The sequence below is a fragment of the Novosphingobium album (ex Hu et al. 2023) genome, assembly GCF_022832385.1.
GTDB lineage: Bacteria > Pseudomonadota > Alphaproteobacteria > Sphingomonadales > Sphingomonadaceae > Novosphingobium > Novosphingobium album.
Genome location: NZ_JALHLE010000020.1, coordinates 1 through 55,705 on the forward strand (window position 1 = coordinate 1; position 55,705 = coordinate 55,705).

Below are 55,705 nucleotides of genomic sequence, written 5' to 3' on the forward strand. Positions count from 1 at the left end.
GAACGACTTCTCCAACCTCGGCGACACCTCAACCCTTGCAGATCCCTCCGTCGTCGATAACCTCATCCAGAACAGGCCCTAGGTCGCAGGCAGGCCGCGTAAAAACACCCTGTGTCGCTTCTCAAGGCAACGTGGCGAGGCCGCTCTCGTGCTTGCCCTTTTCCGGAATGAAGACTGAGCGGCAAACGGTGCGGTTCAGTTCGGGTCGGTCTTCGCGTCGCTGACCTTGATGTCCGCAGACAGGTTCTGCTTGGCCTTTCGGCTGGGCAGTTTGGTGAAGCCGCGCACGTCGCTGATCTGGTCGAGGTCGCGCTCGATCATTACCGGGCTGGTCGCATAGGCCGTGACGAGTTCCGCCACCGAACGCAGGGCATGGAGGTGAATGCGCTCGTAGCCGTGGCTCGCATCGATGCCGAAGGTGATCAGTGCCGTGCGAACGTCCGCCCCGGCCTCGACGGCACTGGCGGAATCCGAACGGTAATACCGGAACACGTCCTTCTGGTAGCGGATGTCCTCGTCGCGGCAGATGTGGGCCAGCTTCTTGGTGAGGTGGTAGTCAAACGGGCCGGTCTGGTCGGCCATGGCGATGGTGACGCCGAACTCGTCCGAATTCTGCCCGGGAGCAGTGGTGCCATTGTCAATCGCGACCATCGAGGCGACCTGCGGCTGCAGGATCGAACTGGCGCCCACGCCCACTTCCTCGGCGATGGTGAAGAGGAAGTGGACGTCGACAGGCGTCTCGGCTTCCTCGGTCTGCAGCGCCCGGATTGCAGCCAGCATGATGGCGACGCCGGCCTTGTCGTCGAGATGGCGCGAGACGATGTAGCCGTTGTCGAGAATTTCGGTCTGGGGATCGATGGAGATGATGTCGCCTATGTCAATGCCGAGCTTGGCAAGCCCGACCTTGCCGCGGGCATAGGCATCGACGCGGACTTCGACGTTGTCCCAGCTCACCGGCTGGCTGTCGATCTCCTTGTTGAAGGTGTGGCCCGAAGCCTTGAGCGGCAGAATCGAGCCACGATAAGTGCCTTTCTCGGTGAAGATGGTGCAACGCGCGCCTTCGGCAAAGCGTGATGACCAGTGGCCGATGGGCACGATTTCGAGCCGCCCGTTGTCCTTCAGGTTCTTGACCTGTGCGCCCAGCGTATCGAGGTGGCTGACGATGGCGCGGGCGCCACGCGGATCGGCGCCGCGCCGGACCGCCCGGATCGCGCCTCGGCGGGTCAGTTCGGCGTCGATGCCCATATCGGCGAGTTCGGCCGTCACCAGCCGCACGACATTGTCGGTGTAGCCGCTGGGACTCGGCGTCTTCAGCAGCTTGGAAAGGATGGTGACGAGGTAGTCGGTGTCGATGGCAAGGCGGCTCAAGTCTTATGCTCGCTGGATCTGCGGCCGCTGCGCTGGACACGCGCTTCGGCGGGGAGGGAAAGGGGGAAAAGAAGGTCAACGAAACGCTGGGCGGTCGGCTGCGGCTCATGGTTGGCCAGCCCCGGGCGCTCGTTCGCTTCGATGAAGACATAGTCGGCGAAGCTGGGTGAACGCACCATGAAATCCACCCCGACCACCGGAATGTCGATGGCCTTGGCCACGTTGATCGCGGCCTGGACAAGTTCCGGATGCACCGCATCCGTCACGTCGTGGATGGTGCCGCCTGTGTGCAGGTTCGCGGTCTTGCGCACGAGCAGTTCCACACCTTCGGGCAGGATCGCATCCATGTCGTAGCCGGCCGCGCGCACGATCCGCTTCGTTTCAGCGTCGATCGGGATGCGCGACTCCCCACCGGTGGCGGCCATGCGCCGCCGGCTCTGGGCATCGATCAGCTCGGCGATAGTGCTCGATCCGTCGCCTGTGACGGCAGCCGGCTTTCGGATGGCAGCGGCGACGAGACGGAAGTTGATGACCACCAGTCGCAGGTCCTGACCCTCGAAGTACTGTTCGAGCAGCACCGCGCTCGACATGCGCTGCGCGGTGGCGATCGCGGTTTCGATCTCTTCGACAGTGCGCAGGTCGACCGAGATTCCCGTGCCCTGTTCCCCGCGCACGGGCTTGACCACCACCGAACCGTTGCGCGCGAGGAAGTCCTCGATCTGTTCGCGCGTGCCGTCCCACCCCACCTGATCGGGCACCTTGACCCCGGCTTCGGCAACCACGCGGCGCGAGATCTCCTTGTTGTCGCAGATCGACATGGCGACCGCGCTGGTGAACTCGGACAGGCTTTCGCGACACACCACCATGCGCCCGCCCAGCGACAGGCGGAACAGGCCACCCTCTGCGTCTATGATCTCGACATGGATGCCGCGCCGCCGGGCCTCGTCGACGATGATGCGGGCATAGGGATTGAGTTCGGCGCCTTGCTCCGGGCCGGTGAACAGCTTTTCGTTGAAGGTGTTCTTACGCTTGACCGTAAAGCTTTGGATGCGGCGGAAGCCGAGCTTCTCGTAAAGCGAAATGGCCGCCTCGTTGTCGTGCATGACGGTGAGGTCCATGTATTCGCGCCCAAGGCTCCAGAAATGCTCGGCAAGTGTTCGCGTCAGTGCTTTGCCGATGCCGGCCTGCCGGGCCTGAGGATCGGCGGCGAGGCACCACAAGGAACTGCCCCCGTCGTCGGGGCCGGTGTAGAAGGTGTGATCCACCCCCATGACGGCGCCGAGGATGTCGCCCGTCTGCGGGTCTTCCGCCACAAGCCAGTGCAGCCCGCGGGCTTCGAGATTGTCGTCGAAGAACTCGGGACGGATCACCACCATGTTGCGCGCGGCGAAGATCCGGTTGACCGCCTCCACGTCGCTCCCCGGCCGGATGGTGCGGATCGTGATGCCCGAAGGCAGCGGTTGTTCCTCATAGTCCTCGCGCATGAGGCGGTAGGTGTGCGAGGGATCGAGGAAAAGCTCCTGCGGCGCCGTAGCCAGCAGAACGTGTGGATTGGTGACGTAAATGGCGATGTCGCGGCAATTGGCCTGTTCCTCGCGCAGAGCTTCCGCGAAGTCCGATACCTCGGCAAAGCTGTTGCCGAAGATGATGCGGCCCCAGCCGCACTCGGCCACGGCGTTTTCGGTGGCCGCCCGGTGCGGCAGCACGGCCTGGTCGTGCATCACGAGCCGATCCCCTGCGTTTGCAGCCACATCTCGATCAGCCCGGCCTGCCAGAGTTCCGAGCCCTGCAGTGGCGTGATGTGGCTGGCGGGATCCGCGTAGAGCGTGTCGAGCCATTCCTGGCGGAACAACCCGCGCTCGCGGGCGGCCTGGCTGGAGAGCGCGTCGCGGACCAGATCGAGGTAGGGTCCGGAGATGTACTTGAGCTGCGGGACCGGGAAGTAGCCCTTCTTGCGGTCGATCACCTCGTGCGGGACGACCAGCCGGGCGGCGTCCTTGAGCACGCCCTTGCCGCCGTCATGCAGTTTGAACTCGGGCGGGATCGTCGCGGCGAGTTCGGCCAGTTCGTGGTCGAGGAACGGCACGCGTGCTTCCAGCCCCCAGGCCATCGTCATGTTGTCGACCCGCTTCACCGGATCGTCGACCAGCATGACCTGACTATCGAGCCGGAGTGCGGCATCCACCGGGGTCTCTGCGCCTGCGGCCAGGAGATGTGCAGCCACGAGATCGCGGCTGGCATCGCTATCGGCCAGCCATTCGGGTGCGAGCTGGCGGCCGAGCGTCGCATGGTTGCGGTCGAAGAAAGCGGCGGCATAGGCATCGACTACCGAGTTCGCGCCCGCCACCTTGGGATACCAGTGGTAGCCTGCGAAGATCTCGTCCGCGCCCTGGCCGGACTGAACCACCTTGATGTGCCTGGAGACTTCGCGGCTCAGCAGATAGAAGCCGATGTTGTCGTAACTGACCATCGGTTCCGACATCGCCGCGATCGTGCCCGGCAGGTTCTCCATGAGTTCCGACGAAGGCACGAAGATCTTGTGATGATCGGTGGCGAAGCGTTGCGCGATCAGATCGGAATAGACGAATTCGTCGCCTTTCTCGCCATTGGCTTCCTCGAAGCCGATCGAGAAGGTCATGAGGCCGGTCTGGCCCTGTTCGGCGAGAAGCCCGACGATTACGCTCGAATCGACGCCGCCCGACAGCAGTACGCCGACAGGAACGTCGGCCACCATGCGGCGTTTGACCGCGAGTTTGAGGGCATCGAGCACCCGGTCGCGCCAATCCTCGCGCGAGAGGCCCGCATCTTCGGGGCGACGCTCGTGCGGGGGATTCCAGTAGCACTTGTCCGCGAATCTGCCGTCCGTCTGATAGATGCGCACCGTTGCGGGAGGCAGTTTCCTGACTCCGTTGACCAGGGTCCGCGGCGGCGGTACGACCGCGTGGAAGGTCATGTAGTTATGCAGCGCAGCCCGGTCGATCGACGTATCGAGATCGCCAGCCGCGACAATTGCGGGAAGCGTCGAGGCGAAGCGCAGCCGCTTGCCGACTTGCGAATAATAGAGCGGCTTGATGCCGAAACGGTCGCGGGCCATCGTGACGACACCGCTGTCACGATCGACGATGACGAAGGCGAACATGCCGTGCAGGCGTTCGACGCAGGCAGCTCCCCACGCGTGGAAGGCCTTGAGGATCACTTCCGTGTCGCCGTGCGAAAAGAAGCGATAGCCTCTGGCGATCAGTTCCTCGCGCAGTTCGGGGTAATTGTAGATGCAGCCGTTGAAGACGATCGACAGGCCAAGGTCCGGATCGACCATGGGCTGCGCGGCATGTTCGGAAAGATCGATGATCTTCAGTCGCCGGTGGGCGAGGGCGACTCGCCCCTGCGCATAGACTCCGGCCCCGTCCGGGCCACGTGGTGCAAGCTTTTCCGCCATGCGGGCGACCGCGGCGCTGTCAGCCAGCGTGCCGTCGAAGCGGATTTCTCCAGCCAGGCCACACATGTCAGTGTTGCCTTTCGGAGAGAGAACGGAATGAATTCGAAATTACGAAGTTGCTGTTTGCCTCGACAGCTATGATAGCCTCCTGTGCCGGTTGCCGGAAAATAACGTCTGGGTCGCGCTGATGCGATCTGAAACTGTTTGCGGGCGCGCACTGCCGGCTGGCACCCCCTCAGATGTGTTTTGGGATGGTATCCTCCCGCAACTCGCGAAACAACCCGCAGAGCGGCATTTTGCTTTCAGGAAGGTTGGCTTGGCGTTCGCGCATATACCGCCGCACTTTCAGCAGCCGAAGCCAAACCTTTAGGACTGCGCATCTGTGCAATTCCAGTGCCGGGGGCTTCGCCGTCCGTACTTGCACCACCCATCCATACCTCCATCCATAAATCCTCCACAGTCGGAGGCATCCTGCACTGCGGGTGCAACAGAATGGCAGGGATGGTGATGGACGAACGGCCTTTCTCGGAGCCGGCGCCACGCGGAGTGGCGCCGGATGAGAGCGTCAAGGCGATAACGGTGTTTCTGGCCGGAACGATGATAACGCGCGAGACATCCGCCTCATGCACGGTGCGGAGTGTGGCGCCAGGGCAGGTGATCCTCGAAACCCGCATGCTGGTGGTAGCCGGAGATGACGTTCGCGTTCGCCTGAGCGACGGGCGGCTGCTCCGGGGCGATGTGGAATGGTGCAAGGACGGAGTGGTCTCGCTCCGCCTGACACTTATGCCTGACTGGATCGAGGAATTGTACAGTCGCCGGTCCGCCGCCTGACGGCAGGCAGCAGGCGTTTTCGTTTGGCTCGTCTCGAGTATCCACAATTCCCCCACGATCGCCGCGCAATTGCGCCAGGAGGAAAACGGATGCGCAAGGAGGAGAATTCATGGTTCCCGGGAATGGAGGGCAAGGCCATCACGCCAGCGCGAGTCTGATAGCGATCGCTTCACTGTGCCTCTTGACGGGTTGCGGTGGCGGGGATGCGAACAGTTCTGCCGATACGACGGCGACCGCCACCGCGACGCCAAGCCCGACGCCAACGCCGTCTCCTACTCCCACTCCCTCTCCGACCGCGACAACCGCCACTTATTCGACCGCCTCGGTACTCTGTCCTTACAGCGGCACGTATTCGGGAACCTTTAGCAAGGTAGTGCTGACCGCGCGCTGGGACTGGAACTGCGATGATGCGACCCGCACGCTCAGCGGCAACGGGCTGCCCGATCACGCAACCGGCGAATTTCCCAACAGCGGAAATCCCAATTCGATTACCGCACAGACGGTGAATGCCACGATGACGCTCACGCCCAGCCTTGCAGGCAGCGATACCGACCTGGGCGGGTCGAGAACGATTGCCTACGCGCTCAACAGTGTGAAGTTCGATCCGGCGACGGCCGGCACTTGCGATGGCAGTGCCACCCAGGCGTCCGACTGTGCACTTGATGGCGGCGGTGGCACCTGGAAGATCGAGGCATTGGGGCAGAGCGTGTTCGATTTCGGTGTGGACAGCAACAATGCCCACGTCCAGCCCACCGGCACCTATCACTACCACGGCATGCCCGAAGGGATGCTGACCAATGACGGGGTTTCGGACAGTAACCGCAAGATGGTGCTTGTCGGCTGGGCTGCGGATGGTTTTCCCGTCTATGCACGTTATTGCTACACGGATGCGATGGACGCGACGAGTGCGCTCAAGGTCTGCACCGGCAGCTATGTCGCAGACAGCACGCCCGATACCGGCCGTCCCTCGATATCATGGGTGCCGGAGGGCGCCTTCACTTCGGACTGGAGCTATTCGGCGAAGTCGGGTGATCTTGACGAATGCAACGGGCGTACCGGCGTCACACCGGAGTTCCCGGATGGCATCTACTATTACATGGTGACCGACAGTTATCCCTACTTCAGCCGCTGCGTCAGGGGGACATTGTGATCGGGCGCGGTCCCCTCGTGATCGCGATGCGGCTGGCGGCAGGGAGGCCACGACTTGCGCCAATGGCTCGCGGGCAAGCGGGCTGGAGCGATCCCCTACCAGACGGCCACCCTGTAAGGCGCATGCCGCCGACGAGGGGCTGGTGATCAAGGCACGCGCGCTTGTGCTCGCCTTCGCTGCGTTTCTGGCACTGTTCGCAGTGCCTGCGAATGCGCATCTGCTGCCCCGGCAGAACGCCACGCTTCATGTCGTGGGAGACAAGGGCTACCTTGTCATCGCGGTTCCCGCGAGCGCATTGGCAGGCGCGGACGAAAACCGCGACGGGCTGCTGTCACCGGGTGAGATTGACCGTCATCGCGCCGCCATATCGGCGCGCGTGCGCGCGGGCTTCACCGTGAGTACCGGAGGCCAGACGCTGCCTTTCGCGTTTCTCTGGCTTGCCGATCCGGATGGCGGGACCGGGAACGGAACGGGCAGCAGTTCCGGCGCGCCGTACCTGATCGCCATGGCCGGCGTGCCGCTCGCTGCCAGGGCTGGTCCGCTCACCGTCCGGACCGATCTGTTCGGCACCCGCGCCGGTGAGGGACAGATGACCCTGCGCGCTCATCGCGGCGATGACGTCGAGATCGCCCAGCTCACGCCCATGCATGCAGCTGGCACAGTCTTTCAGGGGACTGCGGGACTGTTTGCCGCCATGGCCGGAACCGGCATGACCCACATCCTGGGTGGCGCGGACCACTTGTTGTTCCTGCTGACCCTGGTGATCGCCGGGGTCACCTGGCGCCAGCTTGCAGCGCAAGTGACGGCCTTCACCTTGGCCCATAGTGCTACCCTAACGTTGACATTGTTAGGTCTTGTCCATGCCGATCCAGCCTGGGTGGAACCGGGCATCGCGCTCAGCATCGTACTGGTCGCGCTGCTCAATCTTGCGGGAAGCGTGCATGGGGCGGCAACGCGCGTTTGCGTGGTGTTCGCGTGCGGCCTGTTGCACGGCCTCGGTTTTGCCTCGGCTCTGGACGGGATAGCCGGCGAGAGCAGCCAGCGGCTGCCGATGCTCGCGGGCTTCAATCTCGGCATCGAGGCCGGGCAGGTCGTGTTCCTCGCGGCACTGCTTGCAGCAGGCTGGGCGCTGCATCGTGTTCTGGTCCGCGCAGGTGCAACCTTGCCCGCGTTGGGGCCGCGCCTTGCGTCCGCCACTGCCATGGGTTTTGGATTGTTGATGATCGCCGGGCGCACTGTCCCTGCAATGGCGGGGCTTGGCCTCTAGGTCCTGACCCTAGCTCTTGGTCGGAGGATCGAAACGGTAGCCCATGCCGTAGACCGCGGCGATGCAGCGCGCCTCAGGGTCCACGGAGGTAATCTTGCGGCGGATGTTCTTCATGTGGCTGTCGATGGCCCGGTCAGAGGATTCGAGAGCACGATCGCCCAGCCGATCCAGCAGTTGCGCGCGCGAAAAGACCCGCCCAGGCTGGCCGAACAGCGCGGCAAGCACCGCGTATTCGGCGGGTGAGAGCGGCAGCCACTCCCCGGCCCAGGCGATGCGCTGCTGCTCGCTGTCGATGGCATAAGGCGCGTTCGCGGCGGCATCGCGGATGACGCGGCCTTCGGCACGGCGGATGGCGGCCGCAATCCGCGCCATCACCTCGCGCGGGCTGAACGGCTTGCAGATATAGTCGTCCGCCCCCGTCTCGAGTCCGCGCAACCGGTCGATCTCGTCCACCCGGGCTGTCAGCATCAGCACCGGTGCCGCGCAGAACTCGCGCAGCGCCCCGCACAAGGTGAAGCCATCGGTACCGGGCAGCATCAGGTCTAGCAGGATTGCTGCTGGCGGATTGGCGCGCGCGGCCACGAGGACATCGCGGCTGTCGGGAAACAGCCGGGCGGTGTAACCCTCGGCATGCAGGTAGTCGCGCAGCACGCCGGCGATCTTGGTGTTATCCTCTACCACGAAGACGGTACGCGCGTTCATTTGCCCTCCTTCCGACACCGGCGCGCCGTGCGCGGCAGGTTGAGGCACAGGCGTAGTCCACCGAGCGGAGAATCTGCAGCTGTCAATGTCCCGCCGTGGGCGAGGGCGATAGCTCTGGCGATGGCAAGACCAAGTCCGCTCCCGCCGGTTTCCCTGTCCCGCGCCTCGTCCAGCCGGAACAGCGGCTCGAACAGGGCTTCGCGGGACTGTGCAGGAACCCCCGGTGCGCTGTCGTCGATGCAGATGACGACCCGCTCGTTCGCGGGGGCCAGCGCAATGCGCACTTCGCCCGGCGAATCGGTGTAGCGCAGGGCATTGCTCAACGCATTGGCAAGAAGCTGTTCGATACGAGCCGCATCCCACGTCACGGGCACAGCTTCGGACCGGCCGTCGAAGTGCAATGCCAGACCGCTGGCTTGCGCCTGGCGGGCAAAGCGGTCGATCGCGGCCCGGCATACGTCGCCTGCATCGGTTGGCAGGAATGTGCAGGGCAATGCATCAAGATCAGCCATGGCAAGCTGATGCAGGTCCTCCACGAGCCGGCCCAGATGCTCGGCCTCCTCGCGGATTGATTGAAATGTCTCGTCGCCGAGTGGCCTGATGCCGTCGTTCACCGCTTCCAGTTCGGCGCGAAGGGCCGCCAGCGGTGTGCGTAACTCGTGGGCAATTTCGGCCAGCCAGCGCCGTCGCGTTTGCTCGAGCTGGCCGAGTGCTTCGGCCATGGCATTGATGTCACTTCCGACAACGTCCACTTCGGCAACGAAGCTGCCGGGTGCCCGCGCAGTGTAGTCGCCCTGGGCAATGGCATCGCTTGCGCGCTGGTAGGCGCTTGCAAGCCGCGCGCCTGCGCGGGCTGCCAGCCATGCGGGCAGAAGGCTGGCGAACAGCAGCAATATGGTAATGACCGTGGCGCCCCGGTACTGACTTGCGAGGAAACGGGCATCGACGCCAAGTGGTGCAGGGCCGCGTGGCAGCAGGACCAGCAAACCAATCGCCTGCCCGTCGAGACGCAACGTGCTGCGGACGGTATGCCGCGGCCAGTGTCCATCGGCAGGGCCGGGCGGACCGTGCAGCTTTGTGCCGTTCCAGTCGTAGACGAACAGGCGGGGCCCCAAAGCTTCGGGAGGAGGTGGCATCCGGCGCTGGCCGTTGACGCTGTGCAAAGGCTTTGCGCCAGGCGGCGGCAGCGGCACTTTGGCTGAGACCACATCGACCAGGGACACATTACCGGATCGCACCGCGGTCACGCCGCCGTCTTCGCGGGCCTGTGCAACGACCTCTGCAGCAAGGTCTTGCAGACGCTCGTTGTCGCGCGCAGCCAGATAGTCCCGGAAACCCCGTTCGAGATTGATCGAGAGGAACGCAGCCATCGCCAGCGCTCCGGCCAGCGCGGCACCTGCAACGCTCAAGAAAACGAGAGTAAACAGCCTGATTTTCATCTGGCTTGAGTGTCCCCTTGGCAGGTGGTGCAGGTCAATCCCTCGCACCTGCCAGCAGACAATGGATAAATGATGGGGGAAAGCAGGGTGCGACCGATCAGGTCATGGCCAAGCAGCCTCGAAAAATTGCAGCGTTCTGTATGTGTTGTCGAAGAGTATGGAAACCATCGATTCCCGTGATGGGAGCGATGGTGCCCGGGGACGGAATCGAACCGCCGACACCATGATTTTCAGTCATGTGCTCTACCAACTGAGCTACCCGGGCATCGCTTCGTGCGGCGGTCCGTGGGGACCGGCGAGCGGCTGGTTGCGGGCCTATGGCGAAGCGCGTCCGGCTTGGCAACCCCCTAATCGAGAGGATTTTTCAATCGTCCTGTGAATTGTCCGGAAAGCTGGGTGGACCGGGCAGCGCATAGCCATCGTCGAGCCATTGCAGGAGATCCCGGTCCCGGCAGCGTTTGGAACAGAATGGCGCGTGTTCGGCCTTGCGGGGCTTGCCGCAGATGGGACATTTGCGTTCGGACTTGGTCATGGCGTGACGGCCTGCGCGAATCCGCCGGTGAGTGCAAGGCCGGGTTCTTCGCTCCATTGCAGCGAGCGGCCGGTCCGGCGGGCGAGTTCCGATTCCCATTGCGGGGTGATCGCGGTGCGAACGGAGGAGGGTACCGTGAGGAGCAGTCTTCCCGGTGCACTGACCATTTCTGCCTGTCGCAGCAGCAGGCGCGCGGCGGCACCTGCCGGGTCGCTGCGGACGCGTTGCAGGATCGAGGGGCGTTCCAGCCGGGAGACGAGCTGGACGAATCCAAAACCGTTCATTGCCGTGCGCTGGTGCGGCCAGTGATCCAGCGCGGCAGCGAGCGCCTCGTCCACCATGCGCCGGTCGTCCTTGCGTTCCAATGATGGAAAATCGATGCCGATCGAGCCGGCGAGATCGAGCTGCCCGATGGCGCGGGCGATCGCCGGGACAGCTGCCAGAGCGAGCGCTCTTGGCGCCTGCGTGCCGTCGATGTCGATCAGTGTCATCGCGGGAGTCGGCGTGACGACGAGCGCGCCGCCATCGAAGGCGATCACGCCATCCAGCGCCTCGCCGATCAGTTCCGGCCAGGGATCATCGGGGAAGCGGCGGACGGTGCGCACGGGCAACCCGTTCGCCGACAGGGATTCGGTCAGAGCAGGGGCAGGACGCACAGGCAGGGAACAGGCGCGCGCCTGCGCGCGTTTGAAACGGCCAGTCTCGGCCATTGCGGAACGCGTTACCTGCACACGTACCGGCGCGCCCTCGCTGGCCGATGCTGCGAGGCCGTCAACCAGCGCTTCCTCACCAGAGGCAAAGCGGACCGTACCGCGCGGCGATCCGGCGCGGCGGGAGACGAGCAGCGCTTCGGCGACTTCTCCGGCTGACAGGTGCCCCGGCCATTCGAGGCGGGCTGCCAATACATCGCCGCCTTCGATCAGGATCGCGCGGCTTTCGCCGATCCCTTCCTCGACCAGCCACTCAGGCAATCGCGAATCCCGCTGATTTCAGCAGGGCCCGGGTCTCGAACAAGGGGAGGCCGACGACGCCTGAATGACTGCCGGAGATCCACGCGATGAGACCTTCGGCACTGCCCTGAATGGCATAGCCGCCCGCCTTTCCGTCCCACTCGCCACCCGCGATGTAGGCGTCGACTTCCTCGCGCGAAAGCGGCTTGAAGCGGACTATGGTTTCGGACAGCCGCTCGCGCACCGATCCGTCGGGCGCCCGCAGGGCAATCGCGGAGAGCACGCGGTGGCGGCGGCCGGACAGCAGGTCGAGGCAGGCGCGCGCGGTTGTTTCATCCTCGGCCTTGGGCAGGATGCGCCGTCCGCAGGCAACCACGGTGTCTCCGGCCAATACGAATGCATCGGACGAGGCTGCGGCGCACGCCTTTTCGCGCGCCATGCGGCGGGCATAGTCGCGCGGCACTTCGCGCGCAGCCGGGGTCTCATCGATATCGGCCGCTGCGATGGCGTCCGGAGTCAATCCCAGACGCGCGATCAGTTCGCGGCGGCGCGGGCTGGCCGAAGCCAGGATCAGGCGGGGAGCGGGGGCGGCGGCTGGCGCCTCCCCGACAGGGGCCTCAGTACTGACCGGGGCCACCGCGACCGGGCATGAAGCGGTAGGTGATACGACCCTTGGTAAGGTCGTAGGGGGTGAGCTCGACGAGGACTTCGTCGCCGACCAGCACGCGGATGCGGTTCTTGCGCATCTTGCCAGCGGTATGGCCAAGGATCTCGTGGCCGTTTTCCAGCTCTACGCGGAACATGGCGTTGGGCAGGAGTTCGACGACCCTGCCGCGCATCTCGAGGAGTTCTTCTTTCGCCATCGGCGATCAATATCCGTTGTTCTGATGTGTCATCGGGGCGCCACATAGCGGCGGTCCGCCGAAAATGGAAGTCTTCGCGGTTCAGTGTGATGAAAGATACGCTGCGACAAAATGTTACGAGGCGTGAACTTGCCCGGCGAAATGGGACAAGGCATCAGCGCAACCGGGATGGGACATGGATGATCTTGGCGGAGATTCTCGACGGTGCGTTCCCTTTCCCTGCTCAGTCTTGCGAGCTGTCTGTGCTGGCCGATGGGCGCATTTGCGCAAGAAACCGGGCCATCTCTGATCACCGACGACGAGTCGAATGACCCTCTGGAGGTCCACGGCAACGAAATCCTCGTCATGGGTGTTCGTATCCGCGGCCAGATCGATGGGCCGCAACAGCCCGTGCAGGTGTTCGATGAAGAGGACATCGCGTCCTACGGCGCCAATTCCATTGCCGAGCTGATCGAAGCGATCTCCCCGCAGACGACGAGCGGGCGGGGGCGTGGCGATGGCCGGCCGGTCATGCTCGTGAACGGGCAGCGGATCAGCAGTTTCCGGGAAATGCGCAATATTCCGCCCGAGGCGATCCGCCGCCTCGAAGTCCTGCCCGAGGAAGTCGCGCTGCGGTTCGGCTATCCGCCCAACCAGCGCGTGATCAACATCATCCTCAAGGACCAGTTTGCAGCCATGACGGCAGCAGGCGAATACAACCGGCCTGATCGCGGTGGTTACGACAACTTCGAGCTGGAAGGCGGCTTGTTCAAAATATCGGGCCCTCGCCGCTACAACGTGACGGCCAAGCTCGACGAAACGACGATGCTGACCGAGGCAGAGCGTCAGGTGAAGCAGGATGCCTCGGCCATGCCGACCGTCGCGGGCGATCCCGATCCCGCGCGGTACCGCAGCCTGGCCAGTGCGGACCACGAATTCTCGCTCGAAGGCACGATGACGCAGGGGCTGGGCGAGAACGGCCTGGGCGGCTCGAGTACCGCCAGTGGTGGCTACACGCACACCCAGACCACCAGGCTCTCCGGCCTCGATACGGTAACGCTGAGCTATGACGGTAACAGCGCCCTGCGTGCCTTGCCCGATCCGCTCACCACGCGCGTGGTGGCGGACGAGTTCGATGCCAGCTTCGGCTACAGCAAGATGCTCGGCAACTGGACCTTCAGCGCGACCGCCGACGGCAGCTATGTCGATACGAACACGCGGGTGGACCGGCGGCGCGATACCTCGGGACTGGTAGATGCCGCTGCTGCCGGCAATCTGGCGATCGACGGCGCATTGCCCTTCGTCCCGGGCGCGGGCGTGGACACAGCCACCAACCGCGCGTTGTCGCTCACCAGCCTCGCCACCCTGTCCGGGAAGGCGTTCCGAACACCGGCAGGTGATGCCAACCTGACAGTCAAGGCCGGATACGACTTCAGCCGAACCCGCAGCGAGGACAGCCGCAATACGATGGGTGCCGTGACGCTGCGGCGCGGAGACCTGCAGGGCGGGCTGAACCTCGCGCTGCCGCTGACCAGCAGCGAATTTCTGGGTGCCGTGGGCGATGTGTCGCTGAATGTCAGCGGCGGGCTCAACCATCTTTCCGATTTCGGGACGCTGACGGACTGGAGCGCGGGCCTCACCTGGTCTCCCACGGATACGTTGACCTTCCAGGCGAGCTACCTCGTCAACGAAGCCGCGCCCTCGCTGGCGCAGCTCGGCGCGCCGACGGTGCTCAACTACAACGTTGCGGTCTATGACTTCACCAACGCGACGACGGCGCTGGTGACCACGACCACGGGCGGCAATCCCGATCTGGTCAAGGAGAAGCAGCGTGACATCAAGCTGTCCGCGCAATGGAAGCTGCCGTTCCTCGACCGCTCGAACCTGATGGTGGAATATTTCCGCAACCGCTCCACCGACGTCACCCAGTCGTTCCCGTTGCTGACGCCCGCGATCGAGGCGGCCTTCGCCAACCGGGTGACGCGCGACAGTGCCGGAAACCTGCTCGCCATCGACCGGCGGGCCGTGACTTTCGACGAAGTGTCCAATTCGAGCATCCGCTGGGGCATCAACCTTTCCGGCAAACTGGGCAGCGACGCGGGCGGGTTCGGCTCGCGCGGCGGCTCGCCGGAAGCTGCGCGGCCCGCCACACCACCGCCGGGCCCTGAAGCCTCGCCGGGAGGGACGCGGAACAGCTTCGACCCGTCTCGCTTCGAGGCCATCCGTACGCAGCTTTGCACGCCCGGTGCAGAACCTGACATGGCGGGCTTGCCGGAAGGGTTGCGCAGCCGCCTCGCCGGCGTGGATGGAAAGCCCGACCCGCAAAAGCTCGCCCAGTTCCGCGAGCGCGCCTGCTCGGCGGATGCCACATTCCGTCCCGGCTTCGATCCCGGGCAATTCGCTCGCCTCCGCGCCGCGATCTGCGCGAAGGGTGCGGTCGAGCTGTCGGCTCTGCCGGAACGCATGGCGGAGCGGCTGCACGGCGAAGACGGCAAGGTCGACGAGGCGCGTCTGGCACAGATGCGCGAGAGGATGTGCAGCGCTGATGGCGGGCGGCCGGGCGGCGCGGCCTCGCAGACACCGCCGGAAACTGCTTCGCGGGCGCCATCCGGTGGAGGCATGCGCGGCCCGATGGCCGGGCCGCCGCGTGGCGGGCGGTGGAATATCTCGATCTACCACACCTGGCGCTTCAGCGACCGCGTGGCGATTGCCGCAGGCGTGCCGGTGCTCGATCAGTTGGCAGGTGATGCGATTGCCGCTGGGGGCGTGGCGCGCCATGCCATCGAGTTCGAGGGCGGGCTGTTCAGGAACGGCGTGGGCCTGCGCCTCAATGGACAATGGACAGCGCCGGCGCACGTCAACGGCAGCGGCTTGCCCGGCAGTTCGGACTTGCGCTTCGGTGCCTACACCGCGGTGAACTTGCGGTTGTTCATGGATCTCGATCAGCAGAAAAATCTGATCGCGAAAGTGCCATTTCTGCAGGGCACGCGCGTGTCGTTCACCGTCGACCGGTTGTTCGATTCCCGCCAGAAGGTCACGGACGAGGATGGCGAAGTGCCGATCGCCTATCAGAAGGCTTTCCGCGAACCGCTCGGCCGCGTGATAGGGATCGACCTGCGCAAGCGCTTCTGAGGACAACGCTCCGGCAGGGCTACCGTTTCGCCGTCGCGCGTCCTATCTCGCGGCGATGGCGCGTACTCCTGCCGGAACTCCCGATAACCCCCAGGGTGGCGAACGCTTCAACGAGGAGCGGGCGACCTACACCGTGCGCGGGAGCGATCAGCCCGACCTGCAGGCCGGGGCCGAGGTGATCCGCGATACGGTGCGCACGCTGCCCTCGCGACCGGGCGTGTACCGGATGCAGGATGCACGCGGCGAAGTCCTCTATGTCGGCAAGGCAAGGGTCCTGCGCAACCGGGTGGCCAACTACGTTCAGTGGGAACGCCTGCCGATCCGCCTGCAGCGCATGGTCAGCCAGACGCGCTCGATGACGATCGTCACGACCAATTCGGAAGCCGAAGCACTGCTGCTCGAAGCGCAGCTGATCAAGCGCTTCCGCCCGGCCTACAACGTGCTTTTGCGCGACGACAAGTCGTTCCCTTTCATCCTGCTGCGCTCTGATCACGAGTTCCCGCGGATCATGAAGCATCGCGGTGCGCGCAAGGCCAAGGGTAACTACTATGGCCCCTTCGCCAGCGCAGGGTCGGTCAACACCACGATCAATGCGCTGCAGAAGCTGTTCCTGCTGAGGAGTTGCACCGACAGCTTCTTTTCGCGGCGCGACCGGCCTTGCCTGCTCTATCAGATCAAGCGCTGCTCGGCCCCTTGCGTTGGCCGCATCGATGAGGCGGGCTACGCGGAACTGGTGCAGGAGGCGAAGGACTTCCTCGGCGGCAAATCCAGCGCGGTGCAGCGCAAGATCGAGGCGCAGATGGCCGAGGCCGCCGAAACCCTGGATTTCGAGCGCGCCGCGATGCTGCGTGACCGGCTGCGTGCGGCGACTTTCATCCAGGGCAGTCAGGCGATCAACGCCGAAGGGCTCGACAGTGCCGACATATTCGCGCTCGCCAACCGCAATGGCCAGATTGGCGTGCAGGCCTTCTTCATTCGCGGCGGCCAGAACTGGGGCCACCGCGCCTTCTTCCCGACGCATACCGAGGGGCTTTCGGAGGAAGAGGTGCTGCAAAGCTTCCTCACCCAATTCTACGAGGAAGTGCCGCCCGCGCGCACCATCCTTGTCGACCGCGAGCTACCCGAGCGGGAATTGCTGGCCGAGGCGTTTCGTGAAGGGGCAGGGGGCAAAGTCGAGATTTCCATCCCTCAGCGTGGGTCGCGCAGGCGGCTGATGGAGCAGGCCACGCGCAACGCCGTCGAGGCGCTCGACCGCCGTCTCGCCGAGCGCGGCACGCAGGCGAAGATCATGCGCGAACTGGCGGAGTTCCTCGAACTGCCCGACGTGCCACAGCGGATCGAGGTCTACGACAACTCGCATATCCAGGGCACCAAGGCACTGGGGGCGATGGTGGTGGCGGGGCCGGAAGGCTTCCTCAAGAACCAGTACCGCAAGTTCAACATCAAGTCGGCGCAGACCAACGACGACTTCGCGATGATGCGCGAAGTCATGACCCGCCGCTTCGGTCGTGTGCAGGAGGAAGACCCCGAGCGCACGAGCGGGACCTGGCCCGACCTCGTGCTGATCGATGGCGGCAAGGGCCAGATGAGCGCGGTGAAGGATGCGCTGGAGGAACTCGGCATCGAGGACGTCAACCTTATCGCCATCGCCAAGGGACCGCACCACGGGCGCGAGGGGCGCGAAGTGTTCCACTTCCCCGACGGGCGCGAGAAAATGCTGCCGGTCAATTCACCGCTGCTGTTCCACCTTCAGCGCCTGCGCGACGAAGTGCACCGCTATGTGATCGGCGCCCACCGCGACAAGCGCAGCAGGGCCATCACCGCAAGCCCGCTCGATGAAATTCCCGGCATCGGTCCCGCGCGCAAGCGGGCGCTGCTGCTGCACTTCGGTACGGCAGGGAAAGTGCGCGCGGCCAGTCTGGAGGATCTCCAGCGCGCGCCCGGCGTCAGCGCGGCGGTGGCGCAGACGATTTACGATTTCTACCACCCCGGCGGGTGACGCGGCGAACCGGGCGTCCGTGTCGCGTGCAGACCGCCCGGCTTACCGCTTCCGGTTATTTCAAAATGGCCTCGCGCACGAGCATGTCGCCCATGACGGTACGGATCGAACTGCGGGCCGCCTGTTCCTGGTTGGCCTTGCTCATCGAGCCCCAGATCTTCTTGCCCAGGGAATATTCGTCTGCGGTCGAGTGATCGAATGCGGCCATGTTGGCATATTGGGTGGCGAGGATGATATCCGGTTCGCCTTCGCGCGGATCAGAGACCAGCATGACCTTGTAGTCCATGATATAGCCGGCCTTCTTCATGGCTTCCTGCTGTTCCTTCCAGGGGCCGGCCAGCCAGGCCATGTAATCGTCGAAGTGGCCATCGACTGTCTTGATATCCGCGAAGTCCCACACTGGCCCTTTGTCGAAAGTGGGGCCGTCGTTTTGTGCAAGCGCAGGCGCTGCAATCAGGCTCAGCGCGAGAAATGCCAGTTTGCCATGTCGCATTCTCTTTCTCCTTCTTGATGGAACGCAGTCAACGGCGCGTTCAAGCCGCTTCGAAGGGAGAGGGGTATTGTGATCTGGAAGTGGCATCGCACATCGATGGAAGGAGTTTAGGTGTCGGTTAAATATTGTTCAACGGGATTGTTGTTTACTAACTTTTGACTTCTATCTTTAAGAAGTGCCATATTGAATGATATTGTTTAAATCATTCTGGTCAGGTCCTTTTGTAAGGAAGTAGGGGTGAAGTGATGTGGCGACAAGACTGGACAGCGAGGCCGAATTGCCCCGAGCGTTCTTCATGGCAGCAATCGCCGCTTCCGTCTCAAAAGTCGCCGTTCCGCACACACCGGCACGGCCGCCATTGCGCTAACGACAACTATGTCGGTCACAATCGCCATCGCGGCTCCGAACAGAAGAAGGGTCGGTTGGGAACCAGAATGCGATTTCGTGGTTAAGGCGGACAAAGGTTAATGCCTTCCAGGCGCATGCAGAGATGGGATCGACCCATCCGGTAGGGTCAACAGTATGGAAAAAAGAGAACTTTCGAACGGACGTCGAATTGGCGCGACGCTCAGCCTTGCCAGGCAAGGTGCAGAAATGACGATCGCCGACGTGGCTGCACTCACAAAAGTTTCGTCACGGTATCTCACCGCGATTGAACGCGATGAATTCGATCTCATGCCGAGCCGGGTGCATACCTTGGGTTTCACCAGAGCGTTCGCGAAAGCCGTGCATCTCGATGAGGGTGAAATAGTCGCGGCGCTGCAGGCAAAGTTTCGCGAGAGTGCCAGTGTGGAGCCTTCTCCGTTCTCGCAAAAAGCGAAATCGCGCTCGAAGCGGGATCGGCTTTTTGCAGCGGTGCGGGGTGCCTCGTCATTCCTGCCTCGCCCATTCAATGCGTCTGCCAAAAGAGGCAGGCACTGAATTTGCGGGGCTTTGGACAGGACGAACGGTAGCCTGCCCCGCTTTTCTGACATTCAAACCGTCGGATCGGTCTGCCAAAAACGGGAGCCCGTTACGGGAGAAATTTTTCCACCCGGCCTTCAGGTAGGCCGCAGGTGGGTTAGCGTCCCGCGGTGAGTTTGCGCAGGATACGCCAGCCCGCAGCTTTGCCATGATTGCCTGCAGGCCAGCGTCCGGGCGCGGCAGGCTGGAGCCCGAAGCGGCGCAGCACGCCGTTAAAGGCGCGGGCATCGGCTTCGGCGAAGCTCCATTCGGAGCGCCATGTGATCGACAGCGAAACCGAGGGTTCTGGGCCGTTCCGGACGAAATGCGGCGCCATCACCGGCACGAACAGCGCTTCCCCTGCCATGATCGCGAATTCAGTGCCACCGGTGAGCAGCGCATCGTCCCACCGCAGTTCACGGCCGCCGCCGGTGTGATAGGTCTCATGCACCTCGTCGGGCGCGAAGCGCGCGTCGCCCGCCGGAAACTGGGTCATGACCTTGGACCCGCGCAGCTGGAGCAGGATGTTGTGCTCCGGGTCGAAGTGATAGGGTGTCACGCCGCCCGCCGAGGTGACGAAGACGAACGCCTGCGTTTTCAGCATCCTGCCGGTCCTGGCCTCGATCGCGGGGCGCAGTTCTTCGAGCAGATCGGCCAGCAGCGCGGCGTAGGCCGGGTTCTGTTCGATGTTCTTGATGGCGGCCCAGGATGCCGAGCTTTCGATGTTGCGGATCGTCTCGCCGATCGGGATGTCGGTCGGATCGGGCTTGCCGTCGATGCCCAGTGGCTGATCGCTGGCATTGTACTCGATCGAGGCTTCGGGAAGCGTCTCGGCCAATTGTGCCAGTGCTTCCAGTTCGAACAACGGATGCGCGCCAAGGGCATGTGCCAGCCTGTGCGGAACTTCGGGGTACTGCGCAGCGAACGTCGCGTGGCTCCCGGCGTCAAAAACCGTCCCCGGTGTTATCGTGGCAGTTGCATTCATGGCCTGTTCCCTGCGGACTGGCGCGCGGTTTCCCGGCGGACGATCTGGCGGAAGGCAGCGCGCCTCACGCGGCCGCCGATAGCGATGGATAGGCGCGAGACCTGCCGCCGCTCGCGCCAGATATGGTCGATCATCGGGTGATCGGCCGAGGCGCAACTGTCGCGCCAGCCGACGCCGGGCTGTTCCGGACGGCAGAGATTTTCGCGTTGCAGGAGCACACCCGGTGAATACCGCGCATAGACCTCGTCGAATGCGGTCTTGTAGGAGAAGGCACCGGGCGGCGCGAGGAAAGTGGCCAGCATCGCGATCGGCCTGCCGTCCAGTGTAAGCGCTGCACGTTCGAGGCGGCCGCGCCGGGCAGCGCCGGGCAGGCTCTGGCGAAACAGGGCGGCCGTGCCCTTGTCGCAGGCCAGCGCTGATCCCGCACGGCCTTTCCATCCGGACTGCTCGAGTTTCAGGAAGTCCGCGCACCACTGGTCGATGTCCGCGATTCCTTCGGTGCGATGGAACCGCAATTCGCCGAGGTCAGACAGGCGATTGGCCTGCCGCCGCAGTTCCTTGCGCTTCTTTGTGGCTAGCGAGGCCTCCCAATAGGTCTCGGAGGCAAGATCCGATGCGAGCATGGCCCGTTCTTCGAAATGCACGGTCTCCGCATGCCGGCCGGTTTGCTCCAGTACCGTGTCCAGAGCTGCACGGAGCGGCCCGGGGCCCGTCAGCCCCTGCAGATGAAGGAACAACCCGGTGCCGACGTGGCCGTCCGCCCAGTCCAGTATCGCCTGCCAGAATACCGTCTCCGCGCCATGCCAAACCAGCGGAAGGCCGCAGAAGGCGTTGTCGTGGACCCAGCTTGAAATGTTGGGAATGGGCCAGCGATAATAGCGGCTTGCGCGCACTATGGGCAGTATGCCCGCCAGCTGGCCGTCCAGGTCCAACCGCAGGATCATGACCTCATGCCCGGGGGAAAGGTGGCGCAGCGATGGCAGGAGGTACCAGCTCTCGAAAAACGGATTGGGCTCGCTGGCGTTCAGCGCGAGCGCATCCCATGCCTCGAGGTCCTGCTCGAGGCGGCGCCAGGGCACGCAGGCGAGCCTGCCGGATGATGCGGTGTGATGGCGGAACCCGGGTGTATCCGGAAGAACCGCAATCTGGTCCTGAATACCCACTGCTGCTTGCCTGAAATCGATGGTTGAAGCAGGCAAAGCGGCCTGTCGCGAACGGTGTAGCGAGCGGACCTCAAGGAATGGTTATTGTCCCGCATTTTCGTTGCCAGCGTTATCGCGCACCCGGCAACAAAAAAGGCCTCGCCGGACTATGCCGGCGAGGCCATCAAAGGTTCAGCCGTCAGGGCTGTTATCAACCAGCCGCCATGGCTGCGAGTAGCAGCAGCGCGACGATGTTGGTGATCTTGATCATCGGGTTCACGGCCGGACCCGCGGTGTCCTTGTAGGGATCGCCCACGGTGTCGCCGGTCACGGCCGCCTTGTGGGCGTCGGAGCCCTTGCCGCCGTGGTTGCCGTCTTCGATGTATTTCTTTGCATTGTCCCACGCGCCACCGCCCGAGGTCATCGAGAGCGCCACGAACAGTCCACCCACGATCACGCCGAGCAGCAGCGCTCCGAGCGCGGCAAAGCCGTTCTCGGAACCGGCCACCGCCGAGATCGCGAAATAGACCACGATCGGGGCCAGCACCGGCAGCAGCGAGGGCAGGATCATCTCCTTGATCGCCGCCTTGGTGACGAGGTCCACCGTGCGGGCATAATCCGGCTTGGATTCGTGGGTCATGATGCCGGGGTTGGACGCGAACTGCTCGCGCACGTCGACCACGACGTCACCGGCAGCGCGGCCCACGGCGGTCATGCCCATGGAGCCGAACAGGTACGGCAGCAGCGCGCCGAGCAACAGTCCCACGATCACGTAGGGGTTCTCGAGGCTGAAGTTCACCGTCAGGTTCGGGAAGAACTCCCGCAGGTCGGTGGTATAGGCGGCGAACAGCACCAGCGCGGCAAGGCCCGCCGAACCGATGGCATAGCCCTTGGTCACGGCCTTGGTGGTGTTGCCCACGGCATCGAGCGCGTCGGTCTTCTCACGCACGCTGTCGTCTAGGCCTGCCATTTCGGCAATGCCGCCGGCATTGTCGGTGACAGGACCATAGGCGTCGAGCGCGACGACCATGCCCGCCAGCGCCAGCATCGCGGTGGCTGCATAGGCAATGCCCAGCAGCCCGGCGAGCTGATAAGCGATGACGATGCCCGCCACGATCACCAGCGTAGGCAGTGCGGTCGCTTCCATCGCGATGGCAAGGCCCTGGATCACGTTCGTACCGTGGCCGGTGACCGAGGCCTTGGCGATTGACTTCACCGGGCGGAAATTGGTGCCGGTGTAGTACTCGGTGATCCAGATTATGAGGCCGGTGATGGCAAGGCCCAGCAGCGCGCAATAGAACAGGATGCGCCCGTTGAAGCTGTAGCTGCCGATCGCCGCTTCCATGTCGCCGAGCGTGTACTGCATGGCAAACCAGATCGCCGGAACCGAGAGCACGGCGGTGACGAGGAAGCCCTTGTACATGGCGCCCATGATGTTCTTGCCGCCACCGAGGCGGACGAAGTAGGTACCGATGATCGAGGTGACGATGCAGGCACCGCCGATCAGCAGCGGCGTGGCCATCATCGCCATCAGGTTGTCTGCACTCTTCAGAAGCAGCGCGGTGAGCACCATGGTGGCGCCCACGGTCACGACGTAGGTCTCGAAAAGGTCGGCAGCCATGCCGGCGCAGTCGCCGACGTTGTCGCCAACGTTGTCCGCGATCACGGCAGGGTTGCGGGGGTCATCCTCGGGAATGCCGGCCTCGACCTTGCCGACGAGGTCAGCGCCGACGTCGGCGGCCTTGGTGAAGATGCCGCCGCCCAGACGCGCGAAGATCGAAATCAGCGAAGCGCCAAAGGCGAGCGCGGTCAGGGCTTCGACGACAGTGCGGTCATCACCGCCGACCGTATGCCCGCCCGGACCCGTGAGATACCAGTAGAACACCGCAATCGCGAGCAGCGCGAGACCTGCCACCAGCATTCCGGTGATCGCGCCCGCGCGGAATGCGAGCGTGAGGCCCTGCTGCAGCCCGGTCTGTGCCGCTGCCGCCGTGCGCACGTTGGAGCGCACCGAGATGTTCATCCCGATGAAGCCCGCGACGCCCGAGAGAATTGCGCCGACGACAAAGCCCACTGCCGAAATCGTGCCGAGCGTCACCGCGATGATCACCGCGACAACCACGCCGACCACGGCAATGGTGGAATACTGGCGCTTCAGATAGGCTTGCGCGCCTTCCTGGATGGCTCCTGCGATTTCCTGCATCTTTGCGTTCCCGGCCGGAGAGCCGAGCACCTGGCGACTGGTGACGAAGCCATAGACGATGGCCAGCAGTCCCAGGATTATTGCGATCGTGACTGGATTCACGTAACGCCCCCTTCCCAATATGTTTTCGCTATTTCGACGGGTTTTCCCGCTCGAAGGCGCAAGGGCTATAGACAAGCCGGGGGACTGGCAAGCGGCTTATCGCGGGTTTTGCGTCGTCCTGTGGTCAGCCGGATCAAATGGATCCAGCCGGTCAGTGCCGGTAGCCCAGACGCTCCGGAAGGGAGATGGGACGATCACCATGGAAAAGGGTTAGCCCGGCACCAGCCGATACGGTTCCGATAGCGGTTACCGGGCAATCGAGCGCAGCTGCGGTTTCACGGATTTGCATCGTGTGTTCGGGCGGCGCGGCGAGGAGGAGGCAATAGTCGTCACCTGCCGTCATCGCCTCGAGCCGTGCGTCGAGATCGTCACCGGCCGTTTTCCGGAACGCTGCGGATAAAGGGACAAGATCGGCAGCGATGCTGATCGCCACGGCGCTGGCATCGGCCATGCGCTGTCCGTCGATCAGCAGTCCGTCCGAGACGTCCATCATTGCCGAGACCCATGGGGCAAGTGCCGGACCGAGACGGGTGTCAGGTGAGGGGCGCCGGTAGCGCTCCGTCAGCCATTCGCCTGCTTCGGCTTCGGCGGCACGTCCGGTTAGCACCGCGAGGCCCAGCCCCGAGTCACCGATCGTACCGCTGACCCAGACCCGGTCGCCCGGCTGCGCGCCACTGCGCGAGGGCACGGCACTGCTGGTGCGTCCCAGCGCCGTCAGCGAAAAGCTGCGCGGTGCGCCTTCCGGCATTCGGACTGTATCACCACCGAGCAGTGGCAGGTTGAAGTGCGCACAGGCCTCCGCCAGCCCGTCGAGAAACGCACTGTCCCACTCGTCATCGCCCAGTGCGTGCGAATAGAGACACCCGAGCGGCTCTGCTCCCTTGGCCGAAATGTCCGAGGCATTCACTGCGACGAGCTTCCACGCTACCGAGGCTGGAGGATCGCCGGGCAGGAAATGCACGCTTTCAACCAGCGTATCGAGTGTCAGGACCAGCTTCTCGCCGCCAATCTCGATAACGGCAGCATCGTCCATCAGCCCGCGTGCGCCGGGGGAACGGGCGATGCCGCGCAGGGCCTCGATGAGGGCGAATTCGGTGGTCACTGCGCTTTCCTTCCCGCATCGGCCGGGAAGGTCAATGCATCAGGAACGAACTGCCTTTGCGACGGCATCCAGCACGCCGTTGACGAACTTCGCCTCGCGCGGCTGGAAAAAGGCGTGGGCGACGTCGACGTATTCGCTGATTGCGGCGGCGGCGGGCACGTCGGCCCGGGCCATCAGTTCGTACGTCCCGGCGCGCAGGATCTGCAGCATGGTCTTGTCGAGGCGCTTGAGCGACCAGCCTTCGGCCAGCTTGTTGCCGAGCAGATCGTCGATATCCTCGCGCCGCGCGATGGCGCCCTTCACGACATCGTCGAAGAAGGCCACTTCGGCCTTCAGGTACTGTTCGTCGTCGATCACAGCGCCAAGGCGGTGGCGATGGAACTCGTCGAGCAGGGTGGGCAGCGGGGTGCCTTCCATCTCGAACTGGTAGAGCGCCTGAACCGCACCGAGACGGGCTGCAGTGCGGGCTTTCTTGGAAATGGTCATTGGCCGAGCCTTACGGAAATGGAGCGCGCGTGCGCGGGAAGCCCTTCCGCATCGGCAAGGGCCACGGCGGCGGGGCCAATGGCCTCCAGCGCCGCAGAATCGAGCTGGATGAAGCTGGTGCGCTTCATGAAATCGAGAACCGAGAGCCCCGACGAGAACCGCGCACGGCGCCCGGTGGGCAGCACGTGGTTGGGTCCGGCGACATAGTCGCCGACGGCCTCTGGGGTCATCCGGCCGAGGAAGACGGACCCGGCATGGCGGATCTGCTTCATCAGCGCCTCGGGATCGTCGGTGGCGATCTCGACGTGCTCGGCGGCCAGCGCATTGGCCAGCGCGGGAGCCTCGGCAAAGCTGGCAACGTCGATGATCACGCCGTTGGTTTCCCAGCTGGCGCGTGCCGTGGCCTGCGTGTGCAGGGCGGTCAGTTCGGTTTCCACGGCCTGCTCGACGGCATCGGCAAAGGCCGCATCGTCGGTGATCAGGATCGACTGCGAGGTCGGATCGTGCTCGGCCTGGCTAAGCAGGTCGGCCGCGATCTTGCGCGGTTCATTCTGTGCATCGGCGATCACGAGGATTTCGCTGGGGCCGGCCACCATGTCGATGCCAACGACGCCGTAGAGCTGGCGCTTGGCTTCGGCGACCCAGGCATTGCCCGGTCCGGTGATCACGTCGACCGGCGAAATACGCTCTGTACCATAGGCGAGCGCGGCCACGGCATGGGCCCCGCCCACGCGCCAGACTTCATCGACACCGGCAAGATGGGCGGCGGCGAGGACCAGCGGGTTCACTTCGCCCTTGGGCGTCGGGGTGACTACGACGAGCCGCTCCACGCCCGCGACCTTGGCGGGAATGGCGTTCATCAGCATCGAGGAGGGATAGGCCGCGCGTCCACCCGGGACATAGAGTCCGGCGGCGTCGACTGCCCGCCATGTCGCGCCGAGGCGGACACCAGCGGCATCCGTATAGTCACGATCTTCAGGTAGCTGGGCGGCGTGGTAGGCGCGGATGCGCTCCGCTGCGAGCTCCAGCGCGGACCGCAGCGTGGGATCGAGATCGCCGAACGCCTTGCGGCAGGTCTCCGCATCGACCTGCCAGCCGCTCTGGTCGAGATCGTGGCCGTCGAACTTGGCAGTCAGTTCACCGAGAGCCGCATCGCCGCGCTCGCGCACGTCCTGCAGGATGGCTGCGACGTCGGCAGCGACATCGACCGCGCTTTCGCGCCGGTCGGCGACGACGCGGGCGAAGGCCTCGGCAAAGCCGGGATCATTGGAGGACAGCCGCAACATTACGCGGCAGCCTTCTCGCTCACCAGCGCGCGGAACGCCTCGACCAGCGCGGCCACGCGCTCGTCGGTCTTGAGTGCGGCGCGGTTGACGATCAGCCGCGCGGAAATATCGAGGATGCGGCTCGTCTCGACCAGCCCGTTCTCCTTGAGCGTGCGTCCGGTGGAAACGAGATCGACGATCCGGCTCGACAGGCCCAGCGACGGCGCCAGTTCCATCGCGCCGTTGAGCTTCACCACCTCGGCCTGCACGCCCAGCTTCTCGAAGTGGCGGCGGGTGAGGTTCGGGTACTTGCTGGCAATGCGCAGGTGCGAGGGCAGGGGGCCGCCCACTTCGCCCACGGGCTCGGCCACCGACAAACGGCAGTGCCCGATGTCGAGATCGACCGGCGCGTAGAGGTCGGAATAGGCGAACTCTTCGACCACGTCCGAACCGACGATGCCGACTTGCGCGGCGCCGTGCGCGACGAAGGTCGCGACATCGAAAGCGCGCACGCGGATCAGGCGCATGTCGCTGTTCTCACAGGCGAAAGACAGCGCGCGCGATTTCTTGTCGTGGAACTCAGCGTCGGGCACAACACCGGCGCGCGCCATCAGCGGCAACGCCTCGTCGAGGATACGCCCCTTGGGCACGGCAAATGTCAGCGGTTTCGGCATGGTGCGCGCATTTAGGGCGCAAGCGGCAAAAGGGCAACACGCGATGCCCGATGACAGTAACCGGGGTTATTCGCCCGGCGCGCGGGCCTTGATGGCGATGGCGTGGACGCGGTTTCCGGGAAGGTCGCCTAGCGCCGCATTGACCATGCGCTGGCGCTGCAGGCGCGAGACGCCATCGAATTTCGCGCTCTCGATCACGATCGTGAAGTGCGATTCGCCGGTGCCGTCATCGCCCATATGGCCGCTGTGGCTGGCGGAATCGTTGATGATGTCGAGCGTGGCGGGGTCGAACGCGGCAGTGAGCAACTGCCGCATTTCCTGTGCGAGGGGTCCGGTCATGTCTTCCATTTAGGAGCTCGATCCCCCATCTTGAAGCCGGTGAGACAGCAAAGATTTCATGGACGCACAGAATCCGGTGGGCGCGAATGCAGCTGGCCGGGGTGCGAGGAGGCGGGCGAGTTCCGCGCGCCGGGCGGGCGTGCGGCCGGTTTCGACGGGCCGGGCGATTATCGCTGGTTCTGCCTTGGGCATGTTCGCGAATTCAATGCGGGCTACGACTACTTCGACGGCATGGACGCGGAGGAGATCTTTCGCGCCCAGTCGCCGCTGCACGGCTGGGAGACGCAGACCCGCGCCTTCCGGCCCGATGCCGGTGTCGATGGCGCCCCGCGCTGGGCGGACTTTTCGGATCCGCTGGAAGCGATCAGCGGCCGTGCCCGCGCGCATGTGAAGCGCCGTCAGGCGGACATGAAGCCTGAGAACGCGCGCTTCACGCCTGCGGAAAGAGCCGCACTCGAAGTGCTGGGGCTCGACGGAAGCATTGACCGCAAGGGCTTGCGCCTGCGCTACACGCGCATGCTGCGCCAGTATCATCCGGATCACAACGGCGGCGACCACAGCCATTCGGAGCGGTTGCAGATGGTGGTGGAAGCCTATCAGGTAGTGAGGAAGGCGGCGGCGCTGACATAGGCCGCGCTGCCGCTTTTCCGATATTCTGGAAGCTCTATTCTTCTGCGGTTGCAACCTGAACGTTGTGTCCGATCGGTCCTCGATTCTCGCGCTGGCGCTCGATGATCGTTCCGAGCTTGAACGGCGAGAGGGCGTCATCCATCCAGTGCGGCTGATTGCCTGGCAGGCCGTACCGCGCAGGCCGGGCCGAGGGGATCACGAGCGTGCCGAACATCCAGTCGTAAATGGCGAGAAACACGCCGTAATTTCGGTAATTGGCGCCGTTCTTGCCGAAGCCGTGATGCGTGTGATGCACGCCCGGCGTGATGACAACGTGCTCGAATGCCCGGAAAAAGGGCGCGGTGAAGCGATTGTTGCGCAAGGTGTCGTCCCAGCGGAAATCGCTGTGCGTGACGATGCCCCACAGCATGAACACACCCAGCATCGCGCCGGTGGCATCGGTCATGCCCAGGTAGAAGCCCAGCGTCGCCACCCACGGCAGTCCGCCGACCAGCCCCCAGAACGGGCTGACGCGAAAGTTCAGCAGCACGTTGACATACCGCGCCGTGTGATGGGTGCGGTGCATCCGCCAGAGCCAGTCGAGGACGCGCGATCCCTTTACTTCGTGGCATGCGCGGTGAACGGCGTAGTTCGCGCCTTCGGCGAGAAGCAAAAGCGCGATGAACGCCGGCCAGAACGGGGCGCCTGCCAGCAGACCCTTGCCCGCGGGCAGGGCAAGGCCAACAATCGTAGAGAGGACGACCGCGCCGAACGGACGCAGCAGCAAACCGATCGAGATGCAGGATGTGTTGAGCAGTACCTCGTCGCGGGTGTAGATACCCTTGTGCCGCCCGGCGACTATCTCGGCGGCGAGCACGGTGCCCGTGATCGCAAGAGACCAGGTTACAGCCGACATCATCATCGCATTTCTCCCACGCGTCCTGACGGAACTTATGCCGCGCAGAGTGATGCTGAATGGGATTGCATTCAATACATTGTTACGACAGAAATGATGCAAAGGATGCATCATAATGCTGGACCTGAGACAACTTACCTATCTCATCGCGGTTGATCGGCGGCGCTCCTTCGCACGCGCCGCAGAGGATCTGGGCATGTCGCAATCCGCGCTCAGCAGGGCGATACAGGCGCTCGAATCGCGCCTTGGGGTCCGTCTCTTCGATCGTGACCGGGCAGGCGTGCTTCCCACGGAGCAGGGCCGCGAGGTTGTTGCCATGGCGGCCGATCTGCTTGCCGCGTCAGGGGATCTTGAGCGTCAGGTCAATCTGATGCGTGCGGGCGGAACCGGTCGTATCCGCTTCGGTCTGGCGCCACTGCCTGCGCATGCGCTGCTTCCCGCGATCCTTGCCGAACGCATCGCGACCTTGCCCGATCTTGCCAACGATGTGGTGGTTCGCAACGTCAATGCGCTCTGGCCGCTGCTGCTGGGTGGCGAGATCGAGTTCTTCGTGAGCGCAGAAGGGCAAGTGCCGGAAAGTCATGCCATTCGTGCGGAGTCGCTCGGGGCATTTCCGATCACGCAAGTGGTTCGTCCCGGCCATCCGCTGCTGTCCGGGCAGGATGACGGCAAGCCCTACCCTGTGCTCCTGTCCAGCAGCACCGGCCTGATGGCGCCATCCACCATGCAGCCCGCCGAAACCGGGACGGCTCATATCATCGAGGATTTCAACACGCTGGTTGCAGCGACTCAGGGTACCGATGCCATCTGGCGGACCTCAGCCTATGCGGTGTGGCGGGAATTGGCAGCCGGTACGTTGTGCGCCCTGCCTCATGCGGGAGGCGATGCACCGCGCCGGATGCGCATGATGATCTACTCGCTTGCCCGGCGCAGCATTTCACCGGCTGCCCGGGGGTTGCGCGATGCCTTTGAGAAAGCTGTCACCGCGCTTGCAGCGCAAGCTGGCGATCCCGCCTGAGAAGGTGCGTCAGCCGCTGCGCAAGGCCTTCCATCGCGCCGCGCCATCCTCACCGTAGATCCGCACCACGTCCTTGCCGGAGTAGAACACCGGGAACTGCTCCGAGCCGTCCGGGATCACCACCCACGGTTGTTTGCTGTCGGTAAAGATATGCACATCGGGCGGACAGGCGTCCGGATCGTCGAGCGTGCCTGCTCGGACGAACGCCGCCTTTTCACCGGCACCGCCGTAATGGCTCCATACCGCGACCTTGCAGGAGGGACAGCGGAACACGGCCTGTCCCTTGCCGCTGGCGGACGGCGTGTCGATCCGTTCGGGCGCTTCGCCCAGCAATTCGACAGCATCGGTCTCGATCACCGCATTGAGGGCAAAGGAGGCACCGGTTTCACGCTGGCACCAGCGGCAATGGCAGCAGTGCACGACGATGGGTTCAGCCTTCAGCCGGTAACGCACCTTGCCGCAGTCGCAGCCGCCTTCCGCGCTCATGCCGCTTCCCTTTCGCAGATCTCTGCCAGCTGGGCAGCGCAGATGGTCCAACCGTCGATGAAGCCCATGTCTTCGTGCTGCTTGCGGGTGTCCGCGTCCCAGTGACGGGCACGGGCCGTGTAGCGGGTGCCATCTCCCTCGGGCTCGATCTCCCAGATGCCTATCATGAACGGGCCGGAAGGCTGAAAATCCGCAGTCACTGCATCCGTCGTCACAAAACGGCGGCCTTCGTCGAATGCGAGGTAGATCCCGTTCTGCGGCATCTCTTCCCCATCCGGGCCATAGAATGTCATGTTGCACACGCCGCCGGCGCGGCGGTCCTGCTCGTCGACTTCGGCGCGCCATGGCCTGGGGCACCACCACTCGTTCTGCCGCCTGGCCAGGACTTCCCAGACCTTGGATGGCGGTGCCGAGATAAAGCGCGTGATCGACAATTCGTTGTTCTGGCCTTCCTCAGGCATGACATTCTCTCCTTCAGTCGCGGTCTGGCGCCCCCAATGGGAAAAACGGACGGTAAGGCCGGGCATCCTCCACGCACTGCGCTACCGGAGGCAGCTGCAGCAAGTGCGCGCGCCAGCGCCTGAGGCGCGGAAACTGGCTGGAAATGGGAGAGACCCAGTCGGCATAGAACAGGGCCGGGGCCGCCGCGCATTCGATCAGGGTTACGTGGTCCATGGGCGGATAGAACTGCAGCCAGCCTTCCAGCCAGGCGTAGGAGCGTTCGAGCTTCCCGCGTGCTTCCGCCACACGTGCCTCGTCTGGGTTTTCGCCGTCCCGGATGTATTCCTGGACCACCTGCGACATCGGTTCCATCACGTAATTGTCGAACATCCGGTCTAGCATGCGCATACCGATGGCGGCGTCCGGATCGGCGGGGATCAGCATGTCGGACGCATGGTGATGCGAAAGGTATTCGATGATCGTGGTCGATTCGAACAGCATGTTCTCGCCGTCGCGCAGCACCGGAAACTTGGCGAGCGGCCCGGCGGACTGGACCACCTCCACGTTGTCGGGATGCTCCGCGTCGACGATGCGGAATTCGAATTCCAGCTCGGCCGCGTAGAGCGCAATCAGCGCCTTCCACGTATAGGACGAGAAGGGATGGCCGAACAGTTCGAGGCTCAAGCTGTCTCTCCTGCACGCGCCGCTTCGATGGCGGCGATGTCTATCTTTTTCATGGTCATCATCGCCTGCATCGCGCGGCGGGCGGCATCACGGTCCGGATCGCACATGGCTTGGCTGAGTGCCCGAGGGGTGATCTGCCAGGAAAGGCCCCACTTGTCCTTGCACCAGCCACACATGCTTTCGGATCCGCCGTTACCGATGATGGCATTCCAGTAGCGATCGGTCTCTTCCTGCGTATCGGTAGCGATCTGGAACGAGAAGGCTTCCGAATGCGAGAACTGCGGCCCGCCATTCAAGCCGATGCATTCGATGCCCATCAGGGTGAATTCCGCCACCAGGACCGCGCCTTCCTTCCCATCGGGATAGTCGCAGGGCGCGCGCTGGATGGCGGTCACCCGGGTGCCCGGGAACGTCGCCGCATAGAACTCCGCCGCTTCCTGCGCCGTGCCTTCGTACCAGAGGCAGAGGCGTGCCTTGTCAGGGGCGTCGTGCGCGGTCATTTCTTCATCTGCGCGATCAGGGTGTTGTCGACCGCTTTGGCAGCCTTGTAGCCTTGGCGCGCCTGACAGCGTTCCGCAAAGGCCACGAAGGATGGCAGTGGTGGCAGGATGCCGAAGTTGAGCCCGAAATCGACAGAACTGCCGACATAGACGTCTGCCATCGTGAAACGGTCGCCGCAGATCCATTCCACCTTGGAAAGATGGCCGTCCAGCGTGGTGATCGTCCGGTCGAAATTACCCCATCCGGCCATGCCCTCCTGCTCGGGCGTTGGCTCGAACTTGAAGCTGCGCGAGGTGATGGCCTGATCGAGCGGCCCCGCGGCGAAAAACGTCCAGCGGTAATAGTCCGCCATTTCCGCATCATTTGGCAGCAGGCCCGCTTCCGGATGCATTTCGGCGAGATAGAGGCAGATCGCCGCCGCTTCGGTCACCACCCGGTCTCCGTCCTCCGCGTGATGGATGAGGGTGGGCACTTTGCCCATCGGGTTGGCGGCGAGGAACGCGGCAGACTTGGCCTTCCAGTCGACAAGGACCTGTGCGTAATCGGATCCGGCTTCATGCAGCGCCCAGCGGACGATCTGCCCGCGCGACATGGGGTTAGTGTAGAAGGTGTAATCAGCCATCGTTTTGCCTCCCGCAATTCAAAGGAACGTATGGAGAACGATGCACCCGCGTCAAGGGGGCGCTCTAATTGTGCCGAGGGCCAACAAGGCCGAACGTGGCGCCTTGGGGATCTACACCGCTGAGTGCGAACTCGCCTCCCGGGATCTGGTCCGGGCCGTTGATCACGGAGCCGCCGCCCGCGCTGACGGCGGCGATCGCGCGATCGATGTCGTCAACGCCAATATAGTACGTCCAGAACGGCATGGGGGCCTGAGGCATCCGGGCCATCACCGCGCCGATGCCGTCACCGCCACACTGAATGAAGCGGTACGAGCCCAGCGGCCCCATGGGCATTTCGCCTTCCTGGCCCCAGCCGAAGTGATTCTGGTAGAAGGCAATTGCGGCATCGGGATCGTTCGCCATCAATTCGTTCCAGCGGACGTGCTGGGCCTCCATGGGCGAGAACACGTCGCTCGTCGCGCCCGGATCGCCCGCAGGCGGGATGGGCGTCATCACGTAGAACGGCACGCCTTCGGGATCGGTGACGAGCGCGAAGCTGCCCACCTCGATCGTCATTTTCGGCATCATGACCTTGCCGCCATCGGCCACGATCGCCGCGACGGCGGCATCGACGTCCGCGACATGGATGTAGCCCAGCCAGCAGGGCCGCGCGCCGCCTGCGCGCATCTCGTCGTTGAGCGTCAGCATGCCACCGGCACTGCCGCCATCGCTGCGGGTGATGTGGCGGTAGTCGATGCCGGCCGCCTGCGCGCTCCCGCTGCTGACAGTCCAGCCTACGACGTCGCCGTAGAAGGCTGCGGCACCATCAGGATCGCTGGTCATCAGTTCGTACCAGATGAAGCTGCCTGTTGGATTGGCCATGGTCATTCTCCCGTGGGGGCCGGTTCGCGATAGCCGGCAAGCTGGTCCGCCAGCGCGCGTTGAAAGGCGGGGCGCGCCTCGGCGCGGGCCTTGAATGCGGTGAGGGCGGGGAAGGCGGCCAGCATGTCCGTATGGTTCAGGTTGCGCAGGACGCAGGCCATCATGATGTCGGCGATGGAGAAGGTCCCGGCGAACCAATCGCGCTCGCCCAGCGCCGCCTCGGTGCTCCTGAGCCGCCGCTCGGCCAGGGCCGCGAACGAAGGCCGGGCGTCGGGAATCCAGGGCTGCCCGGCAAAGAAGAAATCGAGATTGATGATCTGCATCAGCGCCGGCTCGACGCTGTTGAGCGCGGCCAGCAGCCAGCTCGTGGCGGCCCAGCGCTGCGCCGGATCGCGCGGCAGCAGGCGTTCGTCCTGCTCGCCCAGGTAGAGCAGGATCGCGCCGCTTTCGAACAGCCGCAATTCGCCGTCGTCGAAGGCGGGGACCTGCCCGAACGGCTGCCAGTCGTGATAGCCGTCGGGTTTGGGCTTCATTGCATCGAGATAGTGCAGCGCATAGTCGCGCCCGATCTCCTCCAGCGCCCAGCGCACACGGAGGTCGCGGACGAGCCCCTTGGCGAAACCGGGCACGTTGTCGAAAGCGGAAACGAGAGTGGTTGCGGCAGTCTGGACCGGCATCGTGATCTCCCCAGTGCGAATCGATATTGCCTTACGGTGCCTCATGGGTTACGAAAAGCAACCATGAAGTTGCAAAAAGAAACTGATACAGGTCGGGCCGTTCACGGCAAATGGTATGGCGATGCCTGCGCCGCCGCTTTCGGCATGGAGCTGATCGGCGAACGCTGGACGCTGCTGGTGATTCGCGAGCTTATGCTGGGCGGGCGGCGGTTCAGTGACATCCGCGCCAGCCTGCCCGTGCTCAGCGCCAAGACGCTGACCGAGCGGCTCGAGACCCTGCGGGGCCTCGGCATTGTCGAGAAGGCGCAGCTGCCGCCGCCGTCCTCGGCGCAGGTCTACCAGTTGACCGAATGGGGGCGCGGGCTGGAGAAAGTCCTGCAGGAACTCGGCCGCTGGGCGCTGCGCTCGCCGCAGCACAACCCCGCGTTGCCGCTCACCCCGGTTTCGCTGATGCTCTCGATGCGCACCTTGCTGGACCCGAAGAAGATCGGCGATCTGGAGGCATGGGTGGCCTTCGATGTGGGCGGCGACCACTTCGCCGGGCGCGTGCGGCATGACGGTCTGTCGATCCACCCCGCGGGCGATGGCATGATGTCGCCCGATATCCGTTTCAGCGCGGAGAGTCCCTCGGACTTCCTGCCGGTATTCTACGGCAAGAAGACGCCTGGAGAGGCGGGTAACAAGCTCAAGGTCTCCGGCGATCCGGATACGGTGCAGCGCTTCCTCGATCTCTTCGCGATGCCGGAGAAGGTGGGCGGCTGACCGTCCCCTGCACCCCCGCTTTTAAGAACAGGTCAAGCCGCCATACCGCCAAAGCTTATTGCGATGCAGCGCCGCGTCCTTTAGGCGGTAACCGCGATGACTGACTCTGCCTACTCCAAAGCCGAAAACCGCGACGCCACCGTTCTGGCCGCGCCCGACATCGAACTCGACGTGCGCGAGACCTTCGGGATCGACATCGACATGAAGGTTCCCGCCTTCTCGGTGGCCGACGAGCGCGTGCCCGATCTCGACGAGACCTACGTCTTCGATCCGGATACCACGCTGGCGATCCTCGCGGGCTTTGCCTTCAACCGCCGCGTGATGGTGCAGGGCTACCACGGCACCGGTAAGTCGACCCACATCGAGCAGGTCGCCGCCCGCCTGAAATGGCCGTGCATCCGCATCAACCTCGACGCGCACATCAGCCGCATCGACCTGATCGGGCGCGACGCGATCGTGCTGCGCGATGGCCTCCAGGTCACCGAATTCCGCGAGGGCCTGCTGCCCTGGGCGCTGCAGCACCCGGTGGCGCTGGTGTTCGACGAATACGACGCCGGCCGCCCGGACGTGATGTTCGTGATCCAGCGCATTCTGGAGACCGAGGGCAAGCTGACCCTGCTCGACCAGAACCGCGTGATCCGGCCTGACAAGCACTTCCGCCTCTTCGCCACCGCCAACACGGTGGGCCTCGGCGATACCTCGGGCCTCTACCACGGCACCCAGCAGATCAACCAGGGCCAGATGGACCGCTGGAACCTCGTCGTCGGCCTCAACTACCTGCCGGCCGAGACCGAAGTCGCCATCGTCACCGCAAAGGTGCCGCAGATCGACGCGGGCACCATCGCGCAGATGGTCAAGGTGGCCGACTTCTCGCGCCAGGGCTTCATGAACGGCGACATCTCGACCGTGATGAGCCCGCGCACGGTGATCACCTGGGCGCAGAATTCGGCGATCTTCAAGGACGTCGGCTTCGCATTCCGCCTCTCGTTCCTCAACAAGTGCGACGAGACCGAGCGCATGCTGGTCGCCGAATACTACCAGCGCGTGTTCGGGCAGGACCTGCCGGAGAGCGTTGTCGGCAAGGCTTGAGGGGGGAGACTCTCTCTGCGGGATGTCAGCGGTGCGCTACTTCTGCTTGGGTGTAGCGTCGATGCGTGTTCTAAACGCATTTCAACGTTGCATCCTGTTAAGTGCCGCGAGCATGCCTCGAAGCTGCCCATCCAAACGTTGACGAGCAGAGCGGAGTTGTTCCAGCAGCAGAGCTGCTTGAGTAGCCGTTATACTCACGTTGCTGCGCTTAATTATTCCGGCGCTGAAGTTCGTCATGTGAAGGGTAATGAGCCAATCCCCATTGTGACCGAATGATAAATCACTGACCCCGTGACACAAATAAGTTCGATAACGATGGAATTCGTAAAATTCCTCCAAAACGTCAGCTACTCGGCACCCCACATCGCTCAAAGGGCCGTTCGAACCAACGACGGCTCTTAGTGCTTCAAATCGCTGACCTACCAAATGAGGCAAAAGGCTCCGGGCTCCGCTAGAAGCAATTTCAGAAAGAGTAGCGAGCGCTTCAGCGACGACCATTTCCGCCATTGCAAACTCTTCTATGTACTTTCCTTTCCAAGAACTGATGTTGTCGGGGTGTAACGGTGTCTGAATGTCGACCTCCTCAGGCAGGTGCTATAATGGTGAGATGCCATGAATTGGTTATTACCCGCGCTATGCGCAACTTAGTCAAGCTTTGACGAGCACTGTTCGGCCGCTTGTCGGATCCTGTCGAGATACGGGAACTGAATGCACGCAAACAATCGGGCTGCGAGCTGCATTGGAAACCCAAACAATTGTTTCCACGAGACAGGATTTAGGTCGAAAAAGTTGTCAAAGAGCAGCCAGCGTTAAACCCATTTTCCTACACACCCCCGCCTGCGGTATCCTCCCCGGATGCCCCACACCGCGCACCCCCGTCCGCCCCGCCGTTCCAATGCCGAGTACCGCTGGAGCCGGCCCCGCATCCACCTGTTCCTGCGCGCACTGGCGGCGGGCGGGTCGGTCGCGGCGGCGGCGCGGGCGGTGGGGGTAAGCCGGCAGTCGGCCTATCGCCTGCGCCGCCGCCTCCCGCCGGACTTCGCCAAGGTCTGGGACGAGGCGCTGCAGATCGGCACGGAGATGCGGCAGGCCGGGCTGCGCTATGACGCGCAAGGCGACACATGGGTGCCGCAAGGCGACACATTGCGAATGCAAGGTGACAGGTCCGGCGCACAAGGTGACACTTCCCGCGTGCAAGGTGACACGTTTCCGGCACAAGGTGACACCGTAAGGCCCAAGGTGACAGGTTTTTCCTCTGGACCGTGTCACCCGTGTCAACCGGGTGTCAACTTATGAGGCCGGGGAGCAGGAAAGGACAACCGCGATGCCCGTGACGATCACGGCCTTTGCCGCCAGTCCCGATCGCGGGCGGGGCATGGCGCGCGACATGCCGGTGCGCTGGGCGCTGGAGGAAGTGGGCCGGCCCTATGAGGTGCGCCTCGTCTCCTTTGCGGAGATGAAGGAGCCCGCGCATCTGGGCCTGCAGCCCTTCGGCCAGATCCCCACTTATGAGGACGGCACCGTGGCGCTGTTCGAATCGGGCGCCATCGTGCTCCACATCGCGCAGAGCCACGCGGGCCTGCTGCCCGAAGAGCCCGGCGCGCGGGGGCGGGCGATCGCGTGGCTCTTTGCAGCGCTCAGCACCATGGAGCCGCCGGTGCTCGACCGCGAGACGGCAGGGTTCCTCGAAGCGAGCGAGCCATGGCACGCGGCGCGCCAGCCCCTGCTCGAAAGCCGCATCTGCGCCCGCCTCGATGCGCTGGCGGCCAGTCTGGGCGAGGCGGAATGGCTGGTGGACGGCGCGTTCTCTGCCGGGGACCTGCAGATGGTCACCGTGCTGCGCAGGCTGGGCAGCTCCGGACTGCTAGATGGCTATCCCACGCTTGCCGCCTATGTCGCGCGCGCCGAGGCCCGCCCGGCCTTCCAGCGCGCCTTCGCGGCGCAGCGGGCAGTGTTCGAGGCGAGTGGGGGCGGGTGAGGCGCAGCTAGCGGACCGTGAAACCCGAATCCCACTCCGCTCACCCTGAGCTTGTCGAAGGGTTTTGGCCCGGGCGCTGCGCCAGCGTCCTTCGACAAGCTCAGGACGAGCGGGGTGTGGGGCAAACGGAATGCGGGTTGAATTCAGTCCGCCGGATAGACCGCCCGCACGAAGTAAAGCCCGTCGGGCGGGGCGTTGAGGCCAAGGGCCTGCCGGTCGCGCGCTTCCAGCGCCTCGCGCACCTGCTCCTCGCGCCAGCGGCCCATGCCGACCATGGCAAGGCAGCCGGTCATCGAGCGGACCTGATGGTGGAGGTAGCTGCGCGCCTCGGTCTCGATCAGGATCTGCTCGCCCTCGCGGCGGACGTCGAGCCGGTCGAGCGTCTTGAGCGGGCTCTGCGCTTGGCAGTGGACCGAGCGGAAGGTGGTGAAATCGTGCCGCCCGACCAGGTATTGCGCGGCGCGGTGCATGGCTTCGGCATCGAGCGGCTTGGCGACCTGCCAGGCCTTGCCGCGCTCCAGCGTCAGCGGCGCTCGGCGGTTGACGATGCGGTAGATATAGGCGCGGCCCACGCAGGAAAAGCGGGCGTGCCAGTCGTCCGGCACCGCCTCGCAGGCGGTCACCGCTACCGGGTTCGGCCGCATCCGGGCATTGAGCGCCTCCATCAGGCGGAAGGGGGTGAAGGGCTTGGCCACGTCGATATGGGCGCGCATGGCAAGTGCGTGTACGCCGGTGTCGGTGCGCCCGGCGGCGTGCATGCGCACGTCCTCTCCGGTGACGGCATGGGCCGCGTCCTCGACCGTCTGCTGCACCGAGGGGCCATGCGCCTGCCGCTGCAAGCCCATGAACGGGCTGCCGTCGAATTCGAGAGTGAGGGCAAAGCGGGTCATTCCGCCTCGCCGATACAGGACTGGCGCGATCCTGCAAACGGCTTGGCGCGGAGGCGGGGCGATGGCACCATGGCGCGGTTATGGGAAAGGAGCCGGTGATGGCCGACACGAAAGACCGCCGTTTCGAGATCTTCCGCGGGGCCGACGCGCCCAGCCTCGATAAATGCGGCTGCATGACCTACGAGGGCGAGGCGCCCAATCTCGCCGCGATGCAGCCCCGCTTCGCCGAGGCTGTGGAGGCGAGGGGCGAGTATAACGACGTGCCCTACCGCCGCGAGAACATGAGCCTCGCCCGGTTGTGGTTCAAGAGCAACTTCCCGCTGCCGCTGCACACCCACGACAGCGACTGCCTCTATTACATCGTCGCCGGATCGGTGCGGATGGGCACGCAGGTGCTGGAAGCGGGCGACGGCTTCTTCGTCGGCGCCGAGGTGCCCTATGCCTATACCGCCGGGCCCGAAGGCGTGGAGATCCTCGAATTCCGCAACACCGGCAGCTTCAACATCAAGGTGAAGGACAAGCCGATGGAGGCCTGGGAAAAGACCGTCGACGCCATGCGCGAGGCGAGCAGGAGCTGGGCCGACGAGCAGCCCCCGGTGCGCAAGGTGTGGGAGAAGGCGTGAGGCCTGATGGTGGTCTCTCACAACCCCGCTCGGCCTGAGCCTGTCGAAGGCCCGCACGCAGCGAATGGGCCTTCGACAGGCTCAGGCCGAGCGGAACTTGGGTCGGATCAGCCGAGCCGCGTCCCCGCCGGGATCGGCCGCCCGCGCAGCAGATCGGCTGTGTCCATCGCGGGCTTGCCGGCGCGCTGGATGCGCCTGACGCGGATGGCACCCGACCCGCAGGCCACGGCGAGGGCATCGTCGAGGGCAGTGCCGGGTTCGCCCGAGCCCTCGGCCACATCGGCGGCAAGGACCTTGTAGCGCTCGCCGCCGAGTTCGAAGAAGGCCCCCGGAGCGGGCATGAAGGCGCGGACTTGGCGCTCCACGGCGTCGGCGCTCTGCGAGAAGTCGATCCGGGCCTCGGCCTTGTCGATCTTCCTGGCGTAGGTAACCCCATCCTCGGGCTGGGATACCGGGCGGTGGACCTTGAGGTCGCGCAGGGTGTCGATCAGCAGGCGGGCGCCCTTGTCCGCCAGCTCGGCGGTCAGTTCGCCGGCGGTCTTGCGGTCGATGGTGGTGCGCAGGGTGGAGAGCATCGGGCCGGTGTCGAGCCCGGCCTCCATCTGCATGATGGTGACGCCGGTGGTGGGGTCGCCCGCCAGGATCGCCCGCTGAATCGGCGCCGCCCCGCGCCAGCGCGGCAGGATCGAGGCGTGGATGTTGAGGCAGCCGAGTCGGGGCGCATCGAGAATCGCCTGCGGCAGGATCAGGCCGTAGGCCGCGACCACCGCGACGTCGGCCTCCAGCGCGGCGAATTCGGCCTGCTCCTCGGCGCTCTTGAGCGAGACGGGATGGCGCACTTCGATCCCGCGCGCCTCGGCTTCCTTGTGGATGGGTGAGGGGGTCAGTTCCTTGCCCCGCCGCCCGCCGGGACGCGGGGGCTGGCTGTAGGCGGCGACGACTTCGTGCCCGGCCTCCACCAGCGCGACGAGCGCGGGCACTGCGAAATCGGGGGTTCCCATGAAGATGATGCGCATTGTGGGGAAGTCTCCGGGTGTCTTTCGCTTGGGCTCGCGAGGCCCTATCTGCCTAGGCATGGCATCGCAAGAGATCGAGACGCTCACCGCCGCCCTGTCGCGCCTGCCCGGCCTTGGCCCGCGCTCGGCCCGCCGCGCCGTGCTCTGGCTGATCAAGCGGCGCGAGACGGCGCTGGTGCAGCTGCTCGATGCGCTGGCCGCCGTGCGCGAGACGCTGGTGGAATGCGAGACCTGTGGCAATGTCGATACCGCCAATCCCTGCGGCATCTGCACTGACCCGCGCCGCGATATGCGCTCGATCTGCGTGGTGGAGGAAGTGGCGGACCTGTGGGCGCTGGACCGGGCCAGGCTGTTCACCGGGCGCTACCACGTGCTGGGTGGGCGGCTCTCCGCACTTGACGGTGTGCGGCCGGAGGACCTGACCATCGACCGCCTGCTCCAGCGTATCGGTGATGGCGGGATCGACGAAGTCCTGCTGGCGATGAACGCCACGCTCGAAGGCCAGACCACGGCGCACTACATAGCCGAGCGGCTTGAGGCCTATCCGGTGCGCGTGACCCAGCTCGCGCACGGCCTCCCGGTTGGCGGCGAGCTGGACTATCTGGACGAGGGCACGCTGGCCCAGGCGATCAGGGCGCGTCGGCCTCTGGGATGACCACCGGCGCCATGCCCTCTTCGGGCGCGGGCGTTGGTTCAGGTGCTGTGGGCTCTGGCGTTGTGGTGTTCGGAACCGGCGTGACGGGGATGCCCGGCGTGATCCCTGCCTGAATCAGCCAGTAGGCGATACCGTCCGCGGTGGCCTGCATCCCGGCCTTGTTGAGGTGCCACTGCAATCCCTGCTTGCCATCGTAGCCTTGCGGCGAGCCGATCATCCAGGGTTCGGGATCACACGGGGTGTGCGTGGCGGAGGCCTGGTTCATTTCGACAACGAGGGCGCCATTGGTCAGGGCGACCCGGCCGGTGATTTCGGCAAGCCGCCTGCCGATTTCGCGAATGATCGTGGCGTTCTCTTCGCTGACGGGGGTAACGGCACATAGCGAACCTGCAGGCGGCAGGGGCGCGAGATATTGCACGAACACCAGCCGGGCCTCCGGCGCAGCGGCACGCACGCGGCGGGCGATCTCGTTCAGTTGCGCCTCGTCACGGGCATAGTCGGCTTCGGTAGGCACCTTGACCGGCGCGCAGGGCTTGGGCTTTGCGCCCGATGCCGCAAGGGTTTTTGCGTTGAAGTCGCAAGTTGCGTTGAAGAGATTGCCGACATAGTTGAGGTCGTTGCCGCCGATGGTGACAGTGACCAGCCGTGTATCAGGCGTGATCCCGTCGACCTGCGGCGCAATGTCACCCCAGGGGCCGAGAATATGGTTAGTCGTCGCGCCTGAGCAGCTGCGGTCGATCAGTACCATGCCGAAGCGTTCGGCCAGCAGTGTGGGATAGTTGTTGAGGCTCTGCCCGCAACGAGCGGGCGCGCCCGGCTTGCCCGGAGGAAGCAAGGGACCGGCCGCGTAGGACGACCCCATCGCCACATATTTCGCGCCTTCAAGCCCCTGTTCGACAGTTGCGGCGGCCTCGGCGATGTCCGCTTCCTTCGCCACGGCGGTAAGAGCGGTTCCGAAGCCAAGCAGCAACGCGGTACTGGCCGAAGCGGAAACGAAAAACGTCTTCATCACTTCACCCAGTCCAGTCCGATTTCTTCGAAGATGTCGCGGGCGTCGGCCCAGTTTTCCTCTACCTTCACGTGCAGGAAGAGGTGGACCTTGTGGCCCAGGATTTCGGCCAGTTCGTTCCGCGCCGCTTCGCCGATGGCCCGGACCTTGGCGCCGCGCTTGCCCAGCACGATTGCCTTCTGACTGTCGCGCGCGACGACGATCTGCTGACGGATTTCCACCGAGCCGTCACGCCGGTGAGTGTAGCTCTCCGGGCGGACCGCAGTGTCATATGGCAGTTCGTCGTGGAGCTGCTTGTAGAGCTGCTCGCGCGTGATTTCGCAGGCAAGCAGGCGCTCGGAAGCGTCCGAGACCTGATCCTCGGGATAGTGCCAGGGGCCTTCCGGCATCAGCTCGGCCAACCGGGACTTAAGCTCGGGCACGCCGTCGCCGGATAGCGCCGAGACGAAGAACACCTCGTCGAACGCCGCTTTACCGGTGAGTTCTTCCGCCAGTACCAGCAGCGGCTCCTTTGCGCTGGCGTCCACCTTGTTGAGCACCAGCAGCTTGCGTTCCGGCCGGTCCTTGAGTGTTTCCAGCAAGGGCTCCAGTTCATGGCGGCGCTGCTTGACGGCATCGACCACCAGCAGAATTGCGTCGGCTTCCTGCGCGCCTTCCCATGCAGCGGCGACCATCGCGCGGTCGAGCCGGCGCTTGGGCGCGAAAATGCCGGGTGTATCGGCGAGGATGATCTGTACTTCGCCTTCCAGCGCAATGCCCATCAGACGCGCGCGCGTGGTCTGCGCCTTGGCCGAGGTGATCGCCACCTTCTGCCCGACGAGGGCGTTGACCAGCGTTGATTTACCCGCATTGGGCGCACCGATGACGGCGACGAGACCGCATTTTTCGGTCATGCTTGGATATGGTCCTGTTCGTGATGTCGTTGGGAGGATGGCCTCTCACCCGACAGGCGCGGACATGGTCTTCCGGCCATGCTCCGCTCATTCCGGGCTGGGCTGAGAATGCCTGCACACGGCGGAAAACTCAAGCGAACTTCCTCATGAATTCCTCGGCCGCCTGCGTCTCGGCATCCTGCTTGGAATTGGCGGTCGCTTGCGCGGAGCCTACGTTGTGCACGCTTACCTCGACGGTGAAACGGGAGGCGTGATCAGGGCCGGAACGGTCGACGAGGCGGTATTCGGGCATGCGGCGGCGGTTGCCGGCGGCCCATTCCTGCAGTGCCGACTTGGGATGCTTGCGCTTCCCGGTCTTGCCGGTGAGAGTATCCGCCCACAGGCCGCGAACCATGTCGCGTGCTGCAGCGAAGCCGTGCTCGGTGAAGCAGGCGCCGATCATCGCCTCCATCACGTCGCCCAGGATGTTGTCCGAATCCTCGCCGCCGTCGTCTCGCGCCTGTTTGCCCAGCCGCATGTGCGGGCCGAGGCCGATATCGCGGGCAATGTGCGCACAGGTCGCGCGGCTGACCAGCGCGTTCAGGCGCTGCGAAAGCCGCCCTTCGGATTCTTCGCTGTTCTGGAACAGCCATTCCGCCACGGAAAGGCCCAGCACCCGGTCACCCAGGAACTCGAGCCGTTCGTAGTTGCGCTTTTCGCCGGTGGAGCCATGGGTCAGTGCCGCGAGCCAGAGTGCTTCGTCGGCGGGCGCGTGGCCTGAATGCCGGGTCAGGAAGGCGCGGGTCTTGCCGTCAAGCATGCTCGTGAAGCACTTAGAACGTGCCTCCGATACGGCTCCAGCGCGCGGCGGTGAACCAGGTCCAGGGCTTGAGCCATTCGGCCGAACCGTCAGTGGAGAACATCATCAACGCGGCCTTGCCGACCAGGTTGCCCTGCGGAACCATGCCAATGCCTTCACCCTCGATAGCCGGGAAGCGGCTGTCGAGCGAATTGTCGCGGTTGTCGCCCATCAGGAACATGTGATCCTCGGGTACGATGAATACGCCGGTGTCATCCTGCGGCGTGCGTCCCAGATCGAGCACGTTGTAGCTCTTGCCGTTGGGAAGAGTCTCGCGGAATTGCGGGTAGTGGCAGGAGGCGGTGCCATCTTGAGCGGTGCGTTCGAATTCGGGTGTATAGCAATGTGTGTTGGGCGTGACCGGCACCACGAAGTCCGCCACCGGCTCCTTGGGAACGGGCTTGCCATTGAGCCATACCTGTCCGTCCTTCATCTGCACTTCGTCACCAGGAAGGCCGATGACGCGCTTGATATAGTCGACGTCGTTGCCCGGAGGAGCCTTGAATATCACCACGTCGCCACGCTCAGGCTGGCTGGCGAGTACGCGCCCGGGAATGAGCGGAGCACTGAACGGAAGCGAGTACTTCGAGTAGCCGTAGGACCACTTGGTTGCGAACAGATAGTCTCCGTCCAGCAGCCGCGGCAGCATGGATTCGCTGGGAATATTGAACGGCGAGATGATGAAGCTGCGCAGGACCACTACGCCCAGCACCAGCCAGAACAGGAATGAGAAGAACCCTTCGTCCTTCTTCCCGTGCGTTTCGGCAGGCTTTCCGGCAGAGGGCTGTGCGGTCGGGCTTTCGCTCGCGCTGGGGGTGTCGCTCATCCGCAAACCCTTGTTACCCACGGTGCCTCACGTCAAGTGCGATCCCGCCCAAGACATAACAGGGATCGACATTTGAACAACTCGGGCTTGGATTTAAGGTAACCAAACCGCATAAAGCAGCCATCTGTTTGCAGGAGTTACGACGTATGAGTGAAGCGGTCTGGAACAAGTTGAGGGGCCTGGACAAACCACAGCTGGTCCAGCTCTTCGCGGATGACCCTGACCGTCTTGTCACCTACGCCACTGCATTCGAGCTTGGCGACGAGGAAAACTCCTGTGCGATCAGGTTCGACTGGTCGAAGACCCATCTCGATGCGGCGCACGTCGCGGCGTTCGAGGAACTGGCTGCCGCCATGGATTTCACCGGCCGCCGCACCGCTCTTTTTGCGGGTGAAATCGTCAATCCCACCGAAGGCCGCGCGGCCGAACACACCGCCCAGCGTGGTGTCGGCAAGGAAGAGAGCGTAGCGCTAGCACACGAGAATCATCACCGGATGGCGGCCATCGTGGAAGCCATCCACCGGGGCGCGATGGGAGAGGTGAAGCATCTGATTCACATCGGCATCGGCGGATCGGCGCTCGGACCGGCGCTGGCGATTGATGCTCTGGCGCGCGACGGGGCGATGGTCGATGTCCACGTCGTATCCAACATCGACGGCTGCGCACTCGAGCAGGTGTTCGCGGCGTGCGATCCGGCCACGACCATGCTCGCGGTCGCCTCGAAAACCTTCACCACCATCGAAACGATGACCAACGCCGAAAGCGCGATCGTATGGCTGCGCGAAAATGGCGTTGATGATCCCTATGGCCGCGTCGTCGCGCTGACGGCCTCGCCGGAAAAGGCGATGGAATGGGGTATCGACGAAACCCGAATTCTGCCATTCTCGGAAAGCGTGGGTGGGCGCTATTCGCTGTGGTCTTCTATCGGGTTCCCGGTGGCAATGGCACTGGGCTGGCCCGATTTCGCGGAGTTCCTCGCGGGTGCCGCGGCAATGGACGAGCATTTCCGCGATACTGACGGCATGGCCAACCTGCCGCTGCGCGCGGCCTTCGCAGACCAGTATTACACCCGGCTCCGCGGCTGCCAGACACGCGCCGTTTTTGCTTACGACGAGCGGCTTGCGCTGTTGCCCGACTACCTGCAGCAGCTCGAAATGGAATCGAACGGCAAGAGCGTGAAGGCGGACGGATTGCCCGTCGATGGTCCGACCGCGCCGATTACCTGGGGTGGAGTGGGTACCGATGCCCAGCATGCGGTGTTCCAGCTGCTCCATCAGGGGACGAACCTCGTTCCGGTCGATTTCATCGCGTCGATCGCTCCGGGCCACGATCTCGCCTTCGCGCATCACCGGATTCTGCTGTCCAACTGCTTTGCGCAGGGGGCTGCGCTGATGGCCGGCAAGCAGAGCGATGATCCGGCGCGCGCATATCCCGGTAACCGGCCCTCAGCTACGATCCTGCTGGATGAAGTGAGCCCGGCCACGTTCGGGGCGCTGATCGCGTTCCATGAGCACCGCACTTTTGCCAATGCCGTGCTGATGGGCATCAATCCCTTCGACCAGTTCGGCGTCGAACTGGGCAAGGAAATCGCCAAGCAGATCGAGACGGGAGGTACCGCGTTTGACCCCTCGACAGAGGCGCTGCTCGAACTGGCGGGGATAAAGTAGCCGGTCGCTGCCCCCATACAGCCCTCGATGGGCGAAAATTAGCGACTTGGAAGGGATACCCGTCCATTGTGATCCGGCGCGCGACTTCACGAAAGGAAGGGCGCGCCGGTAGAACTGGGAACAGGGGACGCCCATGGCAAGGGCATTGATGAATTGGCGCGGTTCGGTGGCGGCGGGCGTCCTGACTTTGGCGCTGGCGGCTTGTGGCGGCGGCGGCGGGACGGTGAACTCTACACCTGCGCCGACGCCAACGCCTGCTCCTACCCCCACTCCGACGCCAACCCCGGCGCCTACCCCGACCCCGAGCGTCTCTCCGCCAGCGGGCTATGTGATCGTGCCGCAGGGCCAGCAGCCGGTCCGGTCGGCCGAGGATGACACGGAATACCGACGCAACTACGTCTCGTTCGAGTATGTCAACGCGCTCTATGCCCTCGACAACGGCTGGACCGGGCAGGGCGTGCAGGTCGCCGTGCTCGATGACGGCGTCAAGGAAGTGCCCGAACTTGCGGGCAAGATCTCCAGCCTCAGCCGCGACTATGGTACTGTCACGCAGAACGGAGTGACCACGGATCGCAACGTGATCGGTGACGACTACTCCGATCACGGCACGATGGTCGCCGGCGTCATTGCCGCGGCCAACAACGGCACTGGCGTTCAGGGCATCGCGCCGGGCGCGGAGATCGTGGCGCTGCGTATCAGCGAGATCGATCTCGATGCGACCAATCCGGATGATCAGGAAACCCTGGGTATCGGGCTGGCGGAAGCGATGAACTATGCCGGCAGCCAGGGCATCAAGGTCATCAACGCTTCGATCTCCAAGGTCGATCCCGCGACGCCCAGCCCCGGTTGGGCACAGGCCGTGGCTGATTATCAGCAAACCGGCGGTCTGTTCGTCAACGCAGCGGGGAACGAAAGCGCGGCCAATGCGGACGGCTATCTGGACCTCAATTCGGCAAACTCGCAAAGCTGGCTGTTCGTCGTCGCGCTGGCGGACACGCAGACAAGCTATGAGCTGGCAGATTATTCCAATCAGTGCGGCACGACGGCCATGAACAACTGCGTCGCAGCGATGGGCACCAATGCCACGCAGGCGGTTGATGGGTCGCTCGTGTGGTTCAGTGGGACCAGTTCCGCCACTCCGCAGGTGAGCGGGCTTGCCGCGCTGATCCTCAGCAAATGGCCGCAACTTTCGGGGATCGAAGCGGGGCAGGTGATCGTAAACACCGCGCGCGATATCGGTGCGGCGGGCGTCGATCCGGTCTTCGGGCATGGCCTTGTCGACGTTCAGGCCGCGCTTTCCCCGGTTGACCCTACCTTGTCGAATGGCGTGACGCAGACCGCCGCACAGGGATCGGTTATGGTCGTGCCGCCAGCCGTGGGCACTGCGGGGTTTGCCCGCCGGGCATTGGGCAGCGTGACAGTGCTCGACGCTTATGGGCGCGACTTTGCGGGCAATCTGTCGGGACTGGTCGTCAGGCCGGGCAGTGACCGTGCATGGCTGGACCGGCGGGTGGAGGTGCAGGCGAACGCAGGTTCGGCTTCGTTGGTGACGCCACAAGTCAAGGCGAGCGTCGGGTTCACCAGCCTGCGTACAGGGCCGGGTTCTGATGAAGTGCGTACCATGTTGACCAATGGCCAGATTTCGGTGCGCAGCGGCAAGGCGTGGTTCATGGCCTCGCTCAATTCGAGCGATTCTGTCACGGACGAGTTCATGGGGCTTGCGCCGAGTTCGGATGCGGTGTTCGCCTATTCGCCGGTGGCTGACATGTCGGTAGGCGTGCGCCATCCGTTTGCCGGCGGGCAACTCGGTCTGGAGGCCGTCGGCGGCAACGCAGGATACGGCTCCGCGAGTGGCGCAGTCGTGTCGTGGGGTAAGGCGGGGGCCCGGTTGAAGGCCGGGATTCTGGATGAAAATGGGGTCGTGTTCGGCACGCCTACGGGAAGCGGCGCCTTGCGCTTCGGCGACGGCGCGCAGACAATGTTCGTCGAAGCCTCGCATCAGGCCAGGTTGGGCAAGTGGACACTCAACGGTTACGTCAGCATGGGGGCGACACGGCTCAAGCTGGCGAATGACATGCTGCTGACCCATGCCGATACCCTTGTCACGAACCGTTTCGGCGTGACAGCCAGCCGTCCGCTACTGAAGGGGCGGGTCAGCTTCGGCGTCGTGCAGCCTCTGGCTGTCGTATCCGGCAGCGGGGTCTATACCGTGGGTTCAAGCTACGATCTGGCCAGCCGTTCGCTGCTTTTCAGCAATCGGAGTGTCGGCTTCACGGGACGCATCGATCCGCTGCTTACGCTGGGCTTCCAGCGTGGCGGACAGCACTCGCAATTGCGGGTGGGGATTGCCGGCAATGCCGACGCGAGCGACGTCCGCGCCCTCGGGACCTGGCAGCTTACACTGCCGTAACGGCATGCTCGCCTTTTGCGGCTTTGTGAAAGCCGGTTGGCAATCGGCTGTGTCTTACCCATATGCGCCCGCGACCGTCCCCGAGGACACGCGACAGGAGCAGCCGCATGGCCGATTACGATTACGACCTCTTCACCATCGGCGCCGGATCGGGTGGCGTGCGGGCCAGCCGGGTAGCGGCGGCGCATGGCGGGCGCGTGGCAGTGGCGGAAGAGTTCCGGGTCGGCGGCACCTGTGTGATCCGGGGCTGCGTGCCCAAGAAGATGCTCGTCTATGGGGCCCACTTTGCGGAAGATCTGGAAGACGCCAAGCATTTCGGCTGGGAAATCCCGGAGGCGAAGTTCGACTGGGTGAAGTTGCGCGACAACGTCCTCAACGATGTCGACCGCCTCAACGGCCTCTACACGCAGACGCTCACCAACCATGAAGTCGAAATCTACCACGAGCGGGCAACCATCACCGGTCCGCACGAAGTGACACTTTCCAGCGGTGAGAAGAAGACTGCGAAGTATATCCTCATCGCAACCGGCGCGCGGCCGCACGTGCCGTCATGCCCAGGCCATGAACTGGGCATCACCTCGAATGAGGCTTTCCATCTCGATGCGATCCCGGGCCGGGTGCTGATTGCCGGGGCCGGATACATCGCCAACGAGTTCGCGGGCATCTTCAACGAATTCGGTGCGAAGGTGACGATCATCAACCGTTCGGACCAACTCCTTCGCGGTTACGATGAATCCGTGCGCGACCGTCTGCTCCAGATCTCGATCGCCAAGGGCATCGAGTTCCGATTCAACGCGGAGTTCGAGAAGATCGAAAAGAATGACGACGGCTCGCTCAAGGTCTCGATGACCAACCACGACCCCATGGACGTGGACTGCGTGCTTTTCGCGACCGGCCGCGTGCCGAACGTCGATGGGCTTGGTCTGGAAAACGCCGGCGTCGAAATCGACGGCAAAGGCGCGATCAAGGTGGACGAGCATTCGAAGACCAGCGTCGATAACATCTACGCCGTGGGTGACGTGACCAACCGTGTCCAACTCACTCCGGTAGCGATCCGCGAGGGGCAGGCCTTTGCCGATACCGTGTTTGGCGGCAAGCCGTCGACGGTGGACTATTCCTGCATTCCTTCCGCCGTGTTCAGCCATCCGCCGATCGCGGGTGTCGGCATGACCGAGGATGAAGCGCGTGAAAAGCTGGGTTCGATAAAGATCTTTACCAGCGATTTTCGGCCGATGAAGAATGTCGTCGCCCATCGCGACGAACGTTCGCTCTACAAGATGATCTGCGATGCAGAGACCGAACAGGTCGTGGGCCTCCACATGATCGGCCCGGAATCGCCCGAAATCATGCAGGCGGCCGCAATCGCGGTGAAGGCGAAGCTGACCAAGGTGGATTTTGACGCAACGGTTGCGGTTCACCCGACGATGTCCGAGGAACTCGTGCTGCTGAAATAAGGCATGCCAGGGCGGGGACTTGCATGATCGGGTGAGGGGACTATCCCCGCACCCATGCGAATGACCCGATGGATCGCCACGACTCCGCTCGCGCTGCTTGCAACCCCGGCACTGGCGCACGGCGGGCATGTCCATGCCGATGCCAACCCCTGGACGCTCTGGCAGCTTTCGCCTGAAATCCTGCTCGGCCTGGCGATTGCCGGGCTGATCTACTGGCGCGGCAGCCGCCATGGGCTCGTTGACGAGCGCTGGCGTATCGTGGCGTTCTTTGGCGGCCTGCTGGCGCTGTTCATCGCGCTGATCTCGCCGGTCGAGCGGCTGGCGGACCACATTTTCGCGGTTCATCAGGTCGAGCACATGCTGCTGCGCACGGTCGCGCCAATGCTGCTGTTCCTCTCGCGCCCGCAGGCCGCGATGGTACGCGGGCTGCCCAATGGTGTGAGCAAGTTCTTCGCTGGTACTGGTTGGCTGCGCAGGATCATCGACGTTCTGCGCTTTCCGCCGGTCGCGACCGTGCTGTTCCTGTTCGCCAGCTACTTCTGGATGCTGCCGCATTTCCACGACATGGCGATCCTTGACGAGCCGATCCATTATATGTGGCACATCAGCCTGCTGGTGACGGGTTTGCTCTTTTTCTCGGTGATTTTCGACCGACGCACGGCTCCTCAGGGCCCCGGTCTGGGCACGCGGCTGGGCATGTTTGTCTTTGCGGCGCTCGGCAACATCGTGCTGGGCGCGTTCCTCACCTTCAAGACCGTGCCGCTCTACGATGCCTACATCGCACTGGGCCATATGTGGCATGTCTCCATGCTCACTGACGAGCAGACCGGCGGGATCATCATGTGGATTCCGGGCACGATGATGTTCGCGGTAAGCGCGATACTGGTGATCCACCGTTGGGGGACGGAAGAGGACCGCGTGGTGTCCCGGCGAATGCGCACCGGCCGCGAGATGACTGCCGCAAGTGCAGGGGCAAACCGGACACTCGCCCTCGGCCTAGTGGGCTTTGCGGTTGTGCTTCTGGCGATCGTTTTCAGTGTCGTTGCGGTGATCGATCATCCGCACAGCAAAGCCCGCGACTTCGGGGCTGCAGGACAGATGTGGGGCTGAGCCGCACTTGCGCAACACTATGGCGCAAACGGCCGGATCGGCGTTACGATTTGTTTTAATCGGGCGATTAAAACGGTTGACCTGAGCGCATCAACCTGCCTTTAGCGGTGCCAGCAATTCATGCTGAAACCACCGCGGACAAGGGAAGCCTGATGTCAGCCAATATCGCCGAAATGGAAAGCCGCCGCGCCGCCGCCAAGATGGGTGGCGGGCAGCGCCGCATCGATGCACAGCACGCCAAGGGCAAGCTGACCGCCCGTGAGCGTCTGGAAGTTCTGCTCGACGAGGGCAGCTTCGAGGAAATGGACCTCTACGTCGAGCACGATTGCGTCGATTTCGGCATGCAGGACCAGAAAATTCCTGGCGACGGGGTGGTTACCGGCTCCGGCACCATCAATGGCCGTCTGGTCTTCGTTTTCTCGCAGGACTTCACTGTGTTCGGTGGTTCGCTTTCGGCCCGTCACGCGCAGAAGATCTGCAAGGTGATGGATGCGGCGATGAAGGTCGGTGCGCCGGTTATCGGCCTCAACGACTCCGGCGGCGCGCGCATTCAGGAAGGCGTGGCTTCGCTCGGCGGCTATGCCGACGTCTTCCAGCGCAACGTGCTTGCCTCAGGCGTGGTGCCGCAGCTTTCGCTGATCATGGGGCCCTGTGCAGGCGGCGCGGTGTACTCGCCTGCCATGACCGACTTCATCTTCATGGTGAAGGACAGCTCGTACATGTTTGTGACTGGTCCGGAGGTGGTGAAGACCGTCACCAACGAGATCGTCACGCAGGAAGAACTGGGAGGCGCCATCACGCATTCCAGCAAGACCTCGGTATCCGACCTCGCGCTGGAAAACGATATCGAGGCGCTGCTGGCCGCGCGCGATTTCATTGACTTCCTGCCCTCGTCGAACCGCGACGAAGTGCCGGAACGCCCCTGCGCCGATCCGTGGGATCGTCAGGAAAGCAGCCTCGACACGATCATCCCGCCGTCGGCCAACCAGCCCTATGACATGGCCGAGATCATCCGCAAGACGCTGGACGAAGGCGAGTTCTTCGAAGTCCAGCCGCTGCACGCGGGCAATATCCTGTGCGGTTTTGGCCGTATCGAAGGCAAGACCGTAGGTGTCGTCGCCAACCAGCCGATGGTATTGGCGGGTGTGCTCGACATCAACTCGTCCAAGAAGGCCGCGCGTTTCGTGCGCTTCTGCGATGCCTTCAACATCCCGATCCTGACCTTCGTCGACGTTCCGGGCTTCCTTCCCGGCACCGATCAGGAACACAACGGTATCATCAAACACGGCGCCAAGCTGCTGTTCGCCTATGCCGAAGCGACCGTGCCGAAGATCACCGTCATCACCCGCAAGGCCTATGGCGGCGCCTATGACGTCATGAGCTCCAAGCACCTGCGTGGCGACCTCAACTACGCCTGGCCGACCGCGGAAATCGCGGTGATGGGTGCGAAGGGCGCGGTGGAGATCATCTTCCGTGGGCAGGATGCGGACGGCATCGCCGCCAAGACCAAGGAATACGAAGACCGCTTCGCCAACCCGTTCGTGGCCGCCAGCCGCGGCTACATCGACGAGGTGATCTACCCGCATTCGACCCGTCGCCGCATCGCGCTGGGCCTGCGCAAGCTGCGGAACAAGGCGCTCGAGAACCCCTGGAAGAAGCACGACAACATTCCGCTTTGACGTGGTTGGCTATCTACGGTGCTGGCTTCTTGGCCTTGTTTGCAGCGTTGGTCTTGTATGTGAGAATTTTAGCGGAGGACGCAGAACGGAACGGCGAAATCAGATGGCGTAGGGCGGTGGTGAAACGTGATGAAGATCCGCAAGGGTTTCGTCACCAGCTTCTCTGGCTCAAAGCTGTGCCGTGGATTGCATTGGTAACGATTTCGTTCGCGGCCTTGGTCGCTGGAGTTTTGGCCTAGCGCCATGAGATGAGTGACATTTTGGCGAGTACCGCGAGCGGGGGCTGTCTGAGATGGAAGCCCCCACTTGAAAAACGGATAGAGGATTGGAAGTCAGGTCATGGAAGATATCTACATCGTCAGCGGCGTGCGCACGGCAGTCGGCGACTTCGGCGGATCGCTGAAGAGCTTTTCGCCCTCCGATCTCGGCGGCATGGTTGCCACCGAAGCGCTCAAGCGCGCTGGTGTTGAGCCCGAAGCCGTAGAACACATCGTGATCGGCCAGGTCATGCCCAACAGTGCGCGCGACGAGATGCTGAGCCGCGTCATCGGCATCAATGCCGGTGTCCCGCTCGCGACCCCGGCGCTGACGCTGAACCGCCTGTGCGGCTCGGGCGTGCAGGCGATTGTCTCCTCGGCGCAGATGATGAAGCTCGGCGAAGCGAAGATCACGCTCGCCGGCGGCGCGGAATCGATGTCGAACGTGCCTTATCACGACCATGGCGTGCGCTGGGGCAAGAAGATGGGCCCCAACGTGCAGGAAGACGCGCTGACACTCGGCCTCTCGGACGCGATTGGCGGATTCCACATGGGCATCACTGCCGAGAACGTCGCCGAACGCCATCAGGTGACGCGTGAGGACATGGATGCGCTCTCGGTCACCAGCCACCAGCGCGCCTCGCGCGCGATCGCGGAAGGCCGCTTCAAGGAGCAGATCCTTCCGGTCGAAGTGAAGACCCGCAAGGGCGTGGTCGTTTTCGATACCGATGAGCACGTGAAGGCCGACACCACCATGGAAGTGCTCGGCAAGATGAAGCCGGCCTTCAAGAAGGACGGCAGCGTGACGGCCGGTAACGCCTCGGGCATCAACGACGGCGCTGCCGCCGTGGTTCTCGCGACCGCCAGCGAAGTCGAGAAGCGCGGCCTCAAGCCGATGGCGAAGATCGTTGCCTGGGGTCATGCTGGCGTCGAGCCCGAATACATGGGCGAAGGCCCGATCAAGGCAGTGCCGATCGCGCTGGAACGCGCCGGGCTGTCGCTTGACCAGATCGACGTGATCGAATCCAACGAAGCCTTCGCTGCTCAGGCCGCGGCCTGCGCCAAGGCGCTCGGCTTCCATCCCGACAAGGTTAACCCGAACGGTTCGGGCGTCTCGATCGGCCATCCGGTCGGCGCCACCGGCTGCATGCTCACCATCAAGGCGATGTATGAGCTGAAGCGTACTGGCGGCAAGTACGGCCTCATCACCATGTGCATCGGTGGCGGGCAGGGCATCGCCATGATCATCGAAAATGCGGAGTAATCTGCCATGAAGCTTGGACGCATGAACCACATCGGCGTCGCCACACCCGATCTCGACGCCTCGATCGCGTTCTACCGCGATGTGATGGGTGCCACCGACATCACCGAGCCCTTCGTGCTCGACAGCCAGAAGGTGCGAGTCTGCTTCGTCAACACTCCGGGAGAGAACGGCACGGCGGGTACGCAGGTCGAACTGCTCCAGCCCACCGAGGCGGACTCGGCGGTCGGCAAGTGGCTCGAGAAGAACCCGCTCGGCGGCCAGCACCACGTTTGCTACGAAGTGCCCGACATCATGGCCGCCAAGGCGTGGTTCGAGGGTATGGGCAAGCGCGTGCTGGGCGAACCCCGTATCGGCGCCCACGGCACCATGATCTTCTTTGTCCACCCCAAGGACATGGGCGGACAACTGACCGAGATCATGGAAACGCCCAAGCACGCCCACTGATAGACACGACGGGCGCCGCGGCGAGGGACGCGGCGCCGGACTGAGGAACCGGACACATGGCAGACATCAACGACTGGAAGGCTCTCGCGGACAAGGAGGTCAAGGGCAAGGACCTGACCTGGAACACCCCCGAGGGTATCGCGGTCAAGCCGCTCTACACCGCCGAGGACGTGACGACCGATCCGGGCCTGCCGGGTTTCGCGCCGTTTACGCGCGGGGTGAAGGCTTCAATGTATGCCGGACGCCCCTGGACCATCCGCCAGTACGCCGGTTTCTCCACCGCCGAGGAATCGAACGCCTTCTATCGCCGCAACCTCGCGGCGGGGCAAAAGGGCCTGTCGGTTGCTTTCGACCTTGCCACCCACCGTGGCTATGACTCTGACCACCCGCGCGTGGTCGGTGACGTCGGCAAGGCGGGCGTGGCCATCGACTCGGTCGAGGACATGAAGATCCTGTTCGACGGCATTCCGCTCGGCGAAATGTCGGTCTCGATGACGATGAACGGCGCGGTGATCCCGTGCCTGGCCTTCTACATCATCGCTGCGGAAGAGCAGGGCGTTAGCCCCGACCAGCTTACCGGGACCATCCAGAACGACATCCTCAAGGAGTTCATGGTCCGCAACACTTACATCTATCCGCCCGAA

At 64.0% G+C, this 55,705-nt stretch carries 56 protein-coding genes and 1 tRNA gene (1 of these 57 cut by a window edge); 23 read left to right on the forward strand and 34 right to left on the reverse strand.

Features of this window, described 5'->3' with window-relative positions:
* Positions 1–195 precede the first annotated feature (195 nt).
* From MTR64_RS13380 to MTR64_RS13390, 3 genes are read right to left on the reverse strand one after another with little or no spacing between them, the layout of a single operon-like run.
* A complete protein-coding gene (locus MTR64_RS13380; RefSeq protein ID WP_243994587.1) occupies positions 196–1,368 on the reverse strand; it encodes an osmoprotectant NAGGN system M42 family peptidase in 1,173 nt (390 codons plus the stop codon).
* Positions 1,365–3,089: an N-acetylglutaminylglutamine synthetase gene (gene ngg, locus MTR64_RS13385; protein ID WP_243994588.1), complete on the reverse strand. Its 1,725-nt coding sequence runs from the start codon at positions 3,087–3,089 to the stop codon at positions 1,365–1,367. Before ngg ends, MTR64_RS13380 begins: the two co-directional genes overlap by 4 nt.
* A complete protein-coding gene (locus tag MTR64_RS13390; RefSeq protein ID WP_243994589.1) occupies positions 3,089–4,870 on the reverse strand; it encodes an N-acetylglutaminylglutamine amidotransferase in 1,782 nt (593 codons plus the stop codon). Before MTR64_RS13390 ends, ngg begins: the two co-directional genes overlap by 1 nt.
* Before the next feature lie 426 nt (positions 4,871–5,296).
* On the opposite strand from MTR64_RS13390, the gene MTR64_RS13395 reads away from it, so the two are divergent.
* The 3 genes from MTR64_RS13395 to MTR64_RS21490 all read left to right on the forward strand — a co-directional run bounded on the left by MTR64_RS13395 (position 5,297) and on the right by MTR64_RS21490 (position 8,052).
* Positions 5,297–5,635: a hypothetical protein gene (locus MTR64_RS13395; RefSeq protein ID WP_243994590.1), complete on the forward strand. Its 339-nt coding sequence runs from the start codon at positions 5,297–5,299 to the stop codon at positions 5,633–5,635.
* Positions 5,636–5,744: 109 nt separating this feature from the next.
* Positions 5,745–6,785, forward strand: a complete 1,041-nt coding sequence (locus MTR64_RS13400) for a YHYH protein (RefSeq protein WP_243994591.1) — start codon at positions 5,745–5,747, stop codon at positions 6,783–6,785.
* Between the two features lie 142 nt (positions 6,786–6,927).
* Positions 6,928–8,052, forward strand: coding sequence for a HupE/UreJ family protein (locus tag MTR64_RS21490; RefSeq protein WP_243994592.1), 1,125 nt, complete (start codon positions 6,928–6,930; stop codon positions 8,050–8,052).
* 9 nt (positions 8,053–8,061) lie between these two features.
* On the opposite strand, the gene MTR64_RS13410 is transcribed toward MTR64_RS21490, so the two are convergent.
* The 7 genes from MTR64_RS13410 to infA form a co-directional block, all read right to left on the reverse strand.
* Complete coding sequence (locus tag MTR64_RS13410; RefSeq protein WP_243994593.1) at positions 8,062–8,754, reverse strand: response regulator; 693 nt, start codon at positions 8,752–8,754, stop codon at positions 8,062–8,064.
* Positions 8,751–10,193: an ATP-binding protein gene (locus tag MTR64_RS13415; RefSeq protein WP_243994594.1), complete on the reverse strand. Its 1,443-nt coding sequence runs from the start codon at positions 10,191–10,193 to the stop codon at positions 8,751–8,753. Before MTR64_RS13415 ends, MTR64_RS13410 begins: the two co-directional genes overlap by 4 nt.
* Positions 10,194–10,382: 189 nt before the next feature.
* Positions 10,383–10,458: transfer RNA gene (locus MTR64_RS13420), tRNA-Phe, on the reverse strand.
* 99 nt (positions 10,459–10,557) lie between these two features.
* Positions 10,558–10,725, reverse strand: coding sequence for a DNA gyrase inhibitor YacG (gene yacG, locus MTR64_RS13425; protein WP_084384809.1), 168 nt, complete (start codon positions 10,723–10,725; stop codon positions 10,558–10,560).
* Complete coding sequence (locus tag MTR64_RS13430) at positions 10,722–11,696, reverse strand: ribonuclease E/G (RefSeq protein WP_243994595.1); 975 nt, start codon at positions 11,694–11,696, stop codon at positions 10,722–10,724. Before MTR64_RS13430 ends, yacG begins: the two co-directional genes overlap by 4 nt.
* Positions 11,689–12,312 (reverse strand): Maf family protein, encoded by a 624-nt coding sequence (locus MTR64_RS13435; protein WP_243994596.1) that lies wholly within the window; start codon positions 12,310–12,312, stop codon positions 11,689–11,691. Before MTR64_RS13435 ends, MTR64_RS13430 begins: the two co-directional genes overlap by 8 nt.
* A complete protein-coding gene (gene infA / locus MTR64_RS13440; RefSeq protein ID WP_007014967.1) occupies positions 12,293–12,538 on the reverse strand; it encodes a translation initiation factor IF-1 in 246 nt (81 codons plus the stop codon). The genes MTR64_RS13435 and infA overlap by 20 nt, the downstream gene beginning before the upstream one ends.
* Positions 12,539–12,790: 252 nt before the next feature.
* Between infA and MTR64_RS13445 the strand changes: the two genes are divergently transcribed.
* Together MTR64_RS13445 and uvrC are read left to right on the forward strand one after the other, a co-directional pair.
* Positions 12,791–15,649, forward strand: a complete 2,859-nt coding sequence (locus MTR64_RS13445; protein WP_243994597.1) for a TonB-dependent receptor plug domain-containing protein — start codon at positions 12,791–12,793, stop codon at positions 15,647–15,649.
* Between the two features lie 55 nt (positions 15,650–15,704).
* Positions 15,705–17,648, forward strand: coding sequence for an excinuclease ABC subunit UvrC (gene uvrC / locus MTR64_RS13450; protein ID WP_243994598.1), 1,944 nt, complete (start codon positions 15,705–15,707; stop codon positions 17,646–17,648).
* Between the two features lie 55 nt (positions 17,649–17,703).
* On the opposite strand, the gene MTR64_RS13455 is transcribed toward uvrC, so the two are convergent.
* A complete protein-coding gene (locus tag MTR64_RS13455; RefSeq protein WP_243994599.1) occupies positions 17,704–18,141 on the reverse strand; it encodes a hypothetical protein in 438 nt (145 codons plus the stop codon).
* Positions 18,142–18,663: 522 nt separating this feature from the next.
* On the opposite strand from MTR64_RS13455, the gene MTR64_RS13460 reads away from it, so the two are divergent.
* Positions 18,664–19,062 carry a helix-turn-helix domain-containing protein gene (locus tag MTR64_RS13460; RefSeq protein WP_268740908.1) on the forward strand — a complete coding sequence of 133 codons (399 nt, stop codon included), beginning with the start codon at positions 18,664–18,666 and terminating at the stop codon, positions 19,060–19,062.
* A gap of 139 nt (positions 19,063–19,201) precedes the next feature.
* Here MTR64_RS13460 and MTR64_RS13465 read toward each other — a convergent pair whose 3' ends face one another.
* The 8 genes from MTR64_RS13465 to MTR64_RS13500 all read right to left on the reverse strand — a co-directional run bounded on the left by MTR64_RS13465 (position 19,202) and on the right by MTR64_RS13500 (position 27,381).
* Positions 19,202–20,068, reverse strand: coding sequence for a cupin-like domain-containing protein (locus MTR64_RS13465; RefSeq protein WP_243994601.1), 867 nt, complete (start codon positions 20,066–20,068; stop codon positions 19,202–19,204).
* Positions 20,065–21,231, reverse strand: a complete 1,167-nt coding sequence (locus MTR64_RS21495) for a GNAT family N-acetyltransferase (protein ID WP_243994602.1) — start codon at positions 21,229–21,231, stop codon at positions 20,065–20,067. The genes MTR64_RS13465 and MTR64_RS21495 overlap by 4 nt, the downstream gene beginning before the upstream one ends.
* A gap of 190 nt (positions 21,232–21,421) precedes the next feature.
* Positions 21,422–23,515, reverse strand: coding sequence for a sodium-translocating pyrophosphatase (locus tag MTR64_RS13475; RefSeq protein WP_243994603.1), 2,094 nt, complete (start codon positions 23,513–23,515; stop codon positions 21,422–21,424).
* Positions 23,516–23,666: 151 nt separating this feature from the next.
* On the reverse strand, positions 23,667–24,617 hold the full coding sequence (gene thiL / locus MTR64_RS13480) for a thiamine-phosphate kinase (RefSeq protein WP_243994604.1): 951 nt from the start codon (positions 24,615–24,617) through the stop codon (positions 23,667–23,669).
* A gap of 39 nt (positions 24,618–24,656) precedes the next feature.
* On the reverse strand, positions 24,657–25,103 hold the full coding sequence (nusB, locus tag MTR64_RS13485) for a transcription antitermination factor NusB (protein WP_243994605.1): 447 nt from the start codon (positions 25,101–25,103) through the stop codon (positions 24,657–24,659).
* Positions 25,100–26,389 (reverse strand): histidinol dehydrogenase, encoded by a 1,290-nt coding sequence (hisD, locus tag MTR64_RS13490; RefSeq protein WP_243994606.1) that lies wholly within the window; start codon positions 26,387–26,389, stop codon positions 25,100–25,102. Before hisD ends, nusB begins: the two co-directional genes overlap by 4 nt.
* On the reverse strand, positions 26,389–27,042 hold the full coding sequence (gene hisG / locus MTR64_RS13495; protein ID WP_243994607.1) for an ATP phosphoribosyltransferase: 654 nt from the start codon (positions 27,040–27,042) through the stop codon (positions 26,389–26,391). The genes hisD and hisG overlap by 1 nt, the downstream gene beginning before the upstream one ends.
* A 66-nt stretch (positions 27,043–27,108) precedes the next feature.
* On the reverse strand, positions 27,109–27,381 hold the full coding sequence (locus MTR64_RS13500) for a BolA family protein (protein WP_243994608.1): 273 nt from the start codon (positions 27,379–27,381) through the stop codon (positions 27,109–27,111).
* Positions 27,382–27,420: 39 nt separating this feature from the next.
* Here MTR64_RS13500 and MTR64_RS13505 point away from each other — a divergent pair, with 39 nt between their 5' ends.
* Positions 27,421–28,011, forward strand: coding sequence for a J domain-containing protein (locus tag MTR64_RS13505; protein ID WP_243994609.1), 591 nt, complete (start codon positions 27,421–27,423; stop codon positions 28,009–28,011).
* 34 nt (positions 28,012–28,045) lie between these two features.
* Here MTR64_RS13505 and MTR64_RS13510 read toward each other — a convergent pair whose 3' ends face one another.
* Positions 28,046–28,912 (reverse strand): sterol desaturase family protein, encoded by an 867-nt coding sequence (locus MTR64_RS13510; protein WP_243994610.1) that lies wholly within the window; start codon positions 28,910–28,912, stop codon positions 28,046–28,048.
* Between the two features lie 109 nt (positions 28,913–29,021).
* Here MTR64_RS13510 and MTR64_RS13515 point away from each other — a divergent pair, with 109 nt between their 5' ends.
* Positions 29,022–29,924: a LysR family transcriptional regulator gene (locus MTR64_RS13515; protein ID WP_243994611.1), complete on the forward strand. Its 903-nt coding sequence runs from the start codon at positions 29,022–29,024 to the stop codon at positions 29,922–29,924.
* A gap of 9 nt (positions 29,925–29,933) precedes the next feature.
* Here the strand turns inward: MTR64_RS13515 and MTR64_RS13520 are convergent, their stop codons facing one another.
* From MTR64_RS13520 to MTR64_RS13550, 7 genes are all read right to left on the reverse strand, one after another.
* Entirely contained in the window at positions 29,934–30,410 is a 477-nt protein-coding gene (locus MTR64_RS13520) for a GFA family protein (RefSeq protein WP_243994612.1), read from the reverse strand.
* The gene (locus tag MTR64_RS13525; protein ID WP_243994613.1) at positions 30,407–30,871 is read right to left on the reverse strand and encodes an SRPBCC family protein; all 465 of its coding nucleotides are present in this window, start codon (positions 30,869–30,871) and stop codon (positions 30,407–30,409) included. Before MTR64_RS13525 ends, MTR64_RS13520 begins: the two co-directional genes overlap by 4 nt.
* A gap of 13 nt (positions 30,872–30,884) precedes the next feature.
* Positions 30,885–31,535, reverse strand: coding sequence for a glutathione S-transferase family protein (locus MTR64_RS13530; protein ID WP_243994614.1), 651 nt, complete (start codon positions 31,533–31,535; stop codon positions 30,885–30,887).
* Positions 31,532–32,035: a VOC family protein gene (locus MTR64_RS13535; protein WP_243994615.1), complete on the reverse strand. Its 504-nt coding sequence runs from the start codon at positions 32,033–32,035 to the stop codon at positions 31,532–31,534. The genes MTR64_RS13530 and MTR64_RS13535 overlap by 4 nt, the downstream gene beginning before the upstream one ends.
* Positions 32,032–32,658 (reverse strand): glutathione S-transferase family protein, encoded by a 627-nt coding sequence (locus MTR64_RS13540; RefSeq protein ID WP_243994616.1) that lies wholly within the window; start codon positions 32,656–32,658, stop codon positions 32,032–32,034. Before MTR64_RS13540 ends, MTR64_RS13535 begins: the two co-directional genes overlap by 4 nt.
* 64 nt (positions 32,659–32,722) lie before the next feature.
* Complete coding sequence (locus tag MTR64_RS13545) at positions 32,723–33,520, reverse strand: VOC family protein (RefSeq protein WP_243994617.1); 798 nt, start codon at positions 33,518–33,520, stop codon at positions 32,723–32,725.
* A gap of 2 nt (positions 33,521–33,522) precedes the next feature.
* Positions 33,523–34,197 (reverse strand): glutathione S-transferase family protein, encoded by a 675-nt coding sequence (locus tag MTR64_RS13550; protein ID WP_243994618.1) that lies wholly within the window; start codon positions 34,195–34,197, stop codon positions 33,523–33,525.
* A 63-nt stretch (positions 34,198–34,260) separates the two neighbouring features.
* Here MTR64_RS13550 and MTR64_RS13555 point away from each other — a divergent pair, with 63 nt between their 5' ends.
* Both MTR64_RS13555 and cobS read left to right on the forward strand, forming a co-directional pair.
* Entirely contained in the window at positions 34,261–34,959 is a 699-nt protein-coding gene (locus MTR64_RS13555; RefSeq protein WP_243994619.1) for a winged helix-turn-helix transcriptional regulator, read from the forward strand.
* A gap of 96 nt (positions 34,960–35,055) precedes the next feature.
* On the forward strand, positions 35,056–36,048 hold the full coding sequence (gene cobS / locus MTR64_RS13560) for a cobaltochelatase subunit CobS (protein ID WP_243994620.1): 993 nt from the start codon (positions 35,056–35,058) through the stop codon (positions 36,046–36,048).
* Between the two features lie 81 nt (positions 36,049–36,129).
* Here cobS and MTR64_RS13565 read toward each other — a convergent pair whose 3' ends face one another.
* The gene (locus MTR64_RS13565; protein WP_243994621.1) at positions 36,130–36,555 is read right to left on the reverse strand and encodes a hypothetical protein; all 426 of its coding nucleotides are present in this window, start codon (positions 36,553–36,555) and stop codon (positions 36,130–36,132) included.
* 348 nt (positions 36,556–36,903) lie between these two features.
* On the opposite strand from MTR64_RS13565, the gene MTR64_RS13570 reads away from it, so the two are divergent.
* Entirely contained in the window at positions 36,904–37,344 is a 441-nt protein-coding gene (locus MTR64_RS13570; RefSeq protein ID WP_243994622.1) for a helix-turn-helix domain-containing protein, read from the forward strand.
* Between the two features lie 28 nt (positions 37,345–37,372).
* Positions 37,373–38,026 (forward strand): glutathione S-transferase family protein, encoded by a 654-nt coding sequence (locus tag MTR64_RS13575; protein WP_243994623.1) that lies wholly within the window; start codon positions 37,373–37,375, stop codon positions 38,024–38,026.
* Between the two features lie 143 nt (positions 38,027–38,169).
* On the opposite strand, the gene truA is transcribed toward MTR64_RS13575, so the two are convergent.
* Positions 38,170–38,916: a tRNA pseudouridine(38-40) synthase TruA gene (truA, locus tag MTR64_RS13580; RefSeq protein WP_243994624.1), complete on the reverse strand. Its 747-nt coding sequence runs from the start codon at positions 38,914–38,916 to the stop codon at positions 38,170–38,172.
* Positions 38,917–39,014: 98 nt separating this feature from the next.
* Here truA and MTR64_RS13585 point away from each other — a divergent pair, with 98 nt between their 5' ends.
* Positions 39,015–39,539 carry a cupin domain-containing protein gene (locus tag MTR64_RS13585; RefSeq protein ID WP_243994625.1) on the forward strand — a complete coding sequence of 175 codons (525 nt, stop codon included), beginning with the start codon at positions 39,015–39,017 and terminating at the stop codon, positions 39,537–39,539.
* A 107-nt stretch (positions 39,540–39,646) separates the two neighbouring features.
* Here MTR64_RS13585 and fmt read toward each other — a convergent pair whose 3' ends face one another.
* A complete protein-coding gene (gene fmt, locus MTR64_RS13590) occupies positions 39,647–40,555 on the reverse strand; it encodes a methionyl-tRNA formyltransferase (RefSeq protein WP_243994626.1) in 909 nt (302 codons plus the stop codon).
* Between the two features lie 58 nt (positions 40,556–40,613).
* Between fmt and recR the strand changes: the two genes are divergently transcribed.
* Positions 40,614–41,210 (forward strand): recombination mediator RecR, encoded by a 597-nt coding sequence (gene recR, locus MTR64_RS13595; protein WP_243994627.1) that lies wholly within the window; start codon positions 40,614–40,616, stop codon positions 41,208–41,210.
* Here recR and MTR64_RS13600 read toward each other — a convergent pair.
* The 4 genes from MTR64_RS13600 to lepB form a co-directional block, all read right to left on the reverse strand.
* Positions 41,185–42,219, reverse strand: a complete 1,035-nt coding sequence (locus MTR64_RS13600) for an SGNH/GDSL hydrolase family protein (RefSeq protein ID WP_243994628.1) — start codon at positions 42,217–42,219, stop codon at positions 41,185–41,187. The genes recR and MTR64_RS13600 overlap by 26 nt on opposite strands.
* Positions 42,219–43,112, reverse strand: a complete 894-nt coding sequence (era, locus tag MTR64_RS13605; protein WP_243994629.1) for a GTPase Era — start codon at positions 43,110–43,112, stop codon at positions 42,219–42,221. The genes MTR64_RS13600 and era overlap by 1 nt, the downstream gene beginning before the upstream one ends.
* A gap of 130 nt (positions 43,113–43,242) precedes the next feature.
* Positions 43,243–43,911, reverse strand: coding sequence for a ribonuclease III (gene rnc / locus MTR64_RS13610; protein WP_243994630.1), 669 nt, complete (start codon positions 43,909–43,911; stop codon positions 43,243–43,245).
* Positions 43,912–43,924: 13 nt separating this feature from the next.
* On the reverse strand, positions 43,925–44,776 hold the full coding sequence (gene lepB, locus MTR64_RS13615) for a signal peptidase I (RefSeq protein ID WP_243994631.1): 852 nt from the start codon (positions 44,774–44,776) through the stop codon (positions 43,925–43,927).
* Positions 44,777–44,922: 146 nt separating this feature from the next.
* Between lepB and pgi the strand changes: the two genes are divergently transcribed.
* The 9 genes from pgi to scpA all read left to right on the forward strand — a co-directional run.
* A complete protein-coding gene (gene pgi, locus MTR64_RS13620; protein ID WP_243994632.1) occupies positions 44,923–46,443 on the forward strand; it encodes a glucose-6-phosphate isomerase in 1,521 nt (506 codons plus the stop codon).
* A 133-nt stretch (positions 46,444–46,576) separates the two neighbouring features.
* Positions 46,577–48,853, forward strand: coding sequence for a S8 family peptidase (locus MTR64_RS13625; RefSeq protein ID WP_243994633.1), 2,277 nt, complete (start codon positions 46,577–46,579; stop codon positions 48,851–48,853).
* Between the two features lie 107 nt (positions 48,854–48,960).
* Complete coding sequence (gene gor / locus MTR64_RS13630) at positions 48,961–50,307, forward strand: glutathione-disulfide reductase (protein WP_243994634.1); 1,347 nt, start codon at positions 48,961–48,963, stop codon at positions 50,305–50,307.
* A 54-nt stretch (positions 50,308–50,361) separates the two neighbouring features.
* On the forward strand, positions 50,362–51,417 hold the full coding sequence (locus MTR64_RS13635; RefSeq protein WP_243994635.1) for a cytochrome c oxidase assembly protein: 1,056 nt from the start codon (positions 50,362–50,364) through the stop codon (positions 51,415–51,417).
* Positions 51,418–51,569: 152 nt separating this feature from the next.
* Positions 51,570–53,096, forward strand: a complete 1,527-nt coding sequence (locus MTR64_RS13640) for an acyl-CoA carboxylase subunit beta (RefSeq protein ID WP_243994636.1) — start codon at positions 51,570–51,572, stop codon at positions 53,094–53,096.
* A 5-nt stretch (positions 53,097–53,101) separates the two neighbouring features.
* Positions 53,102–53,335 (forward strand): hypothetical protein, encoded by a 234-nt coding sequence (locus MTR64_RS13645; protein WP_243994637.1) that lies wholly within the window; start codon positions 53,102–53,104, stop codon positions 53,333–53,335.
* Positions 53,336–53,435: 100 nt separating this feature from the next.
* Positions 53,436–54,617: a beta-ketothiolase BktB gene (gene bktB, locus MTR64_RS13650; protein ID WP_243994638.1), complete on the forward strand. Its 1,182-nt coding sequence runs from the start codon at positions 53,436–53,438 to the stop codon at positions 54,615–54,617.
* Between the two features lie 6 nt (positions 54,618–54,623).
* A complete protein-coding gene (gene mce / locus MTR64_RS13655) occupies positions 54,624–55,061 on the forward strand; it encodes a methylmalonyl-CoA epimerase (RefSeq protein WP_243994639.1) in 438 nt (145 codons plus the stop codon).
* A gap of 56 nt (positions 55,062–55,117) precedes the next feature.
* Positions 55,118–55,705: the start of a methylmalonyl-CoA mutase gene (gene scpA / locus MTR64_RS13660; protein ID WP_243994640.1), read on the forward strand. 1,551 nt of this gene lie beyond the right edge of the window; only the first 588 of its 2,139 coding nucleotides appear in the window; it begins with the start codon at positions 55,118–55,120; its stop codon lies beyond the right edge, outside the window.

What these genes read in the sequence shown, in the direction of transcription:
- ngg (WP_243994588.1), bottom strand. Translation starts at nt 3,089, where the DNA reads ATGCACGACCAGGCCGTGCTGCCGCACCGGGCGGCCACCGAAAACGCC.
- MTR64_RS13390 (WP_243994589.1), bottom strand. Translation starts at nt 4,870, where the DNA reads ATGTGTGGCCTGGCTGGAGAAATCCGCTTCGACGGCACGCTGGCTGAC.
- MTR64_RS13395 (WP_243994590.1), top strand. Translation starts at nt 5,297, where the DNA reads ATGGCAGGGATGGTGATGGACGAACGGCCTTTCTCGGAGCCGGCGCCA.
- MTR64_RS13400 (WP_243994591.1), top strand. Translation starts at nt 5,745, where the DNA reads ATGGTTCCCGGGAATGGAGGGCAAGGCCATCACGCCAGCGCGAGTCTG.
- MTR64_RS13410 (WP_243994593.1), bottom strand. Translation starts at nt 8,754, where the DNA reads ATGAACGCGCGTACCGTCTTCGTGGTAGAGGATAACACCAAGATCGCC.
- MTR64_RS13415 (WP_243994594.1), bottom strand. Translation starts at nt 10,193, where the DNA reads ATGAAAATCAGGCTGTTTACTCTCGTTTTCTTGAGCGTTGCAGGTGCC.
- yacG (WP_084384809.1), bottom strand. Translation starts at nt 10,725, where the DNA reads ATGACCAAGTCCGAACGCAAATGTCCCATCTGCGGCAAGCCCCGCAAG.
- infA (WP_007014967.1), bottom strand. Translation starts at nt 12,538, where the DNA reads ATGGCGAAAGAAGAACTCCTCGAGATGCGCGGCAGGGTCGTCGAACTC.
- MTR64_RS13445 (WP_243994597.1), top strand. Translation starts at nt 12,791, where the DNA reads ATGGGCGCATTTGCGCAAGAAACCGGGCCATCTCTGATCACCGACGAC.
- uvrC (WP_243994598.1), top strand. Translation starts at nt 15,705, where the DNA reads ATGGCGCGTACTCCTGCCGGAACTCCCGATAACCCCCAGGGTGGCGAA.
- MTR64_RS13455 (WP_243994599.1), bottom strand. Translation starts at nt 18,141, where the DNA reads ATGCGACATGGCAAACTGGCATTTCTCGCGCTGAGCCTGATTGCAGCG.
- MTR64_RS13460 (WP_268740908.1), top strand. Translation starts at nt 18,664, where the DNA reads ATGGAAAAAAGAGAACTTTCGAACGGACGTCGAATTGGCGCGACGCTC.
- MTR64_RS13465 (WP_243994601.1), bottom strand. Translation starts at nt 20,068, where the DNA reads ATGAATGCAACTGCCACGATAACACCGGGGACGGTTTTTGACGCCGGG.
- nusB (WP_243994605.1), bottom strand. Translation starts at nt 25,103, where the DNA reads ATGACCATTTCCAAGAAAGCCCGCACTGCAGCCCGTCTCGGTGCGGTT.
- hisD (WP_243994606.1), bottom strand. Translation starts at nt 26,389, where the DNA reads ATGTTGCGGCTGTCCTCCAATGATCCCGGCTTTGCCGAGGCCTTCGCC.
- hisG (WP_243994607.1), bottom strand. Translation starts at nt 27,042, where the DNA reads ATGCCGAAACCGCTGACATTTGCCGTGCCCAAGGGGCGTATCCTCGAC.
- MTR64_RS13500 (WP_243994608.1), bottom strand. Translation starts at nt 27,381, where the DNA reads ATGACCGGACCCCTCGCACAGGAAATGCGGCAGTTGCTCACTGCCGCG.
- MTR64_RS13510 (WP_243994610.1), bottom strand. Translation starts at nt 28,912, where the DNA reads ATGATGATGTCGGCTGTAACCTGGTCTCTTGCGATCACGGGCACCGTG.
- MTR64_RS13515 (WP_243994611.1), top strand. Translation starts at nt 29,022, where the DNA reads ATGCTGGACCTGAGACAACTTACCTATCTCATCGCGGTTGATCGGCGG.
- MTR64_RS13520 (WP_243994612.1), bottom strand. Translation starts at nt 30,410, where the DNA reads ATGAGCGCGGAAGGCGGCTGCGACTGCGGCAAGGTGCGTTACCGGCTG.
- MTR64_RS13525 (WP_243994613.1), bottom strand. Translation starts at nt 30,871, where the DNA reads ATGCCTGAGGAAGGCCAGAACAACGAATTGTCGATCACGCGCTTTATC.
- MTR64_RS13535 (WP_243994615.1), bottom strand. Translation starts at nt 32,035, where the DNA reads ATGACCGCGCACGACGCCCCTGACAAGGCACGCCTCTGCCTCTGGTAC.
- MTR64_RS13540 (WP_243994616.1), bottom strand. Translation starts at nt 32,658, where the DNA reads ATGGCTGATTACACCTTCTACACTAACCCCATGTCGCGCGGGCAGATC.
- MTR64_RS13545 (WP_243994617.1), bottom strand. Translation starts at nt 33,520, where the DNA reads ATGGCCAATCCAACAGGCAGCTTCATCTGGTACGAACTGATGACCAGC.
- MTR64_RS13550 (WP_243994618.1), bottom strand. Translation starts at nt 34,197, where the DNA reads ATGCCGGTCCAGACTGCCGCAACCACTCTCGTTTCCGCTTTCGACAAC.
- MTR64_RS13555 (WP_243994619.1), top strand. Translation starts at nt 34,261, where the DNA reads ATGAAGTTGCAAAAAGAAACTGATACAGGTCGGGCCGTTCACGGCAAA.
- cobS (WP_243994620.1), top strand. Translation starts at nt 35,056, where the DNA reads ATGACTGACTCTGCCTACTCCAAAGCCGAAAACCGCGACGCCACCGTT.
- MTR64_RS13565 (WP_243994621.1), bottom strand. Translation starts at nt 36,555, where the DNA reads ATGGCGGAAATGGTCGTCGCTGAAGCGCTCGCTACTCTTTCTGAAATT.
- MTR64_RS13570 (WP_243994622.1), top strand. Translation starts at nt 36,904, where the DNA reads ATGCCCCACACCGCGCACCCCCGTCCGCCCCGCCGTTCCAATGCCGAG.
- MTR64_RS13575 (WP_243994623.1), top strand. Translation starts at nt 37,373, where the DNA reads ATGCCCGTGACGATCACGGCCTTTGCCGCCAGTCCCGATCGCGGGCGG.
- truA (WP_243994624.1), bottom strand. Translation starts at nt 38,916, where the DNA reads ATGACCCGCTTTGCCCTCACTCTCGAATTCGACGGCAGCCCGTTCATG.
- MTR64_RS13585 (WP_243994625.1), top strand. Translation starts at nt 39,015, where the DNA reads ATGGCCGACACGAAAGACCGCCGTTTCGAGATCTTCCGCGGGGCCGAC.
- fmt (WP_243994626.1), bottom strand. Translation starts at nt 40,555, where the DNA reads ATGCGCATCATCTTCATGGGAACCCCCGATTTCGCAGTGCCCGCGCTC.
- recR (WP_243994627.1), top strand. Translation starts at nt 40,614, where the DNA reads ATGGCATCGCAAGAGATCGAGACGCTCACCGCCGCCCTGTCGCGCCTG.
- MTR64_RS13600 (WP_243994628.1), bottom strand. Translation starts at nt 42,219, where the DNA reads ATGAAGACGTTTTTCGTTTCCGCTTCGGCCAGTACCGCGTTGCTGCTT.
- era (WP_243994629.1), bottom strand. Translation starts at nt 43,112, where the DNA reads ATGACCGAAAAATGCGGTCTCGTCGCCGTCATCGGTGCGCCCAATGCG.
- rnc (WP_243994630.1), bottom strand. Translation starts at nt 43,911, where the DNA reads ATGCTTGACGGCAAGACCCGCGCCTTCCTGACCCGGCATTCAGGCCAC.
- lepB (WP_243994631.1), bottom strand. Translation starts at nt 44,776, where the DNA reads ATGAGCGACACCCCCAGCGCGAGCGAAAGCCCGACCGCACAGCCCTCT.
- pgi (WP_243994632.1), top strand. Translation starts at nt 44,923, where the DNA reads ATGAGTGAAGCGGTCTGGAACAAGTTGAGGGGCCTGGACAAACCACAG.
- MTR64_RS13625 (WP_243994633.1), top strand. Translation starts at nt 46,577, where the DNA reads ATGGCAAGGGCATTGATGAATTGGCGCGGTTCGGTGGCGGCGGGCGTC.
- gor (WP_243994634.1), top strand. Translation starts at nt 48,961, where the DNA reads ATGGCCGATTACGATTACGACCTCTTCACCATCGGCGCCGGATCGGGT.
- MTR64_RS13635 (WP_243994635.1), top strand. Translation starts at nt 50,362, where the DNA reads ATGCGAATGACCCGATGGATCGCCACGACTCCGCTCGCGCTGCTTGCA.
- MTR64_RS13640 (WP_243994636.1), top strand. Translation starts at nt 51,570, where the DNA reads ATGTCAGCCAATATCGCCGAAATGGAAAGCCGCCGCGCCGCCGCCAAG.
- bktB (WP_243994638.1), top strand. Translation starts at nt 53,436, where the DNA reads ATGGAAGATATCTACATCGTCAGCGGCGTGCGCACGGCAGTCGGCGAC.
- mce (WP_243994639.1), top strand. Translation starts at nt 54,624, where the DNA reads ATGAAGCTTGGACGCATGAACCACATCGGCGTCGCCACACCCGATCTC.